General features: G+C 68.1%; 55 protein-coding genes and 1 tRNA gene (1 of these 56 only partly in view). 19 read left to right on the forward strand and 37 right to left on the reverse strand.

Features of this window, described 5'->3' with window-relative positions; all coding sequences use genetic code 11:
- The first annotated feature begins 42 nt into the window (after positions 1-42).
- Positions 43-116 (forward strand) — tRNA-Phe (locus AB4030_RS00300).
- A 133-nt stretch (positions 117-249) separates the two neighbouring features.
- On the opposite strand, the gene AB4030_RS00305 is transcribed toward AB4030_RS00300, so the two are convergent.
- The 20 genes from AB4030_RS00305 to AB4030_RS00400 form a co-directional block, all read right to left on the reverse strand.
- A complete protein-coding gene (locus tag AB4030_RS00305; protein WP_442277172.1) occupies positions 250-1377 on the reverse strand; it encodes a tyrosine-type recombinase/integrase in 1128 nt (375 codons plus the stop codon).
- Entirely contained in the window at positions 1374-1553 is a 180-nt protein-coding gene (locus tag AB4030_RS00310; protein WP_030199459.1) for a helix-turn-helix domain-containing protein, read from the reverse strand. The genes AB4030_RS00305 and AB4030_RS00310 overlap by 4 nt, the downstream gene beginning before the upstream one ends.
- A 49-nt stretch (positions 1554-1602) precedes the next feature.
- Positions 1603-2982 carry a replication initiator gene (locus tag AB4030_RS00315; RefSeq protein ID WP_442277173.1) on the reverse strand — a complete coding sequence of 460 codons (1380 nt, stop codon included), beginning with the start codon at positions 2980-2982 and terminating at the stop codon, positions 1603-1605.
- Positions 2983-3036: 54 nt separating this feature from the next.
- Entirely contained in the window at positions 3037-3477 is a 441-nt protein-coding gene (locus AB4030_RS00320; protein WP_442277174.1) for a WhiB family transcriptional regulator, read from the reverse strand.
- On the reverse strand, positions 3474-3881 hold the full coding sequence (locus AB4030_RS00325; protein ID WP_442277175.1) for a hypothetical protein: 408 nt from the start codon (positions 3879-3881) through the stop codon (positions 3474-3476). Before AB4030_RS00325 ends, AB4030_RS00320 begins: the two co-directional genes overlap by 4 nt.
- A complete protein-coding gene (locus AB4030_RS00330) occupies positions 3878-5398 on the reverse strand; it encodes an FtsK/SpoIIIE domain-containing protein (RefSeq protein ID WP_442277176.1) in 1521 nt (506 codons plus the stop codon). The genes AB4030_RS00325 and AB4030_RS00330 overlap by 4 nt, the downstream gene beginning before the upstream one ends.
- A complete protein-coding gene (locus tag AB4030_RS00335; protein ID WP_442277177.1) occupies positions 5395-5580 on the reverse strand; it encodes a hypothetical protein in 186 nt (61 codons plus the stop codon). Before AB4030_RS00335 ends, AB4030_RS00330 begins: the two co-directional genes overlap by 4 nt.
- 74 nt (positions 5581-5654) lie before the next feature.
- On the reverse strand, positions 5655-5906 hold the full coding sequence (locus AB4030_RS00340; protein WP_442277178.1) for a hypothetical protein: 252 nt from the start codon (positions 5904-5906) through the stop codon (positions 5655-5657).
- A 14-nt stretch (positions 5907-5920) separates the two neighbouring features.
- The gene (locus tag AB4030_RS00345) at positions 5921-6406 is read right to left on the reverse strand and encodes a plasmid replication, integration and excision activator (RefSeq protein ID WP_442277179.1); all 486 of its coding nucleotides are present in this window, start codon (positions 6404-6406) and stop codon (positions 5921-5923) included.
- A gap of 1416 nt (positions 6407-7822) precedes the next feature.
- Entirely contained in the window at positions 7823-8176 is a 354-nt protein-coding gene (locus AB4030_RS00350; protein ID WP_442277180.1) for a hypothetical protein, read from the reverse strand.
- A 187-nt stretch (positions 8177-8363) separates the two neighbouring features.
- Positions 8364-9596: an MFS transporter gene (locus tag AB4030_RS00355; RefSeq protein WP_442277181.1), complete on the reverse strand. Its 1233-nt coding sequence runs from the start codon at positions 9594-9596 to the stop codon at positions 8364-8366.
- A complete protein-coding gene (locus tag AB4030_RS00360) occupies positions 9593-9814 on the reverse strand; it encodes a DUF397 domain-containing protein (protein WP_442277182.1) in 222 nt (73 codons plus the stop codon). Before AB4030_RS00360 ends, AB4030_RS00355 begins: the two co-directional genes overlap by 4 nt.
- Positions 9815-9834: 20 nt before the next feature.
- Positions 9835-10752: a helix-turn-helix domain-containing protein gene (locus tag AB4030_RS00365; RefSeq protein ID WP_442277682.1), complete on the reverse strand. Its 918-nt coding sequence runs from the start codon at positions 10750-10752 to the stop codon at positions 9835-9837.
- Positions 10752-11270, reverse strand: a complete 519-nt coding sequence (locus tag AB4030_RS00370) for a hypothetical protein (RefSeq protein WP_442277183.1) — start codon at positions 11268-11270, stop codon at positions 10752-10754. The genes AB4030_RS00365 and AB4030_RS00370 overlap by 1 nt, the downstream gene beginning before the upstream one ends.
- A gap of 163 nt (positions 11271-11433) precedes the next feature.
- The gene (locus tag AB4030_RS00375) at positions 11434-12552 is read right to left on the reverse strand and encodes a C40 family peptidase (RefSeq protein ID WP_442277184.1); all 1119 of its coding nucleotides are present in this window, start codon (positions 12550-12552) and stop codon (positions 11434-11436) included.
- 1 nt (position 12553) lies between these two features.
- Entirely contained in the window at positions 12554-12871 is a 318-nt protein-coding gene (locus tag AB4030_RS00380; protein WP_442277185.1) for a hypothetical protein, read from the reverse strand.
- 319 nt (positions 12872-13190) lie between these two features.
- A complete protein-coding gene (locus AB4030_RS00385; protein WP_442277186.1) occupies positions 13191-15257 on the reverse strand; it encodes a hypothetical protein in 2067 nt (688 codons plus the stop codon).
- Position 15258: 1 nt separating this feature from the next.
- Complete coding sequence (locus AB4030_RS00390) at positions 15259-17880, reverse strand: ATP-binding protein (protein WP_442277187.1); 2622 nt, start codon at positions 17878-17880, stop codon at positions 15259-15261.
- Positions 17877-18326: a hypothetical protein gene (locus AB4030_RS00395; RefSeq protein WP_442277188.1), complete on the reverse strand. Its 450-nt coding sequence runs from the start codon at positions 18324-18326 to the stop codon at positions 17877-17879. Before AB4030_RS00395 ends, AB4030_RS00390 begins: the two co-directional genes overlap by 4 nt.
- A 7-nt stretch (positions 18327-18333) precedes the next feature.
- Complete coding sequence (locus AB4030_RS00400) at positions 18334-18585, reverse strand: hypothetical protein (RefSeq protein WP_442277189.1); 252 nt, start codon at positions 18583-18585, stop codon at positions 18334-18336.
- 344 nt (positions 18586-18929) lie between these two features.
- Between AB4030_RS00400 and AB4030_RS00405 the strand changes: the two genes are divergently transcribed.
- Genes AB4030_RS00405 through AB4030_RS00415 form a run of 3 tightly spaced genes read left to right on the forward strand, consistent with a single transcriptional unit; the run spans position 18930 to position 19987 of the window.
- Positions 18930-19220: a hypothetical protein gene (locus AB4030_RS00405; RefSeq protein WP_442277190.1), complete on the forward strand. Its 291-nt coding sequence runs from the start codon at positions 18930-18932 to the stop codon at positions 19218-19220.
- A complete protein-coding gene (locus tag AB4030_RS00410) occupies positions 19220-19720 on the forward strand; it encodes a hypothetical protein (protein ID WP_442277191.1) in 501 nt (166 codons plus the stop codon). Before AB4030_RS00405 ends, AB4030_RS00410 begins: the two co-directional genes overlap by 1 nt.
- Before the next feature lie 21 nt (positions 19721-19741).
- Complete coding sequence (locus AB4030_RS00415; protein WP_442277192.1) at positions 19742-19987, forward strand: helix-turn-helix domain-containing protein; 246 nt, start codon at positions 19742-19744, stop codon at positions 19985-19987.
- Between the two features lie 231 nt (positions 19988-20218).
- Here AB4030_RS00415 and AB4030_RS00420 read toward each other — a convergent pair whose 3' ends face one another.
- The 5 genes from AB4030_RS00420 to AB4030_RS00440 form a co-directional block, all read right to left on the reverse strand.
- On the reverse strand, positions 20219-21997 hold the full coding sequence (locus AB4030_RS00420) for a DUF262 domain-containing protein (RefSeq protein ID WP_442277193.1): 1779 nt from the start codon (positions 21995-21997) through the stop codon (positions 20219-20221).
- Between the two features lie 327 nt (positions 21998-22324).
- The gene (locus AB4030_RS00425; RefSeq protein ID WP_442277194.1) at positions 22325-23632 is read right to left on the reverse strand and encodes an ISL3 family transposase; all 1308 of its coding nucleotides are present in this window, start codon (positions 23630-23632) and stop codon (positions 22325-22327) included.
- Positions 23633-23810: 178 nt separating this feature from the next.
- Positions 23811-25397: a hypothetical protein gene (locus tag AB4030_RS00430; protein ID WP_442277195.1), complete on the reverse strand. Its 1587-nt coding sequence runs from the start codon at positions 25395-25397 to the stop codon at positions 23811-23813.
- A gap of 193 nt (positions 25398-25590) precedes the next feature.
- Positions 25591-28188: a DEAD/DEAH box helicase gene (locus AB4030_RS00435; protein ID WP_442277196.1), complete on the reverse strand. Its 2598-nt coding sequence runs from the start codon at positions 28186-28188 to the stop codon at positions 25591-25593.
- A complete protein-coding gene (locus AB4030_RS00440) occupies positions 28185-30308 on the reverse strand; it encodes a site-specific DNA-methyltransferase (RefSeq protein WP_442277197.1) in 2124 nt (707 codons plus the stop codon). The genes AB4030_RS00435 and AB4030_RS00440 overlap by 4 nt, the downstream gene beginning before the upstream one ends.
- 266 nt (positions 30309-30574) lie before the next feature.
- Here AB4030_RS00440 and AB4030_RS00445 point away from each other — a divergent pair, with 266 nt between their 5' ends.
- The 4 genes from AB4030_RS00445 to AB4030_RS00460 all read left to right on the forward strand — a co-directional run bounded on the left by AB4030_RS00445 (position 30575) and on the right by AB4030_RS00460 (position 36892).
- Entirely contained in the window at positions 30575-31657 is a 1083-nt protein-coding gene (locus tag AB4030_RS00445; protein ID WP_442277198.1) for a hypothetical protein, read from the forward strand.
- Positions 31654-33225 carry a hypothetical protein gene (locus AB4030_RS00450; RefSeq protein WP_442277199.1) on the forward strand — a complete coding sequence of 524 codons (1572 nt, stop codon included), beginning with the start codon at positions 31654-31656 and terminating at the stop codon, positions 33223-33225. Before AB4030_RS00445 ends, AB4030_RS00450 begins: the two co-directional genes overlap by 4 nt.
- The gene (locus AB4030_RS00455) at positions 33222-34601 is read left to right on the forward strand and encodes an AAA domain-containing protein (RefSeq protein WP_442277200.1); all 1380 of its coding nucleotides are present in this window, start codon (positions 33222-33224) and stop codon (positions 34599-34601) included. The genes AB4030_RS00450 and AB4030_RS00455 overlap by 4 nt, the downstream gene beginning before the upstream one ends.
- 698 nt (positions 34602-35299) lie before the next feature.
- Positions 35300-36892: an LCP family protein gene (locus AB4030_RS00460; RefSeq protein ID WP_442277201.1), complete on the forward strand. Its 1593-nt coding sequence runs from the start codon at positions 35300-35302 to the stop codon at positions 36890-36892.
- A gap of 52 nt (positions 36893-36944) precedes the next feature.
- Here AB4030_RS00460 and AB4030_RS00465 read toward each other — a convergent pair whose 3' ends face one another.
- A complete protein-coding gene (locus tag AB4030_RS00465) occupies positions 36945-37697 on the reverse strand; it encodes an AfsR/SARP family transcriptional regulator (protein ID WP_442277202.1) in 753 nt (250 codons plus the stop codon).
- Positions 37698-37746: 49 nt separating this feature from the next.
- On the opposite strand from AB4030_RS00465, the gene AB4030_RS00470 reads away from it, so the two are divergent.
- Positions 37747-37905 carry a DUF1059 domain-containing protein gene (locus tag AB4030_RS00470; protein ID WP_442277203.1) on the forward strand — a complete coding sequence of 53 codons (159 nt, stop codon included), beginning with the start codon at positions 37747-37749 and terminating at the stop codon, positions 37903-37905.
- Positions 37906-37948: 43 nt separating this feature from the next.
- Here AB4030_RS00470 and AB4030_RS00475 read toward each other — a convergent pair whose 3' ends face one another.
- The gene (locus AB4030_RS00475; RefSeq protein ID WP_442277204.1) at positions 37949-38149 is read right to left on the reverse strand and encodes a hypothetical protein; all 201 of its coding nucleotides are present in this window, start codon (positions 38147-38149) and stop codon (positions 37949-37951) included.
- Between AB4030_RS00475 and AB4030_RS00480 the strand changes: the two genes are divergently transcribed.
- From AB4030_RS00480 to AB4030_RS00500, 5 genes are all read left to right on the forward strand, one after another.
- Entirely contained in the window at positions 38135-38926 is a 792-nt protein-coding gene (locus AB4030_RS00480; protein WP_442277205.1) for a sulfurtransferase, read from the forward strand. The genes AB4030_RS00475 and AB4030_RS00480 overlap by 15 nt on opposite strands.
- Positions 38927-39013: 87 nt before the next feature.
- Positions 39014-40201, forward strand: coding sequence for an alkaline phosphatase family protein (locus AB4030_RS00485; RefSeq protein WP_442277206.1), 1188 nt, complete (start codon positions 39014-39016; stop codon positions 40199-40201).
- Positions 40202-40239: 38 nt separating this feature from the next.
- The gene (locus tag AB4030_RS00490) at positions 40240-40749 is read left to right on the forward strand and encodes a mycothiol transferase (protein WP_442277207.1); all 510 of its coding nucleotides are present in this window, start codon (positions 40240-40242) and stop codon (positions 40747-40749) included.
- Between the two features lie 122 nt (positions 40750-40871).
- Positions 40872-41768 (forward strand): hypothetical protein, encoded by an 897-nt coding sequence (locus AB4030_RS00495; protein ID WP_442277208.1) that lies wholly within the window; start codon positions 40872-40874, stop codon positions 41766-41768.
- A 9-nt stretch (positions 41769-41777) separates the two neighbouring features.
- Positions 41778-42227 (forward strand): SRPBCC family protein, encoded by a 450-nt coding sequence (locus AB4030_RS00500; RefSeq protein ID WP_442277209.1) that lies wholly within the window; start codon positions 41778-41780, stop codon positions 42225-42227.
- 40 nt (positions 42228-42267) lie between these two features.
- Here AB4030_RS00500 and AB4030_RS00505 read toward each other — a convergent pair whose 3' ends face one another.
- Positions 42268-43011, reverse strand: coding sequence for a DUF4386 domain-containing protein (locus AB4030_RS00505; protein WP_442277210.1), 744 nt, complete (start codon positions 43009-43011; stop codon positions 42268-42270).
- A gap of 191 nt (positions 43012-43202) precedes the next feature.
- Between AB4030_RS00505 and AB4030_RS00510 the strand changes: the two genes are divergently transcribed.
- Entirely contained in the window at positions 43203-44768 is a 1566-nt protein-coding gene (locus AB4030_RS00510; protein WP_442277211.1) for a carboxylesterase/lipase family protein, read from the forward strand.
- The gene (locus AB4030_RS00515) at positions 44750-45607 is read left to right on the forward strand and encodes a 2-oxo acid dehydrogenase subunit E2 (RefSeq protein WP_442277212.1); all 858 of its coding nucleotides are present in this window, start codon (positions 44750-44752) and stop codon (positions 45605-45607) included. Before AB4030_RS00510 ends, AB4030_RS00515 begins: the two co-directional genes overlap by 19 nt.
- 83 nt (positions 45608-45690) lie before the next feature.
- Here the strand turns inward: AB4030_RS00515 and AB4030_RS00520 are convergent, their stop codons facing one another.
- The 8 genes from AB4030_RS00520 to AB4030_RS00555 form a co-directional block, all read right to left on the reverse strand.
- Positions 45691-47139: an amidase gene (locus AB4030_RS00520; RefSeq protein WP_442277213.1), complete on the reverse strand. Its 1449-nt coding sequence runs from the start codon at positions 47137-47139 to the stop codon at positions 45691-45693.
- Positions 47136-48587: a TIGR00366 family protein gene (locus AB4030_RS00525; protein WP_442277214.1), complete on the reverse strand. Its 1452-nt coding sequence runs from the start codon at positions 48585-48587 to the stop codon at positions 47136-47138. Before AB4030_RS00525 ends, AB4030_RS00520 begins: the two co-directional genes overlap by 4 nt.
- A 120-nt stretch (positions 48588-48707) precedes the next feature.
- On the reverse strand, positions 48708-49388 hold the full coding sequence (locus AB4030_RS00530; protein WP_442277215.1) for a GTP cyclohydrolase II: 681 nt from the start codon (positions 49386-49388) through the stop codon (positions 48708-48710).
- The gene (locus tag AB4030_RS00535) at positions 49385-50080 is read right to left on the reverse strand and encodes a RibD family protein (protein WP_442277216.1); all 696 of its coding nucleotides are present in this window, start codon (positions 50078-50080) and stop codon (positions 49385-49387) included. The genes AB4030_RS00530 and AB4030_RS00535 overlap by 4 nt, the downstream gene beginning before the upstream one ends.
- Positions 50073-51056 (reverse strand): lysylphosphatidylglycerol synthase transmembrane domain-containing protein, encoded by a 984-nt coding sequence (locus AB4030_RS00540; RefSeq protein ID WP_442277217.1) that lies wholly within the window; start codon positions 51054-51056, stop codon positions 50073-50075. Before AB4030_RS00540 ends, AB4030_RS00535 begins: the two co-directional genes overlap by 8 nt.
- Positions 51057-51118: 62 nt before the next feature.
- Positions 51119-52207, reverse strand: coding sequence for a glycosyltransferase family 4 protein (locus AB4030_RS00545; protein ID WP_442277218.1), 1089 nt, complete (start codon positions 52205-52207; stop codon positions 51119-51121).
- Positions 52195-52593 carry a 6-pyruvoyl trahydropterin synthase family protein gene (locus AB4030_RS00550; RefSeq protein ID WP_442277219.1) on the reverse strand — a complete coding sequence of 133 codons (399 nt, stop codon included), beginning with the start codon at positions 52591-52593 and terminating at the stop codon, positions 52195-52197. Before AB4030_RS00550 ends, AB4030_RS00545 begins: the two co-directional genes overlap by 13 nt.
- 12 nt (positions 52594-52605) lie before the next feature.
- Entirely contained in the window at positions 52606-53598 is a 993-nt protein-coding gene (locus tag AB4030_RS00555; protein ID WP_442277220.1) for a zinc-dependent alcohol dehydrogenase, read from the reverse strand.
- An 83-nt stretch (positions 53599-53681) separates the two neighbouring features.
- On the opposite strand from AB4030_RS00555, the gene AB4030_RS00560 reads away from it, so the two are divergent.
- From AB4030_RS00560 to AB4030_RS00570, 3 genes are all read left to right on the forward strand, one after another.
- Entirely contained in the window at positions 53682-54500 is an 819-nt protein-coding gene (locus AB4030_RS00560; protein WP_442277221.1) for a CDP-alcohol phosphatidyltransferase family protein, read from the forward strand.
- Positions 54497-56179, forward strand: a complete 1683-nt coding sequence (locus AB4030_RS00565; RefSeq protein ID WP_442277222.1) for a CDP-alcohol phosphatidyltransferase — start codon at positions 54497-54499, stop codon at positions 56177-56179. The genes AB4030_RS00560 and AB4030_RS00565 overlap by 4 nt, the downstream gene beginning before the upstream one ends.
- A gap of 97 nt (positions 56180-56276) precedes the next feature.
- Positions 56277-56666, forward strand: a complete 390-nt coding sequence (locus tag AB4030_RS00570) for a hypothetical protein (RefSeq protein ID WP_442277223.1) — start codon at positions 56277-56279, stop codon at positions 56664-56666.
- 25 nt (positions 56667-56691) lie between these two features.
- Here AB4030_RS00570 and AB4030_RS00575 read toward each other — a convergent pair whose 3' ends face one another.
- Positions 56692-57671 carry the 3' portion of a sensor histidine kinase gene (locus AB4030_RS00575; protein ID WP_442277224.1) on the reverse strand. Its footprint extends 829 nt past the window's final position, so the window shows 980 of its 1809 coding nt (coding positions 830-1809); the start codon falls outside the window, past its right edge; its stop codon occupies positions 56692-56694.

Below are 57671 nucleotides of genomic sequence, written 5' to 3' on the forward strand. Positions count from 1 at the left end.
GGGAAGGGGCAACGGGTCGGCTATAGTTCCACTCGTTGTCCCGGCCAGGTAGCTCAGTTGGTACGAGCGTCCGACTGAAAATCGGAAGGTCGGCGGTTCGACCCCGCCCCTGGCCACTCAACGAAGCCGCTGGTCATCCCCCTGTTGACCAGCGGCTTCGTCTTTTTCGAAGGACCTGACTGGCTCTCTCGGGCTGTCCCTTTTGTCGCCTAACACGCACGTTGATAGCAGCGCTGATAGCAACGTCCATCAGGCGAGCCTCTCCCCGAGCAACTGGAGTGCCTTTCGCTTCTCGTCCAGCGACGTGTGGGCGTAGATCGTCATCGTCACGTCGATGGCGCTGTGGCCCACGATCTCCTGGACGATGTGCGGCGCGACTCCCTCGGTCAGTAAAAGTGTCACGCATGTGTGCCTCAGGTCGTGAAACCGAGGCAGCGGCTCGGGCAGGACCGTGCGCACTCGATACCAGCTGCGGCGCAGGTTGTCCGGCTCCATCGGGGTGCCCACCTTTGAGGCGAACACCATGTCCGAGTCGTGCCAGTCGGGACCGGCTGCCAGCCGTTCCTTGCCCTGTGCGATCTTGTGCGCCTTGAGTGCCTCGACGACCGGGGGCGGCAGCGGAACTGTACGTCTGGACTTGCGGGTCTTGGGCGCCTTGAGCTGCAGCTGGCCACCGACCCGTTGGAGGCTCTGCACGACCTGGAGAGACTCGGCCTCGAGGTCGACGTGCTGCCACTGCAGGCCCAGGAGCTCGCCCCGGCGAAGCCCTAGGTAGAGCGCGACGACGTAGAGAGCATGCAGCCGCTCCGACTTCGCCGCCTCCAGCAGCTTCTTCGCCTCGGCAGGGTTGAGCCCATGGCCGACGACGTACTCGGGTGCCGGGATTTGCACTAGCTTGGCGACGTTGCGGGTCAGCAGTTCGTCGCGCATCGCGTTCTGCAGGCCGGCGCGCAGGACCGCGTGCGCGAACTGGACGCCACGGCGTTGCATGCCTTTGGCCGCGAGGTGCTGACACATGAGCCGGACGTCGCGAACGGTCAGAGCGCGGAGCTTCTTGTTGCCGACAAGTGGGCCGAGGTGCAACCGCACGACGAGCTCGTAGCCCTGGTAGGTCTTGGGCGCTCGGTTCGGTCTGACCACCGTTTCTAGCCAGTGCTCGAGGTACGCCTGAACAGTCCAGTTCTCGACGGAGACGCGGACGCCGGCGTCGAGCTCCTTCTGCAGGTCGCCCAGCTTCTTGCGGGCCTCTGCGCGAGTGCGGCCATAGACCACGACGCGCTTGCGACCGCCAGTGTTGGTGTCCGCGTATGTCGCGCCAACCCAGCGTCCCTGCTTGGTCTCGTAGACCGACCCTTCGCCGTTGGCACGTCGACTCATGCCGACTCCTCCACCATGCGCTTGACCATCTCCTCACAGGCCTGGACGGGCACGAGACGGCGCCGGCCAATCTTGATCGACGCCAGGATGCGCATTCGCATCAGGTCGTAGATCGTCGACCTTGTGACGCCGAGGATCTCCGCCGCCTCCTCCGGACTCAACAGCAGTTTCTCCACTCCGCTCACCTCTCCCAGTTGGATTCCTTGTCGTACGGGCTGCGAAGCGTCAGTTGGCTCGTGCCATTGCGGCCGATCGCACGGCCTCGGCAGCTTGATCGAGCTGCAGGTAGCCGCGGCCGACGTAGACGAAGCTCGACACGAGCTCGAAACCCTCGGGAGCCGTCTCGTCGAGGACCTCTCGGATGTCTGCCTGAGGGTCGAGCGCCGCGGTCCGCGCCCGGAAGAGTCGTCGCGCACGCCGGATCTGTCCGAACGTCACGGAGTAGCGGCGCGATTTCGTGATCGGGTGGCCCCGGTAGCCCAAGGTTGAGTAGCGGTCGGCGATCCGGGCGTACTTCTCGCCCTCACGGCTCAGCGCCTCGGCACCTTGGATGATCCGCACCACATGGGGCGTCGCGCCGAGCAGACGAGCGTGCACGGCTGACCCGACCGTGCTGGGCAGACCGAAGTCCTCGGTCGTCTTTGTCAGGTACTTGGCCAGGTATGCGGCGACCTGTTCGGGGTGCACTCGGCTGGTTCGGCGGCCGGAGTCGCGACCCGCCCCGTCGCTGATCGTTCGTGCGTCTGCCTGCGCGCCCCAGCGGAGCCGGTAGGACGTACCGTCACGCAGTGGAGTCGAGTCGAGGTAGACCCCGGCTGCGGATGCCGCGACAGACGCCTCGAGATCGGCAACGGTCAACGGCAGCGAGCAGGCTGGCCCGTCGGGACCAGCGGGGCCGTCGAGTCGAATCGGCGCGTGGACGTGGACGAGGCCGCGCGCCTGGAACTCGACGACCTTCGAGTACGAGATCCGGGAGGCCTTGCGGAACTGCGTGATCTTGAGACCGGCCCGTTTCGCAAGGTCCCGTTGCAGCGCGATGGTGAACCGCCGCCACAGCTCGGGCGCGTGCCACTGCCACAGCACGTGCCCGAGGTAGTCGTAGCACTCCCAGCACAGGGGCTGACCGACCTGCCGGTCGTCGAGTGCATGACGCTTGCGGCACCACTGGGGACGGCCATGCGCGCACACGGGGCTGTCACGCCGCGCCCGACAGGGGCCCTTTTCCCTGACCCCATGCACAGCCCCGAACGATGGAGCCGTGAGCGTCACGAAGGTGCAGGGTCGGTCCGCGACCGACTCGGGGACACCCTTTCCGCCGGCCAAGCCACACATGAGCAGATGCCAGGCATCGCCCTTGTACTGACGACTGCACGTCGGACACACGCTGGCACGACGGTTGTTGCACCTGACGTACGTGTGTCCGTCGAGCTCTCCCGCCGAGCTGTAGAGGGTCTGCACCTCAGCGGTGCCTGTGTTCACGAGCTGCTTGGAGCCCTGAAGGCGCACGGGGCGCGAACAGCCGGAGGCGCGCCGCTCGGCGGACTCGAGACCGGCCGAGCCCAGCAGCGAGTCAGTCGGTCCCGACTCGCGACTTGTCGCAGTCATCCTCGCCCCCCGACATCGAGCGGTCGCGCGGACCGCCCTTCGGATTCGGCTTCATCAGGCCGCTCCCTGCTGGTCCTGCTCGATGCGGCGACGCAGACCAGTGGACAGCACGTCCCCGAGCGCGTGGCCTCGCAAGAGGCGCCCTTCAAGTGGTCGACGCTGACTGGGGGTGAGACCGCCGCTGATGCCGTACTCCTCACGGAACACAAGGGCGGACGCCAGGCACATCGCCCGGACAGGGCACTCGTGGCACAGCGAGATGGCACGCCGGGCCGACGAAGTGTCGGACTCCTGGAACCACAGGTCAGGGTCGACGCTCGCGCAGATGGCGTCGCGCATCCAAGCCGGCTCGAGGAGCGACTGCAGGCTCGGGCCACGTTGGGTGTTGAGCCGCTTGATCGGCTGGCCGTAGTCACGCAGCCAGTTGCCGGGGGTCGCCTGAACTCGGACGTACGCGATCGGCGCCCGACGCGAATTAGTGGCCTGCTCAGTCATGTCGTCTCCAAGTGCGTGGTGGGCGGGTAGTAGCCCTGGCGACTGATGTCGGTCTGGGCGAAGTCGAGTACCTCGCCGAGCCGACTGGCGTGACCGGCGGCGACACGCATGCTGTCCATGGCGTAGGCGATGCTCTCTTCGGGGTTGCCGCCGTCCTCCTCGAAGACCGCAAAGACCGTCAGTGATGACGCCAGCGACCTCGCGAGCTGACGAAGTGCTTGGTCGAGGCCGTAGCCAAGGGTCTTGAGTTCACCGAGGACCTCATACATCTCGGGCGCCGGGATCGCTGGCGAGCCGACCGTGAGGTGGTTGATGCCACGGACTGCTTGGGTCGCGGTAGTGGCGAGCTGGTGCCCTTCGGCACCTGCTGAGGCTGACGTCTGTTCGATGTCGTTCGTGGTCATGAGGGGTCTCCTTCAGGAGTTGGCCGCATCGTCACCGGCAGATCTGCCGTTGTCAGCACGGCCTCATCAGTGTTGTGGTGATCGGTCTGGCCTGCCCGTTGAGAAGTGACGTCGGCGACCAGTCGGGCGATGGCCTGGTCGTCGAGATATGCGGCCCGGGCGCGCACGATCTCGCGCGTGCCATCCGTGCGGACGTAAGCGACCCCGGGCGTGAGCTCGCTGATCTCGTCGGCACGAGCGCCGTCGTCGCGAGCGGAGTCACCAAGGACCATCGCGACCTGAACGGGGTTGTCTAACCGCATGGCAACCCGGGTCGGGAAGAGGTCTCGCCAGCCGACGATGTCCTTTCCTGGGTCCTGTACGGCAGCGACGACGGTGATCCCGCAAGCCCTGCCCTGGGTCAGGAGCAGCCCGAGGGCGGTGTCGATGCGTCGAGTGACCGCACGGTCTGCAAAGGCCGTCAGGGTCGCCAACTCGTCCAGGATCGCGATGACGTGCGGCGAGGTTGGTTCCCGATGGTGGACGCGCGCGCCGGACTCAGCCAGCTCTTTCGATCGGGCGTCCTTGAGCGCTACCAGGTCCTCGAGGAGACGACACATGTCCTCGGGTGAGGCGTCCTCGTAGCGGGTGAAAAGCGCACGGCCAGGACGCAGCTCCATGCCGCCCTTCGGGTCCACGGCCCAGATCTGGACGTCACCGCTGGCCAGACTGTGGGCGACACCCTTCATCAGGGACCACAGCACCGAGCTCTTTCCGGCACCCGTAGCGCCCGCGACCAGGAGATGCGTGCCAGCCAGCTTGAGCTGCCACCGCGCACCATCCTCGCGAGATCCAACCGGCACCGCCGCCAGATCGACGACGCACATCGAAGGCAAGGGGTCGACGACGAGGCGGAGCGTGTCTTTGCGAGCCAGCTCGAGCCAGCACCGCCCGGGGCGATCCGCCCGAACCCGTGCGTGGAGACAACGGGCGGCATGGGCGATCGCCTCCGCGCGGGCCGCGACGTCGGCCGGGACCAACCCGTTGGGCAGGCGCAGCAGCAGACGGTCAGTTCCGTGGTCCGTGGCCCGGACCTTGAGGACCCGGACAGACCCACGGGTCGATCCCCGCGCTCCCGACCGTCCGGCGCGCCGCAGATTCTGCTCATGGACCACGAGATCGACGCTTCGTGCGATGCGCGGCCAACGGACTCGGTAGTAGGCGGAACGGATCACCGTCAGGAGGGGCAATGCGGCATACCTCCGGTAGCTGGCCCGATGCCAAAGGCGCCAGACGACGAGGGCGAGCGTCAACACGACGACGGCGACGGCGAGGCTGCGCCAGCCCAGGATGCCCCACCATGCGGCGATCACGAGGCCCGCGCCGGCGACGAGAGGAAACCGCATGGTGGCCATCAGCAGGACCAGGACCCCACGGAGGAGACTCCAGATGGTCCACAGAACCGCTTCGAGTGCGACAACTGGAATGTCGTCACTGCCGAGCAGTCCCTCCTGCCTGTTGCGATCACGGTGGCTCATCGGCGTACCTCCCTGACGAGCGCGCGACGCGTCACGCCGATTTCGACCACCACGAGGCTCATGGCGTCGAATATCCGGCGGCACACGTCCTGGAGCTCCTCGTTGGGCGCGTCCTTGACGCGTCGTGCGAATCGCGCATAGTCCGCCGCTGCATCGATCGCATCCCGCTGCAGTGCGCTCATCGCCTCCTGGAGTGCCGAGTTCGACACGTCGAGGAAGGCGCTCCACTCGGGAGCCGCCCCGAGACCCCTGACAGTCATGCCGAGCCCCGACTGATCTGTCGGATGGCGATCTGCAGGCATTCGACCGCTTGGGTCATGGACCTCGTGGCGGACCGGATCGACAGGAGCAGCTCGTCGTCGGGTGCATCCCTGAATGCTGCGTAGAGGGCGCGAAGCTCTTCCTCCATGTCCTGGAGGCGACGCAGACGTTGCTGAAGAGCGCGGTCGACGAATCCGTGGTGGACGCCGAAGGCTTCGGCCCATGCAGTGGAGTCAGCCGTGTGCATGTCGCGTCACCGCCCTACGCGGCCTTGTTCGGCGGGGTGGGCGCCTGCGACGAGTGGCTTTCGACCGACTTGCTCGTGGCCGACTTGCCCGGCGCGGACATGCCGTCTGCTCGCAGCGACCAGGCTGCCTGAGCTGCGCAGCGGTGTGACCGACCCTCCTCCGGGGGCCGGCACTTCGACGAGTCGACCCACAGGGTTGCGGTCAGGTTCTCGAACACGACACCCGTGAACGGGGACGTACCGTCGCCGGCCGGCGGAACCGGCTGGACCTTGGCGAGCATCTTGACTGACACGGTCCGGTCCTTCTTCCGCGCCTCCGGGTCAGCGTCGATGACGTCGATGGACCACATCGGCAGGCCTCTGTCAGCGTCGATCTGCTGGACGCGGTTCTCTCGTGTGGAGCGGTCGAAGTCCACCACCGGAGTCACCTCGGACACGATGTACGCGCCGTGAGGGAACACCTCGTCGTGGCCGAGCTTGAGCTTGCGTGCGACTGCCATCTCGATCTCCTCGGACTGACAGCAATGCCCTATGCATCACTGCATAACGCGACTATGCACCTCTGCATAGAGGGGGGTCAATGACGACACGCCGGCGCACGCGGGGCTTCGGGTCCCGGACCTGAGCCAACTTGGCCGACGAGCCTGCGGACCGGCGCGTGTCGTACGGAAGCTTCAGACTCCTAGCGGTGGCACCGGGCCCCAAGCTCAGATGGAACTTGCCACTAAGCCCATCACGGAGATCCTGGGAGGCCAGCGAAAACCGGCCCGGGCGGTCATCGAAAGCCCGTGGGGCGAATTGCTGACGGCGACACCAGTGACGGGTAAGCCCACCCTTGATCGACTGGACAAATCACCCATTTCACGCGCCGTCGCCAGACCGATTGACCAGGGCGTTGGCGCCTGAAGTGCCCCTTGATTTCCTAGGGAACCACCAGCAACCTGTGGCGATATTGACCTAACGCCTATAACATCCCAGTAGCGACCAGACGAGGGGGACCCTGCGTGGGCAATACAACCAGCGCCAATGGAACCAGCGGTGTCCTCCGGGACGCGGTCAAGAACATGAAAAGCAAGCACAAAGCCTATCGGCGTAAGCGTCACGCGCCAAAGATCGACGTGGCACGCTTAGAAGCTAAAGTCGACACATCCACCGGCGTCGTCTGCCACCACCTAAGGGCCCGTGACGACCTTATTGACGTTCCAGTCTCATTGTCCTCGAGCTACAAGCATGTCGTCCGAGAGACGGCTGGCATGAAGCCGAGGCGAAAGAAGAAGGCCCTACGGGGAGCCGCGTTTGTCGTTCTTGGGTCTGGACTCCAACGGGTTGAGGACATGTTCGGATCGTGAGCAGTCCACAAGTGGGTCCTGCACCCCCGATACTCGGTTCCGCGCCGCCGTCAACAAGCACAGCCGCCGCACAAGCCGAGCCAGCACCACAGAGAGACTATGCACCCATATGGGCGCTGCTGCTAAGCGCTGGTTTCGGTGCAGCTCTCATCATTTTTGGTCTGGAGCTCGGGTGGAGGATGGTAAGTGATCCAACGCTAACTACGTGCGTGACGGAGTCCACTACACCAAGCGCCCCTTTCAAGCTGGGCAACTTGCTTGAAGGGTCAATCAAGCAGACGTGTTCCCCGATCAACCCCCTGACCTCGGTCCCGGCCGTCGTGGTGGTTATCGGGGCTGTGGCGTGCATCCCGCTGCTCTTCTGGTTGATCCCATATGGCTCGCGAGTGAAGGCGCCGGGCGTAGAGATCGAGAAGACTCGTCGATCTCTGGACACAGTCGTGGACTCGGCAAAGTCCTCGACTCTCGAGTCGCAGGTACTCGCTGAAATGTGGCAGGACATGAATTCTCAAATAGCCACGTTGACCTCAGGCCTGCAAGTCCTTGAGAATGAAGTCAGAGGGACAGCTACGCCGCAGTCACCCACAACTTAAGGCCGCTCTCGGCAAGCTCGACGGCTTCCTGAATCTTCTGCTTCTCGATCACCTTCAGTGATCGCCCAACCTGCTCGAGCTCGACCACGAGTTGCTCGAAATCTTCCAGAGTTTGGGCGTAAATGAGAGCCCATCGCCTGACGGACTCGATGTCCACGGAAGCAAGGTCGAGAGCGATTGCCTTCATGGACTCAGGCCTGGGGGCTCCTGAGCCCTGACCCCGGGCAAAATGGCCCAGCTCGATGAGCGCCCTCAACTGATCGAGAAGAGAACGAACCTCTTCCGGCATCTCGTCCAACTGCGTCCCCGTCATCGCTCCTGCGGTCACTTCAAGCCCCCACGTCCTGACATGCCCAGACTCATCAAGTCCTAGGCCATCCAGTGTACTGAACCAGTGCGAAATGCCAACGTTGTAATTCAATACCGTACGTCCAGTTAGAAGGCTGAACGACACGCCGAACGAGCCCAAATATACGGCGGAAAGACCTGCGGCGCCGTTGTTTTCGGTCTACCGTCTACCGGCCGAGGGATCGACGGCGGACCACACCGAGCACGGCCGCAGCGGCGAGAGCCCCACACGAAGTGGTCGCGACACCCGCGTTGAGGCCCCACACGTGGACGAGCCCCCCACCTGCGACCGCACCGAGAGCGGCGGCTCCGATCCCCGCGACCCTGGTTGTGGCACTTACGCGACCCAGCAGCTCGTCAGGCGTCAGCCGTTGACGGGCTGTACCGCCGAACACCGTCGCCGACATCGACGCCGCCCCCACCACGGCAAGTGCTAAGCCGGCGACCCAGGCGTTCGGCGAGACAAGTATGCCGAGCCAACCAACACCTTGCACAGCCAGTCCGACACCGTAGATAACCGTCGCAGGTGGCTGCACCCGAAGTCTTGGCACAAGATAGCCGGCGGCGAGGCCGCCCCCAGCTGACGCAGCCAAGAGGAAGCCGAAGCCCGTCTCCGTGACCTGAAGGCGCTCTCGAGCGAACAGCACGAGCGTCGAGTAGGCGATGTTGTACATGAGATTGAAGAGCGCCATACCGATCGTGAGCAGCCGCAGTTCGCTATGGCGGCCGAGGTATCTGAGGCCTTCTCGAACTGACCGGAACACTGGGAGGTGCTCGGCGATGGTCGGTGATGGCGCCATCCGACCAAGCCCCGCTAGGAGCGCGGCAGAAAGCACGAAGGCGCCCGCGTTGCCGAAGAAGGGAATGCTCGCGCCGATGACGAAGAGAGCTGCACCGATTGGTGGACCGACCATGCTCCGGCCCAGCAAGTCCAGTGACCATATGCGGCCATTGGCACTCGCAAGTCGTTTCTGGTCACGTCCAACGACTAGAGGAAGCGCCGCCTGCGCCGCGGGGTCGAAGAAACACCCGGCGACGCCCAACAGGAAGACGCAGGAAACGAGCGCCCACAGCTGCACAACCTCTGTGAGGACTGCGACGGCAAGCGCACCAACAATCGCCGCACGGACCAAATCAGCAACGACCATCGTCGTTCGGCGTGGCCAGCGGTCCACGAGAGCACCCGCGGGGAGGCCCACGACCAGCCAAGCGGCATACGACGCCGCGACCGTGAGGGAGACCTCGAAAGGATCGCTCGTCAGACGCGCAGCGAGCAGAGGCACTGCCGCGAGGACCATGCCTTGTCCGGCGATGGAGACACCGGTGGAGGCCAGCAGCCGATTGAGACCTCGCCCTGGCGAAGCGTCGATCGGCTGCTGGTCTTCCATCGCTTCGGTCATCCGGGCGTCGTCAGCGCGTCGTACTCGAACTGGCCGTCGCGCACGCCGCCTATGAATGCGCGCCACTCGGCTTCGGTGAACTCGAGGATCGGACCACGGCCCTGGGCCTTGGTGTCTCTTACACCGATCAGACCCGCGGACTGCGCCACCTCGACGCACGCGCCCGTATCGCTGTGCACGGACTTTTGCCAAACGGCCGCGTTCCAGTCGGGTTCCATGACGTCCCCTCTCATTTGGGTCACGACGCCCAGTAGCGCCGTGCGTCCTCGATCGCCTGGCGTGAACCTGCGGCGTCGAGAGCGTCCTTGTGCAGCCCTCGAAAGAGCTTCTGGTATGCCGTGATGTCGCGTTCCCCTGAGAGGTACAGGTCGGCGGTTTGGTTCTCGCAGAGAACGACCGGGGATCCTGCCTTGAACTCGTAGAGCACGAACGAGCCGACCGCGAACGTGGGAACAACTGTCCCGAGCTTGAGCACACGCACATCGGCGTAGCCAGCGTCGAGCAGCTCGAGAAGGCGCGTCATCTGATCTGCCATGTCAGCGGACGTCGCTCGAGGAGAACGGTGCAGCACCGACTCGTCCAGGACTGCGTCGTAGCGGACCCCGCGCCGTTGACTTAGCAGTCGCTGACGCTCGAGCCGAGCTGGCACGACCACGTCGGGCTTCAGACCGGCGGCCTCGCAGATCGCCGTGGCATACGCGGCGGTCTGCAGCAACCCCGGGACCCAGGCTGTCTGGTACTGCCTCAGCCGCTTGACGCGGGTCTCCACAGCTTCGACGGCTGCCTGTCGCCGTGGGGCCCCGCCCGCACTGACCACCCAGGCGCCCTCGAGTCCGCTGCTCCGCGCCACCGAGCCAAGGATCTCAGCCCGAACCTCCTCGGCCACGCCGTAGTAGGCGAGCAGCTCGGCCACTTCGCTCACGCTGGCGCCGAAACGGCCAGTCTCCACTCGCGAGATCTTCGACTGGGACCACCCCAGGTCGCGTGCGACCGCCGATCCGGAGATGCCAGCTGCTTCCCGGATCCGCCGCAGCTCGAAGCCCACCTCTGCCATGTCACCCTTCCATGCACTGATGAATAGGATGACGATATAGATCCAAAGGCGTGGCGCACGACTGGCCGCGCCGTGCACGCGAATGCAGCAGGCTTCCGTCATCACTCGGCCCAGAGCTCTTCGGCCGGGAAGTGGCCCACCGTGCGGTCCAGCGCGGTGTAGCTGCCTTTGTGCCAGCGATACCACTGCTCCTCGGTGACCACGGCGACCGCGAGCGTTCCGTCGCCGCTCATCAGCGGGCCAGACACGGCGCGGAGGTCAGTGTCGTACCGCCCGTCGCCAAGCCGGCGGACCAGCCGAGAGCCGATGAGATGCGTTCGACCGGGCACGGGGCTGAGCGGCTCGACCCGCGGCGCATTCGGATCCTCCAGCAGGGGCTGGAGCCAGGATCCCGAGGGTGAGAGCCGGGATTGTGGGACCCGGACGAGCTCCTCGACCCAGACGCGAGAGATGTCGACCGCGACGCCATTCTCATCAGCACCGAGGTAGTGGTCACGCTCCTCGACGAGCTGGATCCCAGGCTCCTTGAGGCCTGGCAGATCTACGAGATCGGCGGACGAGATCCGCAGATCGCTGCGCCAGCCGTATGCCGTCAGCTCACCTTCGTCGTACGTGGTCATGAGGAAGCGCGCTCGAGAGCCCGCGGGAACGACGTCGCCGTCTCGGAGCCGACGAACGAGCAGCGCCGGAACTTCTACTGCGGAGCCGTCCCGAGGCCCGTCGTCCCACCCGAAACCGCCGACGAGGGCGCCGAACCGTCGGTCGACATCACGAGGAGTCAGCTCATCCATGGCCGGCCACCGCCTGGGCGCCTGCCGTCGGCCCGGACACGCGACCGACAAAGGCAAGCTCGCGCTTGTAGTAGTCCACGGTCATGAAGTCGTGAACGACCTCGACGGTGAGGCCGGGCCGCGGAGCATGCACGATGCCGCCTTGCCCGTCGTACATCGCGACGTGGTGGAAGTAGTCGGGTGGGTCTCCTGGTGTATGGAGGAAGACGAGGTCTCCGGGTCGCCAAGCCTTGGGATCTGAAGGGAGCCGCTGAACGGCTGCAGCTTGAGCGCTGGCCAGTCGTGGCAGCTCGACACCGGCTTGGTGCCAGGCGTATTGCACCAGCGACGAGCAGTCGAAGCCAACGACGCCGGCGCCGACTCCGAATCCGCCGCTCGGCCCCCGAACCGTACCTCCACCCCAGGAGTAGGGCACGCCGATCTCGGCCATTGCAGCTGTGACAGCCTTCCCTCCCGCGCTGCCGTCGTTGAGGAAGGCCGCGTTGGCATAGCAGCCGGCGGACAGGACGGTGGGATCACCGACCACCTGCATCGCAAGTGACTGCCACTTCGCGTACGCACCCGGGAAGGCACTGCGCTGAACAGCCTGCGCTGCGTCGGTGACGGACATCCGGTCGAAGCCGGCGATGTCGAGCAGACCGGGCTGCCCCTGCCCGCCCCCGGTGTAGAACATGCGCGCCGAGGTGGCTGGGTCCATCCGGTCGGCGGCACTCCCCCAGCCCGTGCGTTGCTGGAACAGGCCCACGCTGTCTCGGTCGCCGTAGGGCACGTTGACGAGGTTGGACTCCTGCATCGCGGTTGCGACAGCGACGACCCAGCCGTATGCCGGCACCTTCAAGTCGCGTCCGACCGCGACGATGGTGCGCGCGTTCGCCGCCTGCTCCTTGGTGAGGCCGTCGATGCCCTTACTCACGCTCCCGCTGTCGATGACCGCACCCGGACACCCACCGCCACCAGCGGGCGATTGCTGCTGTCCGGCGCCGCCGACGAGAGACATCAACAGCGCCACGGCGAGACCACCGACCAGGACGAGGGGCAGAAAGAGCATGAGGACGCGTCGGACTCTGCGCCAGATCAGGGCACGGCCTGCGACGACGAGCGGAGCAACCATGTCAGCTGCCCGACAGGGAAGGCGTCAGCGTCGGCGTCGGCGCACCAGGAACATCGTTGGCGGGCTCGAGGTCGCTCACCAGACACGACGCACTCGACTTCTCAGTTGTGACGTCGACGCGGCCACCATCCGTGGCGAACCGGAAGCTCTCGGCACCCGACCGGGAAAGCACCTCGACAGACTTGGGTGACACCCGGCTGGCCGGGACGCTGCTGGGGTCGGTGTGGCTCAGCTGGTCCATGAGCTTCGGCACGGCATAAGGGCGAAGTCCGTCGAGCCACTTCGCGGGAGACAGGCCGGTCTTTACCCAGTTGGTCATGAACGCGGATGCCGGGGCTTCGCAGGAGTCACTGGTCCACGGCCTGCCAACAGGAGCACTCGGCGGCACGCCCTTGGCCGCTGTCGTGGTCCTTCCACTGGTTGGAGTCGGGTCGCTGGTAGCGACGTTTGGCAACTGCTGTGGCGGCGTCGACCCGCTGGGGGTCACCACTACCGGCGCAGCGACCGGGCGGACCGGCGGCGGTTCGAGGTAGCTGGTGGCCTTTCCCGCGAGGGCCAGCGCGACGAGCAGGACTGCGACGCTGACGCTCAGATGTCTCCACGACCAGAGCGGCCACTCGATGAGCCGATGCAGGCGGTTAGGCATCGCGACGACCCCGCTCCGACTCGCCGGGCTCAACCGTGACCATCGACTTGGTGTCGGCGTCGAACATCCGCACCCGAAGGCCGTCCCCCGTGACCTCCGCGTGGGAGTCATGGGTCCGCTGGATGGGGGTCAACACCTTCAGCCCTGACGGCACCTCGTCGACGAGCTGTCCTTCGATTCCACGATGGGGATACACCTGGCCAGAGTCAGAGGAGGCCGGGGTTGCGCGGCTGCCGGAGGACACTTGGCTAGAGGTTTGAGTCATGGCTGAAGCCACGACCTGGGACGGGGCGTCTGCATCGCGAGCCGCTTGCGACAGTGGCGAGCTAGGAAGTTCGTGACGGGGACCGGTGACGCGACCGGACACATACCGTTGTGCGTCTGGCACCTCTGGCTGCGTCAGGGTGACCGAGTCGAAGCGTCTCCCGATCGACTCTGGCGGGAGATTGACGCGCCGCACGTAGCGGGCAGGCCCGACGTCCCGCTGACCCATGCGGCCATCCTGCGCATCGTCGTTCTCACCGGTGGTCGTCCCGGTGGCGTGCCCCTTCTTGTCGGCGTCCTCGTTCCCGTCGTCGACGGCCTTTCGTCCGACGAAGTAGCCAAGGGTCGTTCTCCCGACCGTGCGCAGCATGCCCCGCTGCGACGCCTGGCCGCCGAGCATGCTCGTCAGCGAGAGGAGCGGCATGAGGAGCACGAAGGCGGCAAGCGACACGACCAGACACATGACCAGGGACAGGATCCCCATGCCGGCGCCGTTGGCCTCCTTGATGATCGCGGCGATCGCAACGCTGTGGATGGCCGACCCGACGCCGAACGCGATGACGTTGACGACTGAGGCGCCGGCGATGTTGCCGATGCGCCGCACGATGCTGGCCATCGGGGCGATGACGCCGAAGACGGCGGCCGCGGGAAAGAACATCACCAGCAGGCGCAGCATGACCAGGCCCGCGAACATGAAGATGTCGGCTATCAACCGGAACACCGCCGTGAAGGCGACGCCGATGAAGGCCATGAAGCCGGCACCGGCTCGCCCCTTGGCCTTTCCCTGGACAGCGGCGTAGGCGAGCGGGTCTTGGTCCTGGATCTCCTGAGTGGTGGCACCCCAGTCGTCGGCCTTCTGCTGCGTCGTTTTCTCCACGCCGTCCGGAGTGGATCGCGCAGCGGCCAGCTCCGCGCGGCTGAACGTTGACTCACGAAAGAGCAGCGGCCCCCACTTCTTGGCCGCCGGGCTCTCGGGGTCACCGAACTCTCCACGCAGCCATGACTGGTAGAGGATGTCGTCGACGATGAGGGCGCCTTGTGCACGCGTGGGATCGGCCGAGCTCGGGCCTGTGAGACCAGCGGCGCTCTCGTTGACGGACGCCACGGAGCTGGTGATGGCCTGGTCGAAGAAGCTGGCGACGCGGGTCGGGTACTGCGAGATCCCGGAAAGCACTGCCAGGACGAAGATCGCCCACACTGCTCCGGACATGACAGCCGACAGTCGTCCGCTCAGTGAGTAGAAGAGGAGCAGGACGGCCACACCGAGGAAGGAGACCATCCCCCACGGGGACCAGATCGCGTCATGCAGGCGCGTCGTCACGGTGGCAACGACGTTGTCGAGCGGCTTCATGTACTGCTCGGGGTGTGCGACGCGGTTGTGGATTCCGTTGGTGGCAGAACTGATCCACACGCCGCCACCCAGGAGGGCGTTGCCGATGAACGTGTCGATGGTGGCGTCCATTTCGCCCAGACCACCCATACAACCGGTGTCGTAGGTGCTCCATCCGAGGCCCGCGTAGCCGTACTGGTCGTAGATCGTCGTGGTCCGGCCTGGCGCCCAGGGGTCGCCCTTCGGCGGCGCTGGTGTGGGTCCCGGGTCGAAGAAGCCCGGCAGCCCCGTGTCGGGTAGCGATGCTGTCGGCGCGGACTTGCAGTCCCACGGTGCCGCAGGGAGGGTGATCGGTGCCGCGTTGGGTGCGGCAGGGCTCGCCCAGGCCGGGGCGCCGAGGGCGAGCGTCCCGGCGGCCATGACGAGGAAGGCGAGGACGATGCGGCGAAGGCGAATGGCTGACATGTCAGGCGCTCACTCTCTCGTCCGACTCGTCCAGGCCCTCGGCATACGCGCCGTCCGTCTGGCCGGGGGCGTCCACCGGCGTGTTGGCACGCTCGACTCGATTCCGGGCCTTGTCGGGCGCGGCCGTCGTGTTGAGGGCCTCGAGCAGGTTGGGGTGGGCCGAGAGGTCCATGCGGATGCGCTCGATCCCGCCAGACCCGTCGCTGAAGACGAACTCCCTCGGTCCCCGCAGACCGTCACGCGATGGTCGGGACAGGGTCCCGAAGATCTGCTCATAGCCGAGGCCGTCGCGGATACCGGGGATGAACCGGAGGGCATCACGTTGAGCGTCCTCGCCAGTGAGGCGACCGATGAAGGCGGCCGAGCAGAGGTTGGCCAAGTCGAGCTTGAGCAGGTCGGCCGGGTTCTGGGAGGCCATGAGGACGCGGGTGTTGTGCTTGCGCGAATCGCGAGCAGCTCGGTCGATGAACCGGCGTCCGCTCGAGAAGGTGGACAGCGCCCACGCCTCGTCGATGAAGATGCCCTTGCGGGCGTGGACGTCGCCGAAGTACATGCCGCGCTGGGTGAGCCACGCCGCGAGGTACATGACGCACATCGACAACCGCTCGTCCAGGTCCTCACCGCCGCGTGTGCTCTCGTCGGGCAGGGCCAGACCCCGCAGGGAGTAGACGGTGAGGAGGGGTTCGAAGCCGTTCTCGCCGGCCGGGCGTCCCGCCGGAAAGATGAGGCGGCCGTGGCTGGTCTTGGCCGCTTCGCGGAGGAAGTCGGCCATGTAGCCGGCGTGACGGGCCAGTTCGGCGTCGCCGGTCGGCTCACCGTGGGGCCCGCGGTTGAGGTCTGCCAGGGCAGTGACGACCTGGTCGCACGACGACCAGGCGTTGGCAGGGACGGCCCCCACGGCACGCATCAGCGCGACCTCTGACAGAACGTGTTCCTGCAGCTGCTTGGGCAGCATCGCGCGCATGACGCTGCTCGTGAGGAGCCGTCTGGTGTCCTTGGCCTGCTCCATCGCTGCACGCCAAGAGGCCTCGTCGGCGTAGTGCTTGCGGTCGGGCTCGGCGATGACGCGGTAGGTGGACAGTGAGCCGGGAGCGGCGTCGAGAAGGTCGACGGCTCGCGAGTACGGCTCGAGCTCGGGCAACTGCGTCAGGGCCGTGAGGCGCCCGGACGGGTCTAGAACGGTCCACGGGACACCTTGGATCACCGTGCGGTAGATGATGTTGCCGCCGGCCGTCGACTTGCCGCCGCCGAGACCCGCGCAGAGGACCGCGAGACCGGACTCCTCCTCCCGCTCGGTGGCCAGCCAGGGCTCCCATGTGACGACCCGCGCCGAGGTGCCGGAGGTTTGCCCCAGGTGGATGCCGACTCGGTCGCCAACGGTGGCAGTGGCCGCGGGGACCGCGGCGGCGAGGGTCGTCACCGGCATACGGCGTCGGTATGCCGTGGACCCGAGACGCTCGCCGGGGATGAACTCACGGGCGACCGCGTACTGGTCCTGCGGGCGCGCGATGGTGATCTGTGGCGCGTACATCTTCCGGACGAGGCTCGCTCGGTCGATTGCCTCGTCCTCTGTCGCTCCGGACACGGCGATTCGGTACCAGCCCGTCGTGCGTGTGGAGAGGCCCGAGAGGCCCATCGAGATCTCGTCCTCGACGGCAAGCGCACGACTGGCCTGGCGCTCAAGCGCCCCGGGTGCGGGCTCGTGGTGCTCGAGCTCGTAGTGGTTGGCCTGCGCACGGATCTTCTGGATGTTCCGACGCATCGCGGCTCCGACCTTGGCTGCATCTTCCACGAGGATGCGGCCAGACCATTCCACGGGGAACGGCAGTTCGTCCGTCCGCTGCATCCACGGGATGCCGGGCGGGATGTCGAGATCCGTCATGCGGCCTACCGACAGGACGCACACGTGGCGTTCGATCCGTCGGTCATCGTGCTCGCCGACCACGCGGATGGTGCGGCCGTACGGCGTGGCGAACCAGTTCACCCGATCGGTGAACTCGCCCAGGTCGTCGGGGTCCCAGGCCTCGTCGGTGACTCCGCCCAAGGTCAACGGAGCCGGCAGCCCGAGCGAGCAGGAGCGGTGGAGGAGCCACTCGAGCTGCCGCGGTGTCGCTGGAGCAGCTTCGAGACCAGGAGAGCTCATCAGCTCGTCGGTGGCGCGGACCTGCTTCTCGAGGGCCGTGACCTCACGCTGAGAGATCGCACCACCGAGGCTGTCGCTCAGGCTGTCGCCGATGGAGCCAAGGGCCTTGAGCAGGGGGCTCCGGCTGGGGATCTCGACCCCGAGATAGACCTCCTTGTCCGCCATGGAGAGAGACGCGAGCCGGTGCTGGTCCGTCGTGAGGTGCTTGCTCCAAGCTGGAAGCGGTGCCGGCGCATTGGCGTCATGGTCCCTAGCCCACTTCGCGACCGGGTACGGACGCGTCGTGACGCGCAGGTGCACCTCTCGCTTGGCCAGCTGTGACAGCACGTCAGCGCCGTCGACGATGAGCTGCTCCCGGACGCCATCCGGCCTGAACGACCAGCCCTGAGGGTCGAGGAGGTACCAGGCCATGACCTTTTGCGCGGTCACGGTGCAGTGCCCGGAGATCCGACGCAGTGCGAGTCCTCGCTTGCCGCTCATGAGCTCGTCCCCTCGATAGTGGCCTGGCGCACAAGCGCGGCTGCCTCTGCATGCGCTCGGCGCAGGGCCTTGCGTTGGGCCCGGCTCGGGCGCGAGGGGACAGCACGCACTCGAGCCGGGCGGACAGTGTGCGCCGCGACCTTCTGGTCGTCACGTGGCGCGGAGACCTCATGCGCGAAGGCCGCGAGGACGGCCCCGAGCGGCCGGTCGGGGTTGACCACCGACAGGATGAGCCGGGTTAGGGCGACTGTTGCGAGGAGGCTGTAGGCGAGGGAGAAGAAGCCAAGGCCGATGCCCAGTCGGCGCTCAATCATCTGCAGGAGCACGAACACGACCGCGCCCACCATGTAGGCGCTGTATCGGGCTCGAAAGGGCAGGGTCCGGTTGGGAGGACCCAGCCAGACGGAGTTGACGTTGTAGATCTCGTCGTCGACCGGTAGGCGCATAGTCAGCTCATCCCGTGATGAGGGACGCCATCCACGTGCCAACGCTGTCCGCCTTGCCACTCGTGGCGAGACCCAGCACGGCCAGCGCGATGACGACGCCGGCGACCACTCGCATCGCCTTCGCGTTGTCGCCACGCTGCGCGAGTACGAACAGCATTGTCGCGACGAGCAGGAGTAGTAGCGGGATGATGTTGGACTTGATCCAGCCCTGGAGGCCGGTCGTGCCGGCCGCGGTAGCCAGCGTTGCGATGGTGCTCATGTTGTCCCCTTCTTGATGGATTCGGGCATATCGCCCGTTCCAGAGCACCGCGACCTCCGCGAGAGAGAAGAAGAGACACGCCGGAGCATGACCATCTCTTGGGGCACGTCTCGCCTGCCGTTCACCGAGCCGAGGCGTGGTCCGGAAGGGAGCACGGCGGCAGACCTAATTGGTTCTGCAGACCCCGACCTGTCGGCGACGGAGGGGCTAGTTCTCCCCGTCCTGATCCGCCGCCATCCGGTCTGACATACGGTTGGGCGCACGCAGTTCGACTGTGTCCACTTGGCAAACCGTTACCGAGAAATCTTGGGTACTCCATAGGCATGAGTGGTTACATACGGAGCGTGAACGCCTTCGAGATCGCAGTCCAGTCCCTCGGCGCGCAGATTGTCTCGTACATCGGTCGGGACCGACTCGCTTCCGTCTCGATCGCAGCCGATGAGCTGACGGCCACTGCTGAGATTGCAATCGTCCTTCGTGATCAGTCATGGGCCGAGGAGGAGCGAGCGATTGACAAGATGGTCGAAATCAGGGGGATGTTCCTCGATGACCTCTCGTTCGATTACCGCTTCGACTCGTCCGTCGAGCTCTCGCACACTGCATCGACGAGAGCACCCCAGACCCAGTTCGCCTGATGGGAACTGAGCACCTCACGGCGGAGGTGCATCGGGAGCGGGCCGAACGCCACGCCAAGATCGGCCATGCACTCGCGGATTCCGGGGACGAGTGGGCTGCGGTGTGCTTCTTTTACTCGGCTTACCACCGTGTGAAGGCAGCACTCCTCGATGACGTCGTGTTCGACGATCCGAACACCTGCTACGCCAAGCACGTGGATCTCCTGCCGCAGGACCGATACACCTCGCGGCACAAAGGTCGGAAGCACACGAGCGGCGGACGCGAGTGGGGTATCAACGATCTCGTGCTCTTGCTCTACCGGGGCGCGGCTGGAACCTATGACAAGTTGCACCAGATGAGCATCGACGTCAGGTACCAGTCGGGACTACGAGCCAGCATCCCTGACTTGCTGGGCCTGTGGTCGAGGTGGGAAGCCTTGTGTGACGAGGGCACCCTAGGCAGCGATCCAGTTGCGCCAGGGTTCGAGGCCGAAGAGGGGCCACCCTTCACCACGGAGTAGTGGCAGGGAAGGGATCGGACCATGCCTTACCCGAGCCGGCCCGTGCTCGATGTGCTAGCGGAGTTTGTGGGCACCTCATCGACCCACCAGACGCCAGAGCAGCGTGCGCGGTTGCTCGAGTTCTGCGCTCAGCAGTACACCGCCGGCCGGTCAATTCACGAATTGGCCGAATTGACGGGCCGGACACAGTCGGCGGTACGACGAGCGCTCGACCAGGCGGGCGTTCAGCGTCGCGGCCGCGGTGCCCAGCCAGTTATGCCTGCGTAGACGCGGGCTCCGTGTCCTCGAACGGCCTCGCCGTCTGGACCCTCTACGGCGACTGGTAAGCATAGGTGACCACTGACCGCATGCGCGCAGTACGTGGCTATCCGGTCGCGAAGCCCCACACACTCGGATCCCGCCAAATCTGAACGGCCAAGGTCTGCCCGACGGCACGACTGCACAACTTGACGACGCCGGGCCGAGGTGAGCGATGGGCGCTGTCGGACGGCAGCCGACTCAGCCTAGTGGGAACCGCTCGACAACCTTGCTCGCCAGGACTGTCGTTCGCTCCTCGATGTCGTTGGCAGTCCAAGAGTCTCTCGTGGCCAGTTCTGCGTTCAGGGAGAGTCCGTTGCGGTAGCCGATGTGCCTGCCCTTTGAGTCCTTGCGGTCCCGCTTCTCCAGGAAGGACTTGTTGCCGAGGTTGCTGTTGTAGGCGGTAATCGTGAGATTGCCGAGCCTGTGCCGGTGCTCTTCCTGGACCTGGCCCGAGACCTCCCTGCCGCCCAGCATCTGCTGCCACGCCGGTGGAAGGTTCTCGCCCTGCGGGAGGATGTGCTCGATTGTCCAGACGAAGTGGTTCTTCTCCTGACGCCAAAGATCGACTTCGGTCTCCTTGGTCATGGCGTCCTCGGCCAGCATCGCGAGGACGAACCTCGCAACGTCGGTGTTCTCTTCGTAGATCCGCCCCACGAGGCGAGCACGGAACTCGGCGTCGGTGGCCGAGACGGCGTTGAGGCGTGCGCGCACGACCGCCAGGACCTCGTCGCCGCGCGCGTCGCCCACGGCGTCAATCGTGGTCATGAACAACTTCGCCAACGCGTAAGTCTGCGGGTATCCGGTCAGGTTGCGACGCACGAAGAAGCTAGTCAGGAGGTGGGCGACGGACTCGATGTGATCATTAGCGAGCTCCAGCTCCTGCCGCTTCGACATCAGCCACATGAGCAGGACGTAGGACGGCGCTCCTTGGGCACGCATCAATCGCTGGAACGCCCGATCGAGCGACGTCGGTTGGTCGAGCTCGACCACGCAGTTGATCCGTCCATAGATCTTGCTCGACTCCACAAGTGCATCGACGACTTGCTTGAGGTTCTTCCCCAGGAGGGCCTCGTAGATCCGGATCAGATTGGACTTGGTGGCGACCGAGGCGTTGGGCACGTCGGGGAGCTCAGCCTTGAAGGCGTTGTAGTAGTGGCGAAGGAAGCGTTCCTGCGTGGCGTAGCTGTCACCGAGGCTTGTTAGCATCTCGTTCCAGTGTTTGAACGCCTGGTCGACGTCCATGACCTGCTTCTTCTCCGACTCGGCGAGCAGGTGGTTCTTGATCAGGTCCACGGGCGACAGCGGCATGCCGCGGTTGTTGAGCGACTCAAATAGGACGAACGCATCGGCGTGACTCGCGACCTCGATCTTCACGATGACCGCCCGCAGTGCCGCCTCGTGCACCCTCAGCGCCGCTTCCGTCTCACTGATCTCGTCTGTCTCAGCGAGCTTCAGGATGGCCGAGCGGAAATATCCATAGCACCGCGCAATCCGGCGGCTGGGATAGTACGGCTTCCATTCCCCTTGGATGGGGAGCCCCGCCTCCTCAAGCACTCTGCGGTAGTCGGCGAGGTTGTGCCCCTGCTTCTGCGGCGTCACCCTGGGCTGCTCATCGGACTTGCGCACAAGTTGCCGGCCGAGGTTCGTGACGTCGGTGCGAGTGTCGTCGTCGAGTTCGTCGAGGTGCTCCTTGAGCACTGAGTAGACAGCAGCCAAGAGGAGCGTCAAGGTCGTGAGCCGCTGCTGGCCGTCGATAACGTGGAGGATGTTTCCTTCCAGCGTGTCGGTGGTCTGGTCGAGCGTGATTATGGTGCCCAGGAAGTGTGCACCGTCGGCCTCGATGAGGTCTTCGAACAGGTCCTCCCACTGCGCCTTGTACCAGGAGTACTCCCGCTGGTAGGGCGGGACCCGATACAGGATGTTGCCGTCGTGGCTGAACAGTGTGTGCACCGGGTACTGGTTGGCCGACTTGATCATCTGGCACCTTTCGCCTGCTCGACGCTGCACAGCGGCGGCAGCCCAACGAAGCTCTTCAGCGCCTCGAAAGTCGGAGCGTGAAGCGCCGTGCGGCCAGCCGTGAATGACGGTATCTCAGCGAGACCTGTTTCCGAGTCAAAGTCACGCATGGTCGTCCACTCTCGAGGCCGGGCTGCTCAACTCCGTCGGCCCAGACTGCAGCCCTACGGCTCTCCCCGCGACGACATTCATCAGAGCACCATGCACCAACACGACCCTCCGCACCCAGGGGCAGTGAGCGAAAACCCCGCGTCACCTAAGTCGAACCGGGCGACGTTTAGCGGCTCTTCACAATCGAGGGTGTAGCCGCGGTCTGAATCCGCCTGTCTCGAGCAGGGATCGGGCGATGTAGTTGGTGAGGTTGCGGAAGCCGAGCGCGGATCCGCGCAGGTGCTCGAGCCGGCCGTTGATGGCCTCGGTCGGTCCGTTGCTGGTGCCGGGCCGGTCGAAGTAGGCCAGCACGTCCGCGGCGCGCTTCTTGAGGGTCCGTCCGAGGGTGATGAGTTCGGTGAGCGCAGCCGGGACTCCGGCGCTGACCGCGTCGATCACCGCGGTCATGAGCTCCCGGCCGCGGTTCCGGTCGGGTTCGCGGTAGGCGGTGATCATCCGCTGGTAGATGCCCCACGTCGCTTCGACCTCCACGTGCTCTTCGACCGCGAACAGCGCGGTCAGTCGGACCTTCTGTTTGTCGGTGAGCAGGCCGGTACCGGTGTGCAGGGTCCGCCTCGCCCGGTAGAGCGGGTCGTTCTTGCGGCCGCGGTGGCCGTGGAGGTCCCGCTGGACCCGGCGACGGCACCGGTCCAAGGCGTCACCGGCCAACCGGACGACGTGGAAGGGATCCATGACGGCGACCGCGTCGGGCAGCTCCTCGGTGGCGGCCGTCTTGAACCCGGTGAACCCGTCCATCGCCACGACCTCCACCCGGTCACGCCAGGACTGTGGCCGGTCGTTCAGCCACGTCTTGAACGCCTGCTTCGAGCGGCCCGCCACCATGTCGAGCAGCCGCGCCGGGCCGCTCCCGTCACGGATCCCGGTCAGGTCGATGACCACGGTGACGTACTTGTCCCCGCGCCTGGTGTGCCGCCACACGTGCTCGTCGACGCCGACGACCTTGACCCCGTCGAACCGGGCCGGGTCACCGATGAGGACCCGCCGGCCCTCGGCCAGGACCGCGTCGTTCGCGGTGTTCCAGGCGACCCCAAGCCCTTCAGCGACGCGCGCGACAGTGAGGTGCTGGACCACGAGCGCCTCCAGGGCCCAGCGCAGCCCACGGCGTGAGAGCTTCGCGCGAGGCTCGGCCGCGCGTGTGGTGTCTTGACGCCACACGCGCCCGCAGCCGGTGCACCGGTAACGGCGGATGGTGACGAGCAGCGTTGTCGGTCGCCACCCGAACGGCTCGTGGGCCAGCTCCCGAACGACGGTGTCGCGAGGTGCGCCCTCGCAGCCGCAGCGGCGACACCACCGGTCAGGCTCCACGACCCGGCAGGCCAGCACGGCCCGGTCCGGCTCAAGGCGTTGACCGGTGACCACGAGGCCAAGCTCGTCCAGGCGGCAGTACGTGCTCAGGTCAGGACAGGCGAAGGTAGCGTCAGACATGTCGAGGTCTTCTGGATGGTCGGTGTAGGAACCTCCATCATCGGAAGACCTCGACGCCTACCCGGCCACCGCCACTCCACGAGCGGCTACACCCTCAACTGTGAAGAGCCCGTTTAGCCGAGGCGGCCGACCTGGCAGCGTTCCCGTTCCTCTTTACGCTGTCAGGTGCCACTGTGAACTAGTTCGCGGACTTGTTCGGGACCAGATGGTGTGGACCAATGAATCCGACGTGGACCATGCCGGTCGTTCCGCCGGTGTCGTCGTGAAAGTAAATCCTCGGCGCGAGGTTGCCACCGCCCTCCGAGACCTTGAGGTGCGCAAGCATGGTGATCTCATTTGACTCATTGACCGCGGAATCCACCTTGAACACACGCGTTCGGCGAAGTTTGTCGTTGTTCTGGACGGACTCGCTCTCAGTCATCGAGAGCTTCTTGGTGGTGGCTGGCCACCCGAGCAGCGGACCCGAGGCGCACCACTCCCAGAAGCCGCCCTTGTCCCACCCTCCTGCCCGGTCTTCGGCGTACGCCGCGAGGGCCCGCAGTCCGCGCCAGGTGTTGTTCCCCCACGCGAAGGCCGTGGGCGCAGTGTCGATGTCGGCAAGCTCTCGCGCCGCTGACTCGGGCAGTGCGAGCCACTTCGACAGGTAGGTCTGGGCTGCAAGAACCGCTTCGGACGTGTCCTGCACGTCATCCGGGATCGAGGTGTCGACCTCGTGCTGAGTCCCCCACAGCAGATCGGTCAAGCCCTCTGAAAGAAGCTCGTCCTTGAGACGAGCCAGGTGTCCATGCGCCCTCGCAAGCTCCTTCTGCAGCTCGCTGTGCTCCTCGAGAGCGAGATCCATCTCGAACTCCCACTGTTCCCGGGCCTCGTCCAACAGCGCGGCCGGAACCATGTCGTCGAGTGCGCCGGCAGGAACGCCGGATTGTTCTGTGAAGACCCGGAAGACGTCCGGGACACGGCGTCGCGTGGAGAGCTGAGCCACCGAGTAGACGATGCGGTCGATCGTCGCCTGCGGTGCGACCTCCAGTCGTGACCGCAGGTAATACCGGTGGCGCCACCCGTCTCCGTCAGGCTCGACCGGGACGGGAGCGTAGACGCGAACACCTCCGCCCCAGATCGCAAGGTCTCCGAACTCCTTCTTGAACAGGGTGACCGCGTCCTTGTCCAACGTCATGACGACGGCGATGCCCTCGGAACGTGCGGCGATCCTGGTCGCTGTTGTGAGCCAGCTGCCGTCGTGGCTACCTCCGGGTTCGGAGCACACGATCACGGGGAGGCCTCGGTGCGGGTCGGCCAGGATGTCGGCCAAGATCCCGATCCCTTCGGCGGGGATGGCTTGCGGTGCGGTCAGCAGAACGCTCCCACCGATGCACGGTTTCTGCGAAGCCGCGAGCAGCTCGCGCACGATGCGAGGCCTGCCGATTGAGACCCGACGTGCGAAGTCGTCGGACTCCATTGAGTTCTCAACCAGGATGTGAACGCGGGACTCATCCAGCGCGACGCGGATGGTGGTCATCCATTCGGTCATGTCGTCAGGCACCTGATCACGCACGGTGAACTCGACGGCGTCAGAGGTCACTGCTCGGTAGACGATCGTGCGGTGACGGCCCTGAGACAGGTCTAGGTCAGTCTGCCCCTCGACCAGCCTCGTTGGCTCGGGCACCTCCTGCGCCCAGGCCGCGACGCGCAGCCGCAGTTCGTCGAGGGCCACGGCCGGCTCCGTCATGACCTTGTCCGACCAGACCGCCCGGTACAAAATGCTCATCGACCCGCCCTTTCGCGTTGATCTGGCGACACTATGGGTGTGCGCTGACACAGCTCCTGGCAGAGGAGCCCCGCCCTCGGGCGGTCCTCACACTCACAGGCCCACCAGCGTGCATTCCCCGCTTGAGTCCGGCGAAAGAGACGCCGGTGGGGAGTGGTCAGGCGTCTGCTCATCTCCGGTGACCAGGCGGTGGTCACCGAGCCGAGTCGTAGTCAGCGGCAAGGTTGCTGGCGTAGAGCTCGAGCGGAGACTGGTCACTTGCCAGGATGCCGGCTCGGACGCGTTCGTCCTGCACGTCGAGGATGCGCATCGTCCCGTTGATCTTCGCCACGGCCTCGATGCGGTGGAACTCTGACCCGAACTCTTTGGCGAAGCGCGTGAGCGCTTGAAGCTTCATCAACGAGTCCTCGAGGTGATGGCCGTGCGGGTCCACGATCGACGCACGGATCTGGCCTCCCACCTCGTTAAAGAAGACGAAGTCCGGGTGCATCGATCGCCAGTTGCCCGTGGCGTCCCGATAGGTGACACCTACGGAGTCGACTGCCGCGCGCGCTGGGTTGCGGTACCACGCCTTGCAGGAGGACCGGGCAAGCTCGGCTTGGACGACGTCGAACTCCCAGTCGTTCAGGGAGCTGAGCGGGAAATCGCCGTCTTTGTCCGACATCAGGTGCCGGTTCGCGACCGGTGCCACCGCAAGTTGTCCGTCCTCGTCGACGACCGCGAAGTCCTCCATCCGGGTGCGAGGACGTCGAAGCTCGCCACGCTGCGGTTCTGTCGCTTCAGCGCGAATCTCCTCGAACGCCTGCTGACGCTCGTCCGACAGTTCCTTGATCGCGACACGGTGCTCGGCAAACCACTTGGCCGCCAGTTCGTCGGCCTCCCGGTCGACCTTCTCGCGGATCTGTTTCACGATCGCCAGAGCGGACACCCTGACGTAGGCCTCACGCAGCCCGTCGTCGTCTCCGTCGTCCTCACCGGCAAGATGGTTCACGTACGCCTGGGCCACGTCGGCACCGAACGCCTTCTTAGCGTCGTCGAAGCCCACGCGGATGGCCCGGTCGTCGGCCCGTTCGACGAACTCGGCGTAGGTCAGTTTGCCGGTCTTGCGTCGACCGGAGATTGTCATCCCGCGAACGGTCCAGATCTCGGCGATGGCCTCCTCGAGCTCGCCGGCATGGCGGATAGCAAGCGAGTCGAGAACGGCCGCCATGGTCCTCTCGACTTCCGACAGCGAGCCCGGTCGGACACTGTCGGACGACAGCGCCTGGGCGAGCGCAACGAGCCGCTTCACCGGCCGCGAACCCCGCTGCGGCATCGTCTCCGTCGGGACACGGTCCCACGCCTCCCAGACGGCCGGAGCGATCGAGGGGTTCTGCTGCAGCTCTCGTCCGTCGAGGAGGACCTTCTTGCCCCCGCCACCCGGCAGTTCGCCGATCGCGCCCGACAGGAACTTCGCGACGTTGCCTGCGGTCGTGCGGTCGAAGAACGGCAGGATGCAGTCGACGGAGTTGAGTCGCTCGTCGCCGGGCACGCGGCGCGCAAGCGGGTTGCGAACCATTCGTCCGAGCAACTGGGTGATGTGGGTCTGGTCCGTGGCCGGCCGGAACGACACGAGCACCTCGGCCCGCGGGCAGTCCCAGCCGGTCGAGACCGCGTCCTTCGCCACGAGAACGCGTACATTCGTGCTCTCCTGGACGCGCTGCGGCTCGATCCAGTCGACCTCCCACGAGCCGAACTTCTGCGTCGTGTGGTCCCCGAACACGTGCCGAACCGAGTCGCCGGTGATCGTCGGCATCACCCTTGCGATCTCGTCGAGCGCGAACCCGATCTGGTCCGTGTCCGGCGTGTTGGGGGCTTGCAGCACGAGCAGCGGCCTGACGACCGAGTTCGCCTTCTCCGCCTTCGCGTAGCGCTCCCAACGCGCACTGGAGTCCTGGAGCTTGGTTGCTGCTCGCCGAACGAGCACGGTGTCGAAGTTTCCAGCCTCGTTGGGGATGTCGAGGTTGATGACGTCCTTGACCAGGCCCGACTCTTGGACGCGCAGAGGGTCGACCTGGACCGACGGCAGCGCCCGGCGCGACTGGTCTGCGTGCGCGGCCCTCATCGCGTCGTTAAAGCGCTCGATCGTGGCAGAGATGCCCCAAACGATCGGGATGGCCGGTTGTCCATCGTCGCCGTTGATCAGTTGCCGAACGAGTGTTGGCTTCTCGGAGCTGGTTCGCGTGTTGAACCCTCGGTGCGCCTCGTCCAGGATCAGGTAGACGGTCAGGCCGGGGTCGTCGATCGTGTTGCCGATCGTCTCCCAGATCGTCCACCCCTGCAGGTCCGGGGACGAACCAGCCGCCATCTCCTCGAACGCACCCTCGTCATCGACGGTCGCGCCACGGGTGAGCAGCGAAGTCTTGGACAGCCGCTGCGTGTTGAGGAAGTAAACCTTGCCGGGCGAGAGCTTCGCTCGGGCAAAGGGTGGCTTGATCGTCACCAGCTGGTCGTATGTGAACTTCTCGCTCGCCTCACGGAGGCGGTCCTTCGTCTGCTCGTTCAGGCTCGGGTCGTCCGAGAACCAGATAACGACCGCGCCGGGGTCGGAGTCGGTCCCGAACTTGTCACTCCCCCAGAACAGCGACTCGATCACGGCGGCGGCCATCACGGTCTTGCCGGCACCGGTCGTCGCAGACAGGGCTACCGATGAGTTGACGCCCTCTTGCCGGTAGACGGACCGCGCCTTCTCGAGTGCGCCGAGAACATCGTCGACGGCTTCGGCCTGGTATGGCTTCAGGGTGAACTTCATCGGCTGCTTCGTCCCGCCTCGATCTCGAAGTTGCGCAGATATGCCTCGTAGAGCCGGACCGGCTCGACGTGCTCCGGCAGCTCAGCCACCAGAGCCTCGAACAGGCGGTCTTCATCGGTCACGATGAACACCATCGTGGCCTCGTCGTTATCGGCAAGAGCCTTCAGGAACGGTTCCGCCTGGTCGAGATCCGCGATAACCCCGTAGACGTCAGCCACATCCCAGCCATTCGATATGTCGTCGATGCGACGCCCATGCGACCCGGCTCGCAGCCACAGGAGAGGCGCGATCTTCTTGAACTCGCGGTTCGAAGCCATGCGGAGCGGCGCTTCGTAGGTCAGGGTGAAGAACTCGATGTTCTCCTCGAAGCCGTCAGCCATCGGAAACTCGTCAGTGAACCTGTAGGCGCCCTTGATCGGCATCCCCCCAGGGGTCTTGCCGGTGATGGCGGCCGTCATCCGCGGCTTTGTGATGAAGTCGCAAATACCGAGCGCCTCCCATTCGGGGTCGCCCGGACGCAGGTCTCGCTTGCCCAGTGCCTTCTGCTCGTCGACCCCCACCTCGTTGTTCGTGACGGAGAAGCACTGGCGTCGCCCACCATCCTGCTTGTTTAGACGCATGACGGCGTGAGCGGTGGTGCCGGACCCGGAGAAGAAGTCCAGGACAACCGCCGAGGGTCTTGACGCGAGAACAATCGCAAGTGTGTCCTCTACGGCGTAGAGCGACTTTGGGAACGGAAATTTCCTGTCCGGCATGAGCGTACGCAAGAGTCGAGAGCCGTGCTCACCAGCGTTGTGAGCGCTCGAATCCCACACCGTCGGAGCGGCCTTCGGGACGACCCCCGTAGCGCGGAGGATAACGACACCATTCTCGTCCCGACCAACTTCCTCGTAGTCGCCACGCTCCCAACGCTCGACTTGTCCTCGGTTCAAATAGGAGATGCTCCACTGCCGATTCTTAGAGTCGTAGGAACCGACGCGGGCCGTCCCGCTTGCCACCATCTTCTTGAATGAGTCAACGGAAACCTGCCACCGCTTCTCAACTCCCTCTCTTGAAAGCGGCCACACGATTTCAGCTCCCTCGGGAGGGGACACAGTGTGTCGATCTTGCTCCGGTGGAAGCGCTTGTCCCACACCAAGGATGCGCCAAGTGTCGGCATCGACGAAGACGGGGTAGAAGAGATTCGGCCGATCCGACCTAAGGGCATTATTGGAACCCTTCATCAAGCGCTCCCAGCGCACTTGCTCGGTAGATTCCTCTCGAGGCTCACCTCGGAGCGACCGTTGCGTCGCGACAGGCTTAGCGTTTCCGAGGAAGCAGAAGAAGATGAACTCATTCACCCTCGTCAACTCGCCAAGACGAGCCGAACCATTGGGGTTCGTAACGGCGGTCACCATTTGAATCCGCGCATCCGGGAACACCTGCTCTAGAAGGAGAGCCAGTCGCGCGTACTCCTTCTCGTCAATTGTGACGATAAGCACGGAGCTCTCCGGGTTGAGCAACTCCTTGGCCAACTGCATCCGACGCTCCATGAAGGCGAGCCACTTCGAGTGGCGATACAGGTCGTCGCCCTCGACGTAGTTGTTGTTGTACTTCCAGTCCTTCGCGCCGGTGTTGTACGGCGGGTCGATGTAGATGCAGTCGACTTTGCCGCGGTGCGTGAACAGCAGGGTCTGCAGCGCGTGATAGTTCTCGGCGTTGATGACCGCGTGGTACGGCTTGTCGCCACCGCGTTCGACTTTGCCGGTGGAGACGAGGCCCGGGTAGATCGGGTCGCGGAACTCGGCCACGACCACGAGATCGTCGGTCGCGGCATCGGCCTCGTCCTCGTCCTGATCGAGGGAGACGAGCGCCGCTTCCCGACCGCCGACCCCGCTCGAGACGCCCACCACCTGCCACAGCCGGTCGTGTTCGCGCTTCCTAGCCTCGCCGCGCGGCGGGAGAACCCGGACCTTGTCGCCCTTGCGGACCTGTCGGCCCGGTAGCTCCACCGCCTCGGGCACGTGGCGCTCGAAGTTCAGGCCGAACGACCTCCTGTCGGCCAGCGCGTCAAACTCTCGCTGCAGGTCATCCGCCAGTCCGGGCTTGTCCATCCGAAGCTGGCGCAGCAGGTCGTTCAAGCGAGACAAGGCGGTAGTCCTCCCGGCGGGTGAGTGATCGAGTGCAGCGTAGCCACGGACCGCGACGAATGTCCTAGACCGTCCCCGTAAATGAGCGCGTCTGATGCCCTGCGCAGTGTCGGAGGTGGGTGCAATCATGTGCAGCCATGGAGGGAGACACCGCACCGCCAACCTTGGAAGGCATACGTGGGACGTTGCCTCGCGCTCGAGCGAACGCTCGGTCTGTTGCCGCGTTGACGCAAAACCCCGGATGCACGCGCCGCCGCGTGATCGACTCCGCCGGTGTGGCGGCGCATGAACTGGCCGCATCGTTGGGCCACCCGACGTTGCGAGGGCAGTCACCGTTCGCGATCGAAGGCGGGAACCGCTTCGAGGACCGACTCAAGCACCTCAGCCACTACGAACTGCTGGTGGACGCGCTCGCACCGTACGTCGCGCTCCCCAAGCCCCCGAACCTGGTGGTGGAGGACGTCAACCGGGTGGGACGGCGCAAGGACCCGCAGGCGTGGATGGACGCCCGCGTCGCCAAGACGAACGACGCCCTGGCGCGGATTGCGCGCGGAAGCGCGGACGCCCCGCACGTCGTTGACCACCCCGTCCTGCGGTTCGACCTGGCCGGCGAGACCGTTCACTTGGAGCCGGACGCCCTCGCGTTCCGCATCGGGGACAAGCTCGAACTGGTCGAGATCAAGGCCTATCCCATCATCGACGGTCAGGCCGACCCGGCGAAGGTTTCCGCTACCGCTGGCCAGACGGCGGTCTACCACATGGCGCTGCGCTCGACTCTGGAACAGCTCGGTTTCGACCCCGAGCTGCTGGTGTGGTCGGTGATTCTCGTCGCGCCCCGAAACTTCGGCCGTCAGCCGGTCGCCCACCGCGTCCCGCTGAAAAAGAAGTCGATGTCGCTCTCCCGCGTTCTAAGATCCGTGCCGCAGACGGACGACGTGCTGCAGAAACTCCCGCCCGACCTCACGTTCGACGTCGATCCGGCCGGAAAGCTCGACGAGGACAACCTTCGGACAGCCTTGGTCGCTGCCGTCTCCATGGTCGACGCGCTGTACGTCCCGGACTGCGTTCAGAGCTGCGATATGGCAAAGTTCTGCCGAGCCGAGGCCTGGGGGAACGACGACCCAGCGCGGCTCGGCCGAGACGCCCGAGACAACCTTGCGGGTGTGCACACACTTGCCGACGCGATGCGTCTGGCAGAGCACGGGCCGGAAGACGGTGAGGAGGGACTTGCGGACGTGGCCGAGGCACTGAGCGACGCGTACGGCGCAATTAACCGGGCGCGCTCCCTCGTGCCGACCGCCGGCGTCCAACCTCCGAGCGCGAAGGGCGGCGGCGAGTGAGCCTCGTCGAACTGATCATGACGGCGGAGGCCGCTCGCGCGCACACTGCAGTGCGGCGCACTGCGTATCGGCACCAGCACCTGACCAACCGCCCGCTCGTGGTTGTCGCATACAACCTGTCCGGCGAAGCGGCCGCACCGCTCGGCATCACGTACGGCACGGACGCCCGTGACGCGAAAACGGTGGTCGCCGCCGAGCCGCGCAACCGTGAGGCGCGGTTCGCCGCAATCAACGCCTTCGCCGCGGACTTCGCTGCATTCATGCGCCCATACTTGGTCCTGAGGACGGAACGAACCTCCAAGGGCTCTTTCCGGCAGGTAGCCCACGACGCCCCACAGATCGTGGTGCCGAACCGTGCGACACGCTCCTATCTGGGCGCTCGGCTCGGTCGGTCGCTGCGTTACCTCGGCCTGGGCGACACCCACGAGGTGCCTGAGCCCACCCAGTGGACGGGATCGCACCTATCCTGGTTCGCCGAGCACTCGCAGCTACCGGGACAATCTACCTTCTTGGCGATGACCGAGACGCTTTCCCAGCACTTCGTCACCGGGCAGTCGGCGCTGGAGGACGAGAGCCTCGCGGCGTTGCTGGCGTGGATCGACGGGGTGCCAGGTGACCTGCTCGCCGAGCTCGAACGGCTCGAGAACAGCGAGGGGGCTCGTGGAGGTCCGTGGCCGTACGGGCCGGTGCCACACCCCAGATGGGAAGCGCGCCTCGAGCCGTTCGTGAAGGCGTACTCAGTGGGTCTAAGGGAGCAGGACGCGGCGAGGACGCGGTTGGCCGAGGAACACGTCTCCGCCGAGGTGGATGCGGCCCTGAAGCCGGCGTACGCCGCGACACTTCGGGCCCTCGAGATCATGCGGCAGATCGACCCGGCAGCTTCTGTCGCCGGTCGGTGGGCCGACGACGTGCGCGAGTGGAGTGACCACGCTCGACGTTCGACAAAGGGCATACCGCGGTTCGCCCGACGTCACGACGCCATTCGGTCCGCGAGAACGCTCCAACGCTGGAGCTCGGCACAGGACGCGCTCGAGACCGACCAAGCGTTCGACGACCCGCTGATCATGGCGAGCCTCGACGCGGAGGGACAGTGCATCACGGGTGTGGTTACCTCGGTCGACGACCAGAATCGCGAGATCAAGCCCGGCGGAAAGAACCGCACCCGCGTTCCGCTGATCGAGTTGGAACTGACGGGTCCGACTCGACTCCTGACCGGTGCGGTCCTCCGGTGGACCGAGGATCGCGCTGTCAGAGGGATCGTGCGGGCTGTGGATTCGTCGACTGCGACCATCGCCATCATGGGCGGCGTGAAGGCCTTCGACACAGCGGCGTGGTCCTTGGGCGTCGAGGTGATGCTCGTCGGCCTTGACCCCTGGGAGGGACGTGATCCGTGGGGACCCGACGAGGTTCCGTGGACCCACCGCGAGACGACGTCCGAATTGGCCGGTGACGCCGATGCTGGCGACGGTGCTACCGACGGTTCCCCCGACCTGTCAGTCCCGGAGCTCGCCGACCTTCCGGTGATCGGTGAGGTCTCGCCGGACGCAGAGCCGGGGGTGCTTCAGTGACGGCGAAGGTGGACTTCCACTTTGTCAACGGCACCTACACGACGCTGGTCGTCGACGGTTTGCACCGGGCTGGAAAAGGAGAGGCCGTTCTGGTCGAGGCACCTCCGGGAGCGGGCAAGAGCTCGCTGACGGTGTCCGTCTCCAAGGCACTGACGGATTCCGACCGGAGGCTCCGGCTACCTGTCGTGACGCAGACGAACGAGCAGGCGGACGACCTCGTGCTCGCGCTGCGCCGCAGGCACCCGGACCTCACCGTCGCACGTCTGTTCGGTTCCACCGGCGGTCCGTCGAGCGCCATGGTCGCCGCCAAGGCAGCGGCAGGATCGAGTCTCGTCCTGGAGTCGGACCATGACTCCCCGGACGTAAGGTCGGCTCGGGTAGTCGTGAGTACAGCGCGGAAATGGGAGTTCATCCGCTCCAAGCAGCAGCAAAACGGAGCCATGCAGCCGTACGAGCTTGCCCTCATCGACGAGGCATACCAGATGCGCTCTGACGCACTGCTCGGCATCGCGGGCATGTTCGAGCGTCTGATGTGTGTGGGCGACCCTGGTCAGCTCGACCCGTTCACCACGATCGACGATGCCCTGTGGAAGGGCCTGAAATACTCCCCGTCACGCACGGCGATGGGCACGCTCCGCGCGCACCACCCAGACCTCGACGCACACCAGTTGCCACTGTCGTGGCGGCTGCCACCTTCAGCCGCTGGCATCGTGTCGACCGCCTTCTACCCCTTCTCCGGGTTCGCCGCCGGTACGGTGACAGCGCAACGAGAGTTGGGGCTCGGCCCCGGTGGAAGCACGCCGGACGACGCGGCCCTAGACCTCGCCGCAGCCGAAGGTTGGGCGTACGTCGAACTGCCCGAGAAGCTCACCGTCCGCACCGACACCGAAGTTGCTGCGCGCCTGGCGAGTCTGGTCCAGCGGCTGCTCACCCGTGGTGCCGTCGTGGTCGACGAGCTCCACCCTGGCGGGCAGACACTTGGACCCGACCGAGTCGCGGTCGTCGCTGCGCACAACGACCAGGTCCACGCGGTCAGGTACGCGCTCAACCATGTCGGGGTCGACCCCGACTCGCTGGTCGTGTCCACGGCCAACAAGGTCCAAGGGCGGGAGTACGACGTTGTCCTCGTGTGGCACCCCCTGGCCGGCCGTCGCGACGCGACTGCCTTCCACCTCGAAGCTGGCCGAATGTGCGTCATGCTCTCCCGCCACCGTCAGGCGTGCATCGTGGTCGGGCGTGCTGGAGCGGATAGGTTGCTCGCAGAGTTCCCGGACTCGGACCCGGTCTTCCTCGACGAGCCCGAGAAGTTCCCGGACGGCTGGGAGGCCAACTCTTTGGTGCTGGAGCACCTCGCCGGGTTCAGCACTGGCGTCTGAGTCCGGCGATGCGACGTGTAGTAAGCCGTGCGTGAGGAATGTCTTTTCTCCGTCAAGGCGCCGGCTCCGCCGGCGCGGGGCCCAGCTGCGGGCGGCGCTGGCGCGCCGTCCTCGCCCGGGCCCAGGCACAACTGGACCGGGGCACGACGAAGCCCGGCACCCTGCAGCCAAATCGTCCGGACCCCGGCCAGCGCGTCAAGGGCGCAAAGCGTCGCTTCGCGATCGAGCAAGCTCGACCCTTGACCCACTGACCGGGGTCCTGGTGCTGGCCGCTATCAGGGTGCCGGGCAGATGTGGCGCGTGGCTCGCGTTGATAGCGCGTCTGATAGCAACACGACCAGACCGAGCCAGCCGTCGCTGGGACCGAGTCGGCCGGCCACAACTCGGGCGACGACGCATCGGGACTCGCCCGAGTAACCGCCGACACCTGAAAATCGGAAGGTCGGCGGTTCGACCCCGCCCCTGGCCACCACCCCAAACCGCAGGTCACCTCGTGGCCTGCGGTTTGCCTTTTCCGGCTGCCCCCAGCAACCATTCAGAGCGAACTGGAACCCTCGTCCACAGACAGGTCGTCGCGCAGCGAAGGCGGACGACACCAGAGGAGCAGCAGTGAGCAGCATGGATGAGTTCGTCGGACAGTCGCGCCTGAGCGGGGACGGTGCCAACGTCACGGAAGGCCGCACGACGGGGAGCCGAGCATGAGCGGCGACGCCGAGCCCGCTTCGGCGTCCGCGCCTGACGCGGAGGAGGTGTCCGGGCACCGTTCGGACCGGCCGCGTCGTCGCCGACGCTGGTGGATCCTGGGCGTCGTCGGGGTCCTGGTCCTGGCACTGGCCGGCTACGGCGCCTACCAGTACCACTCGCTCGACAGCGGCATACGCCGTTCGGCGGCGTTGGCCGGAGGCACGCAGTCGACCCACGGCGACACGAACCTGCTCATCATGGGTCTCGACAGCCGCCTCGACGAGAACGGCGACCCGCTGCCGAAGGCGATGTACGACGCGCTCCACACCGGCGACGCGAGCATCGGGGGCCTCAACACCAACGTGCTCATGCTCGTGCACATCCCGGGCGACGGCACCCGCGCCACAGCCATCTCGATCCCCCGTGACGACTACGTCGACTTCGTCGGCTGTCCCGACGGCGAGTGCAAGGGCAAGATCAAGGAGGCCTACGGGCTGGCGTACGACCAGGAGCAACGTGCGCTGGCCAAGAAGGGCGTCACCGGTCACCCGGCCAACCAGCAGGCGCGCGAGGCGGGTCGCAAGACCGAGATCGCGACGGTGCGGCAGTTCCTCGGGGGCGTGCCGATCGACCACTTCGTCGAGGTGACGATGGTGGCCTTCTACCAGATCGCGCAGAACGTGCAGCCGATCCAGGTGTGCGTCAAGGAGGACACCCAGGACACCTTCTCCGGCGCCAACTTCCACGCCGGACTGCAGGAGATCGACGCCTCGCAGGCCATGGCGTTCGTGCGCCAGCGCCGGGACACGGTGCACCCCGACCTGCAGTTCACCGACCTGGACCGGTCCCGCCGCCAGCAGGCCTTCATCGCCTCGCTCTTCCACCAGCTCAAGCAGGCCAACACGTTCATCAACCCGGCGACCATCACGGGCCTGGTCAACGTGGCGAAGCAGAACACGGCGATCGATGCCGGGCTCGACCCGATCGGTCTGGCGCGGGACGCGTCGGCGATCTCGGGCGGCAACCTGCACTTCTTCACGCTCCCCGTCGAGCGCTTCGGCTTCGACTCTCGCGGACAGTCGGTCAACTTCGTCAACGTGCCGGTGATCCGCAGCACGGTGCACGCGATCCTGAGCACCGGCAATGCGCCGACGGCACCAGCGACACCGAAACCCTCGGCGACGACGACGCCCGTGCCTGACCGCAAGGTCGACGTCATCAACGAGTCCGGGGTCGCCGGCCAGGCCCGGCTCGTGCTCGATGCCGCCGTGGCCAAGGGCTACCGGGCCGGCCTCGTCTCCACTGGGGTGCCGCGCACCGGCTCGGTCGTCGACTACGCCCCCGGTGACTCCGCGGCCGCCCAGTCGCTCGCCGGCCTCCTCGGCGGGCTGGAGATCCGGGAACGCGCCTCCACGCCGTCGGGATCGCTCATCGTCCGCCTCGGCAACGGGTTCACGCTCCCGGCCTCGGCCACCCCCTCGGGCACGGCCACGACCCCTGCGCCGCCGCCGGCGACCGCCGTGTCCGCGGTGGGAGGCGGTCGGTCCGGGCCGCCCCCGACGGCCCTGACCGACCTGTCCGGTGGCGGGATCCCCTGCGTGAAGTAGGTCGGCGTCACGGGGCTGGGCGGTCCGTCGTCACGGTGGACGCAGCCGGTCATCAGCCGTGCAGCAGGCCTTCGAAGACCCGTTGGCTGCTCGCGCTGGGCGACACCCCCAGCTCCTCACGGAGCAGCACCTGCAGGTCGGCGTAGACCGTCAAGGCCTCGGCGACGTTGCCCTCGCGAGCCAGCGCCTGCATGAGGACCTGGTGTCCGCTCTCGTGGAGCGGAGCCAACCGGACGAGTCGGCGCCCTGCCCGCACGGCGGCAGGAAGCTCGGTGCCGCCCGTGCCCAGTGCGGCGACGGCATACGCCTGCAGTGCGCGGAGCGCGACGGCGGTGAGCTCTCGGCGCTCCTCCTCGATCCACGGCGCCTCCTCCCCCGGCAGGAACTCCCTCTCCGTGATGAACATCGCGACCTGCGCGGGCGCCCACGCCTGCTTCCAGTGGGCCAGGGCGATCTGGGACTCAGCGGTGTGGACCGCCCGACGAGCGGCCTCGACGTCGACCACGGCGTCGCTGGGCAGCCGCAGCCGAAGGCCCGACCGCCCTTCGACCAGGCCGGCACCCAGGACCTTGCGCAGCTTGGAGACGAGGGGATTGAGGCCGGACGCGTGCCCGGGTCCGTCCGGCCAGAGGGCCCGCTGCACGTCGTCGCGGCTGCTGACCCGGTGGCGGTTGAGGACGAGGTAGGCGAACAGGAGAACGCTCTGGTGCCCGGCGAGGCGGTCGTCGAGGCGTTGGCCCTGCAGCTCGATCACGGGCGGCCCGCAGAGCTGAATCCTCGTCGCGATCGGCGACGCCAACGTCATGCCAACATTGTGGCAAGGCCATCGGCGTACACCATGAGAGGAGGACGACATGGCCAGAATCATCCGCTGCGAATGCGGGTTCGTGGCTCACGGCGACACCGACGAACTGGTGATCGACGCGATCCGGGAGCACATGCGCGCTGACCATCCCGAACTCCTGGAGACAGTCCGGGACGAGGACCTGCTGGGCTGGATCCACATCGAATAGGTCCTGAAGGCCCGAGGTGGTCAGCATGGACGGTTCCCGAACCTCAGTTGTCAGCACGTATGCCGGTCAGGCCGGTCAGGCCGGTCAGGCCGGCCAGGTCGGTCAGGTGGGCCAAGTCGGCCACGTCGGCCAGGTCGGCCAGGTCGGCCAGGTCGGCCAAGTCGGCCAGGGACGCAGCGCGCTCCTGATCGACCCCGGCTGGCTGCACGAGCACCTTGCCGATGGCGGTGTGCGCATCATCCACGTCGACGTCGCTGCCGCCGGCTACGACGCCGCGCACCTCCCGGGCGCCGTGCTCTGGAACATCTACACGGACCTCAGACGCCCCGACTTCCAGCTCGTCGACCCGGCGGCCGTCGAACGACTGGTTCGCGACTCCGGGATCGATGCCGACACCCTCGTGGTGTTCACCGGCTACGCCCCGGCCCTGGGACTGTGGCTCCTCCAGGCCCACGGACACCGACGGGTCGGGCTGCTCGACTGCTCCCTCGACACGTGGCAGGCGCAGGGTCGCCCGGTGACCAGGGCGGTGCCGTCTCCGACGCCCACCGCCTACCGGCTCGAAGGGGTTGATCCCGCCATGAGGGCGGGACGCGAGGATGTCGAGCGAGCCATCGAGGACGCAGGCACCGTGATCCTGGACGTCCGCTCCGAGGCGGAGTACCGGGGTGACCAGTTCTGGCCCTCCGGAGGACAGCAGGTCGGCGGCCGGACGGGCCACGTCCCCACCGCCGTGCACGTCCCGATCACCAGGGTGCTGGACGAGCGCGGCTCGTTCCGCGACGCCGCGGAGCTGACGCGCATCTTCACCAGTGCCGACCTCGCGCGGCTGACGGGGATCATCACGTACTGCACGGTCGGCGCGCGGGCCGCCACCACCTGGTTCGTCCTGACCCATCTGCTCGGCCGCCCCGGCGTCCGTGTCTACGACGGGTCCTGGGCGGAGTGGGGGCTGGACGCGGCAAGCCCCGTGGAACGCACCCCGGCGGGACGCGAAAAGGCGCGTCTGCCTCAGGGCTGAGCGCCTCCGCACCTGGCCGACGACGGGCGAGAGTGCTTGGCTGGGTCTGACAACGAGGCACACGCGAGGAGATCAGGAGGCACCGGAATGAGCGGGATTCCCGGGCACCGGGTGGTCGTGTTCCTGCAGGAGAACAAGACGACCGACTTCTACTTCTCCGCGCTGGCGGCCTGGGGCGCCGCCGTCGCGAACCACGGGCCGTTGCTGTCCAGCCCTCCCGACTTCGACCAGCCCCACGACCGCAACGCGTGGGTCCACTACTCGATGGGCGACTACCCGGCGCTGCCCGCGCAGGTCGACAGCGACGTGGTGATCCCGTTCTACTCGTGGCTGGCGAAGCAGTTCGTGTTCTGCGACCACCACTTCGGGTCCGGGTCGAACTCGACGCCCGGTCACATGCTGGCCATCGGGGGTCAGATGCCGACCATGAAGAACCCGCCGTTCGTCGGCCCCCACCCGGTCTGGGACCTGCCCTCGATCTTCTCCGTCGCCCAGACCGCCGGCGTCGGGTGGGCTGCCTTCCCCGACCAGTCGGGCTACCCGACGAAGTTCTACGCCTCGTTGAGCACGGCCCCCGGCAGCGCCCACGTGCACCCGCCCAGCCAGTTCGTCCCGATGGCGAAGGCGGGCACCCTCCCGCAGGTCTGCTACGTGTGGAGCCCGGCGGGCTACGACGAACACCCGCCCTTCGTCAGCGACCCCGGCTACGTCACCAAGGGCCATGACCTCGTCTGGCAGCGGGTCCAGGCCGTCATCGACGGCGGGGGCTGGGACGACACCACCTTCGTGCTGACCTGGGACGACTGGGGCGGTTACGCCGACTCGGTGCCGACGCCGGCGATCGAGACCGTTCCCGACGCCCTGCACCCCGACGGGTATGCCGCCATCGGTGGCTCACGGATACCGCTGGTCATGTTCGGGGGCAAGGTCGGCCAACACATCGATGCCCGCTGGCACTCCCACGCCAGCATCCCCAAGACGATCATCGACCTGCTCGGCCTGCCGCCCATGGAGGTCCCACGCGTCGACACGGCCCCGTCGCTGGCACACCTGGTCGACCCTGCCGTCAGCAGGTCCGTCCCGCCGGCACCGGGAACGGTGATCACCCAGCCCACACCGCCTCGCCCGCCGACCCCGCCACAGCCGACCGCACCGTGGCCGGACCCGTTGGGCCAGCCGATGCCCCCGCTCGTGACGCTTGACGGCAGCGTCGTGGCTGCCCCGACCGACGGCCTGGTCCATCCGAAGCCTCCGAAACCCCATAAGCCCGTGTAACAGGCCACGGTCGGACGTACGCCGGTCATACTCGGCCGATGAGCCCGACCTTCCCCGAGCCGACCGATGCCGCATCGACCCGCACCGAGGTGATGGTCCGCTATCTCGACTACTTCCGCGACCAGGTCGCCAGCAGGGTCGAAGGCATCCCCGTCGACGAGCAGCGGGTCACACGCGTCCCGTCCGGCTGGACCCCGGTTCAGCTCTTGAAGCATCTGACGCATGTCGAGCAACGCTGGCTCGAATGGGGATTCGAGGGTGCGGTCATTGCCGAACCGTGGGCCGACCGTCGCGACGGGCGCTGGTTCGTCGCTGACACGGAGACGCTCGACGACCTCCTCGCGGCCTTCCGCGCGCAGGCTCGACGCAGCAACGCGGTCATCGAGTCGCACGGTCTGGACGATGTCGGTCAGCCCGGCCCCCGCTGGGAGGGTCAGCCACCGGCCACCCTCGAACGGGTGCTCCTGCACCTCGTCCAGGAGTACGCGAGGCACGTGGGCCACCTCGACATCGTCGCCGAGCTCGCCGGGGGTCCCACGGGCGAGTGACCTGCCGGCGCGGGGACCTTCGGCCCTGCCCCCTTCGGTCCCAGCTGCCTAGTGTGGTGATGGTACGAAGTGGTCGTGCCAGCCCTCGGGCGGCAGGCTGCTCCGTCGAGGAGGCGACCACCATGGCCACGATCGGCAGCCGGGAGCAGCCGAGGCTGCAGGGTCAGGTGCAGCCCCGCACCTTGGGCACCGGGACGGCGGCGGTCGTCTGGGTCACTGCGGCCCTCGCCCTCGCGGCGTCGGTGGCGGGGCTCGTGATCGACGGGGTCTACACCGGTGCCCGGTCGACCGCGGAGATCCTGCGCGGTTACGACGTGGTGACGGCGGTCCTGGTCGTACCGGCGCTGGCCCTGGCCGTGGGTCGTGCCCGGCGCGGGTCGCTGCTGGGCCGGCTGGTGACCGCCGGACTGCTCGCCGACCTCGTCTACGGCTACGCGTTCTACGTCTTCGCCACCGATTTCAACGACCTCTTCCTGCTCCACGTGGCGGTCTTCTCCTCGAGCCTGATCGCCATGGTGCTCACCATCGGCGGTCTCGAGATCGACAGGGTGAGAGAGCAGTTCCGCGGGATGCGGCAGGTGTGGCCCGTGGCGGCGGCACTGGGAATCCTCGCGATCTCGCTCGGCGGCATGTGGATCGCGGCGGCGGTCGTCAACGCGGTCAACGGGACGGTGCCCGTGGGCAGCCGTCTCGTGGAGTCCACCGCGCTCATCCACACGTCGGCCGTGCTGGACCTGGCCGTGCAGGTGCCGTTGTATGCCGTGGGCGCCGTGCTGCTGTGGCGCCGGTCCGCGTGGGGCTACGTGCTGGCGTTCGTGGCCCTGCTGTCGGGCATCCCCGAGCAGATCAGCTATCTCGTCGGGATGCCGTTCCAGGTCTGGGCCGGAGTGCCGGATGCCGTGGCCTTCGATGCGTTGGAGCCGGTGATCGCCGGACTCTACGTCCTCGCGTTCGCGCTGCTGGTGCTCGGCGCCCGAGGCGAGCCGGCCGACGCGGGCTCCGCTGGCAGCCCGGGCTGAGGGAGCGACATGGCGGGCATCGAGGGTGACATCACGATCGCCCGTCCCGTCGACGTGGTCTTCGACTACGTGGCCGACCAGACCAACGAGCCGCAGTACAACCCGCGGATGGTCCGCGCCCAGAAGGTCGGCGCCGCGCCCATCGGCCGCGGCACGACCTTCCGCTCCGCCGTGTGGTCGGGCGGCCGCACCGCGGACCTGCTCATCGAGATCACGGACTTCGACCGGCCGAAGCTCCTCGCCTCGGTCACGACGATGGCGCAGGCCGACATCCGCTACGTCCTGCGCTTCGAGCCGGTCGCCGCAGGAACGCGCATGAGCTGGTCCGGCCAGGTCCGCCCCAAGGGGGCGCTGCACCTGTTGGGACCGCTGATCGTCTGGCTCGGTCGACGTCAGGAAGAGCGCATCTGGCAGAGCATGAAGGTGCACCTCGAGCACGAGCGGGCAGCCGAGCCCTGACCGGAGGTGGGCCGGCCCAGTCATCGAAATCGGTCAACCGTCAGGACTCCAGCGCCGCCAGGGCGGAGCGGTCGAAGCCCTTGACGAGGAGCCAGACGGCCAACACCATCTCCTGCAGTCCGATCGGGACGGCCAGGGCGACCTGAGCTGTTGACAGTGGACTGATGGTGCCGAAGATGATGAGCACCCCGGCGAGCATCAGCAGGACCACCCCGGCAATTCCCCACGCCGACAGCCAGATCGGGATGAGCCTGCTGCGGTAGAACAGCAGGTAGTACAAGAGCCCGCCAACGCTGAAGGCCAACAGCAGTCCGGCATCAGCCAGCCAGTGGTACTGCCCCAGCAGCGCGTCACCGAGGACCGCGTAGCCCGCGCCACGGGGCGCTCCCGCGACGACGAATGCCCGGCTCAACGTCGACAGTGACAGCAACGCCCACATGCCCAAGGCGTAGAAGATCCCCTCGATGAGCCTGAAGCCGACAGCTCCGAGCGCCAAGCCCTCACCGAACCTTCGCAGCACCGGATACAGCGCGATCGCGATGCCCGGCGCCGCGAACGCGGCGATGAGCCCGAGCAGCACACCCGTGGCCACCTGGCTCTCGTGTGCCGCCGCGTCGGCGAGGTGGTCGACGCCCGTCACCGGAGCCAGGAAGGGTCCGCTCAGAAGACTCGCCACGGTTGCCACGATGAACAAGACTCCCGCGACCACCGCGTTCGTCCTGAAGGGAGCGGTCGCGCGACGACCTCTGACAGTCTCCTCACGATTGCCGATGATGACCTTCACTCGAAGCCGCCTCCTTCATCGGAAACCACGATAGGAAGCATCCACCGACCGGCCTAGGGCCCAAGGTCCCCGCGAGCACCGTGCTGGCCTGACGACGCGCCTCCGTCTCCGGTCGCGCTTCGGTTGCGTCGCTCGGGGGTCCGGGACCTTCGACTCTGGTCAGTGTGCGCCGTGGGCAGAACCGTGGACGAATGGGTGCGGTGGTCAAGACGGTCAGCGGAGAGCTGCGCGGGCTCGTCGCCGACGGGGTGGCGTCCTTCCTCGGCGTGCCGTATGCCGCGGCCCCCTTCGGCGTGAACCGCCTCGCTCCCCCGCAGCCGGCGCCAGCGTGGGCTGGCATCCGTGACGCCGTGACGCTGGGCGCCGAGCCACCGCAGGTCGCTCCCCCGACACCGACCGGCCCACCATCCGGGGCCGGGGAGGACTGGGAGGACGTCGGGGCGGCGTTCGAGGCCGTCCGGCGCGCCGCACCCTCGGAGGACTGCCTGAACCTCAACCTCTGGGCGCCCCACCCGACCGCAGCCGGGCTGCCGGTGATGGTGTGGATCCAGGGCGGCATGTTCGAGCTCAGCTCCACGGCGGCCTACGACGGCAGCCGGTTCGCCCGGGACGGAGTGGTCTGCGTCGTCATCAACTGGCGGCCCGGCGCAGAGGGATTCCTCTACCTCGGGGACGGGATCGCAAACCTCGGTCTCCTCGATCAGGTCGCAGCCCTCGAGTGGGTCCGGGACAACATCGCCGCCTTCGGCGGCGACCCCCACAACGTCACCGTCTTCGGTGAGTCCGCCGGAGCGATGAGCATCGGCACGCTGCTCGCCATGCCCCGCGCGCAAGGCCTCTACCGACGAGCGGTCCTGCAGAGCGGGGCCGCCCACCACGTGACCCCGGCCGACGATGCACTGCGCATCGGCCACTGCCTGGCCGAGAAGCTCGGCGTCGCACCGACCCGTGCGGCGATCGCCGACGCCGGGATCCCCCGCCTGCTCGCCGCCCAGGCCGCCCTCAAGGCGGACCTGCTCGCCGACCCGGACCCCGACCGCTGGGGCTGGGAGGTCGTCACGAGCACCATGCCGTGGCAGCCCGTGGTCGACGGGGACACCGTGCCGGGGCTGCCCATCGACCGCATCGCTGCGGGATCCAGCCGCGACGTCGACGTCCTCGTCGGAACCAACACGGACGACTGGAGGCTGTGGCTCGTCGTCAGCGGCGCCATCGCAGGGATCACCGACGAGATGCTCACGGGCCCGGTCACCTCGTACGGGTACCAGTCGCTCGCCGCCTACGGACTCTCCCCGGAGACCGCGCTGGCCGCCTACCGGGCCAGGCACCCAGGCGCCGCACCCGGTGACGTGCTGACCGTCGTGCAGACCGACTGGTGGATGAGGATCCCTGCCATCGCACTGGCGGATGCGCACGCCGCCGCGACCGCAGCCGCGGCCACCGCCGGCCAGACGTACATGTACGAGTTCGCCTGGCCCGCACCGGGACTCGGCGCAGTCCACGCCGTGGAGGTGCCGTTCGTCTTCGACACCCTGAGCCCGGACGCGCCGCTGTTCGGTCCCCTGCTCGGCGAGCACCCGCCGCAGGCCCTGGCCGACACCATGCACGCCGCGTGGGTCTCCTTCGCCTCGACCGGGGACCCCGGCTGGACGGCATACGACCTCGGGAAGCGAGCCACCATGCGGTTCGACACCACGTCCGAGGTCGTGGACGACCCACGTTCGTGGGAGCGCGAGCTGTGGCACGGCGTCCGCTGAACGGCTACGTGCTCCACCCGATCCCCAAGGAGCGCCAACCGGTCCTGGACAGGTTGACCGGCGCCAGCCGCCGGTTCCAGGTGCACGCCCTGGTCGAGCTCGACGTGACCACGGCGGCCGAGCGGATCCGTCACGTGCAGCCCACGGTGTCGTGGACGGGGTTCGTGCTCGCCACGGTGGCGAGGGCGGTCGCCGAGCACCCCGAGGTCAACGCCCGCAAGGCCGGCAACCAGCTCCTCTTCTTCGACCGGGTCGACGTCGGCGCCACCGTGGAACGGCCGGTGGGCGCCCACGTCGTCCTCGACATCGCCGAGATCGAGTCAGCCGACGAGCGGTCGTGTGCCGAGATCACGGCCGAGCTCCACCACGCCAAGTTCGGACCGGCGCCGGCACACCGTCAGAACGGGATGACCGCGGCGCTGGTGCGACTCCCGGGGCCGCTGAGACGCACGGCCATCCGCCTCGTGGCCACCCGGCCGAGCATCGCGGCGACGTTCGGCCCCGCCGTCGGCGTGACGTCGGTCGGCATGTTCACGCACGGCTGGGGCTGGGCCATCCCCGTCGCGCCGCTGACACTGATCGTCACCGTGGGCCACGTCGCCGAGCGGCCCGCCGTCCACCACGGCCAGATCGTGGCCCGGGCGATGCTGCCGCTCACGCTGAGCTTCGACCACGCCGTCATCGACGGCGCGCCCGCCGCGCGCTTCACGGACACGCTCCGCACCCTCATCGAGACGGCCGCGGTCCTCGACGACGTGGAAGGACAGCACGCCACCGACCACGGACGAAGGGCTGCTCACGAGCATCCCGTCACGGAGGCGCAGGGCCACGACCAGTGACCCAGCGCCGACCCCCCGGTCCGCGGAGCCGAGAAACCCGCGGGCCGGGACGCGCCCGGCCCGCGGACTGCCGCGCGCCGGGCTCAGTGCCCGCCCGGCTCGCCCGTCAACAGCGGCGGCAGGGTGCCGTCCACGACGGGGCTCGCCGTCTCGTACGCGTGGGCGAGCTGGAGGACGCCGTGGTCGTCATGGCGCCTGCCGATGAGCTGGATCCCGGTCGGCAGCCCGCGCCTGTCGAAGCCGGCGGGGACCGCCGCCACCGGGTGCCCGGACATCGTCCACGGGACGACGGTCTCCATCCACCGGTGGTAGGTGTCCATGGGGCGACCGGCGATCTCCCGCGGCCAGTGCACCGCCTTGTCGAACGGGAACACCTGCGCGCTCGGCGCCACGACGAAGTCGTAACGCTCGAACATCCCTGCCAGAGCGGCATACCAGGCGTCTCGAGCGGCGGCCGCCCGCGTCAGGTCGAGGGCGGTGAGGCGGAGGCCGTACTCGATCTCCCAGACCAGCTCGGGCTTCATCAGCGCCCGCGTGGCCGGGTCCTCGTAGAGGTCCGCGTAGCGCAGGTTTCCCCACGAGCGCCACGCGAGGTAGGACTCCCAGATGTCCTGCGGGGCGTATGCCGGCAGCACCGGCTCGACCTCGCAGCCGAGCCTCTCGAACGTGGCGAGAGCCGACTCGCACAGCTCGAGCACCCCGGGCTCGGTAGGGAGGTAGCCGTCCCAGTCCCCGACCCACGCGATCCGCGTGCCGGCCCAGTCCCGGACGAGGTCGGCCGACAAGGACGCCGGGTCCTCGTCGATGCAGAGCGGCGCGCCGGCGTCGGGTCCAGCCATCGTCGACAGCAGCTGGGCGACGTCGGCCACGGTGCGTGCCATCGGACCGTTGACGCTGCCGTAGGGGATGAAGCCCGGCTCCGGGACCCGGCCCCACGAGGGACGGAGCCCGACCACGTGGTTGAAGGCGGGCGGGTTGCGCAGCGAACCCATGTTGTCGGACCCGTCCGCGACCGGGACCATCCGGGCGGCCAGCGCGGCGGCGCCGCCGCCGCTGCTGCCGCCCGCCGTGCGGGAGGGGTCGTAGGGGTTCGCGGTCGTGCCCCACACCTCGTTGTACGTCTGGGAGCCGAGGCCGAACTCGGGGGTGTTGGTCTTGCCGATGATGATCGCGCCGGCTGCACGGATGCGGGCGACGACCACGTCGTCGGCCTCGGCGACGCGGTCCGCGAAGATCCGTGATCCCGACGTGTGGGGCAACCCCTTGGCCGCCGCCAGGTCCTTGACGGCGTGCGGGAAGCCGTGCATCCAGCCGCGGCTGCGACCCGCCGCCAGCTCGTCGTCGCGCTGGCGCGCCTCGGCCAGCAGCTCGTCCCCGTCGCGGAGCGCGACGATGGCACCCAGCACCGGGTTGTACCGCTCGATCTGCGCCAGGTGTGCGGCCATCACCTCGACGCACGACACCTCGCGCCGGTGGATGAGGCCCGAGAGCTCGAGTGCCGAGTGCTCGACGAGCCGAGCCTGCTCGCTCATGGCAGGAGCGGCATGAGAAGGCTGCCGATGCCGAGGACGACGAACCCGACGACGAAGGCGACCACGGTGAAGCCCATGACCCGGCGGATGTTGAGCTTGGCGATCGCGAGGACCGGCAGCAGCCAGAACGGCTGGATCATGTTGGCGACCGCCTCGCCGTTGGCCACCGACATCGAGATCTTGCCGAGGTAGGCCGGGGACGCCTGACCCAGCTGGACGGCCGCACTGACGGCGACCGGACCCTGGACGCCCCAGTGGCCGCCGCCGGACGGGACGAACAGCGAGATCACGACCGAGGCGATGTAGTTCAGCAGCGGCAGCGTGTAGTACGTCGCGTGGGACACGATGGCCGAGGCGATGACCGTCTGGAGCGGGTGGACGCCGGAGTGCGGGGCGTAGCCGAGCAGCCCGATGATGCCGCCGTAGAGGGGGTACTGCAGCAGGAGCGGACCTGCCGTCTTGGCGGCCTCCGTGAACGCCCGGATGAAACGCATGGGCGTCCAGTGGACGAGCGCACCGAGGATGAAGAAGAGCATGACCATCGAGCCGATGTTGAGGGCGAAGCCGCTCCGCACGAAGTAGGCGAGGCCGGCCACGAAGACGAGGACGTTGAGGACCCAGAGGTTCTCGAGGCGCTCGGCGAACGTCTGGGGGCCGGCCGGGCGGGTCTCTGGCGCCTGGTCGAGCGCCAGCAGCGCGTCACGGTCCACGTCCGCCTGCTCGGTCGTCTCTTGCGGCAGCGGCGACATGCGGTGCACGAGCAGGCCGATCACGCCGGCCAGCACGAGCATCGGCACGAAGCTGTAGGGCCGGAAGATCGTGTCGCTGAGCGGCACGAGCTGGTGGGTCTGGGTCCAGATGATGTTGAGCTTGCTCGTCTTGTCGGTGTTGGCGAGGGCGATGGAGCTGGACAGACCGGAGGTCCACACCATGTAGCCCATGTAGCCCGCCGCGACGAGGTAGGCGAAGTTGACGGTCCGGAGCCGCGCGAACACCTGGCGCGCGAGCAGGGCACCGACGACGAGTCCGAGGCCCCAGTTGACGACGCAGGCGAGGGCGGCGACGCCGAAGCAGAGCAGGCCGCCCTGGGCCTGGTTCCTCGGCTTGCTGGCCAGCCACTGCAGGCCGCGCTTGACGAGCGGAGCCTCGGCCAGCGTGTAGCCGCCGACGAGGATGAGGATCATCTGCATGGCGAAGGTGAAGATGTTGCCCTCGCCCCAGACACCCTTGTACCAGCCGTCGACGACGCCCCCGAGGCTCGCGCCCGGCACGAAGGCGAAGATCAGGGCCACGACGACGACGGTCAGGATGACGGCGAAGAGGTAGGGGTCGGGCATCCACTTCTCGACGTACCGGACGGACAGGTCGGTGAAGCGGTGCAACGGTCCGGGACGACCGGGGCTCACCCTCTGGTCCTGTTCCAGGACGAGCTCGGAGCTGTGCGACATGGGAGCCTCTCTCAGTTGACCCGACCGCGTGGACGGCGGCGAATAATTGGCTAGGCCACAAGGCCACCGAGCCATTGGGCAGTCTGAAGCGCCCGGAATGTCCTGTCAACCGTCCGAGGCCTACGGGCCGTCGGCGGACAGGTCGAGGGTGTGCGCGCCGCGCTGCACCTTCGTGGCGAGGTAGTGGGCGTTGGAGTCGGACAGGTGCACGCCCGTGGGCACGCGGTCGGCCACCGTGACCCCGAGCCGCCGCAGCTGCTCGGCCTTGTCGGGGTTGTTGCTGTGCAGGGCGACCCGGCTGATCCCGAGCGCCCCGAGCATCTGGGCGGCGACCGTGTAGTCCCGCTCGTCCTCGCCGTAGCCGAGGGCGACGTTCGCCTCGTAGGTGTCGAGCCCGTGGTCCTGGAGCACGTAGGCGTCGAGCTTGGGATAGAGGCCGATGCCGCGCCCCTCCTGCCGGAGGTAGAGCAGGAATCCCCCTGAGGTGTCGAGTCGCTCGAGGGACTCGCGCAGCTGGGCGCCGCAGTCGCAGCGACGGCTGCCGAAGACGTCGCCGGTCAGGCACTCGCTGTGCAGGCGCGTCGGCGTCGGCCCGGCGCGACGTCCTGCCGGGTCCGGCGGGGCGGCGCAGGTGCCGAGCCCGAGCGCCAGGTGCTCACGGCCGTCGGCGAGCCCGTCGAAGGTGTAGACCCGTGCCGTCGTCTCGAAGCCGTCCGCGAAGGCCATCGGCACGAGCACGTGGGTGCGGATGCGCGCCGGGGCCAGCCCCGGTCCCGGCGTCCCCGCGCTCTCGGCGGTCATGCATCCTCCCGGAAACGCGAGGACAGGGCGTACCGCAGCAGCACGACGTCCCCGATCTGGCGCGTCTCGACGAGCGTCGCGCGCCGGTCCGGGTTCCAGGGGTAGCGCCCGTCGCCGACGAACCGGCAGGCCGCCGAGTCCCCGACGAAGAAGGGCGCGACGACGAGCTGCAGCTCGTCGGCGAGGTCCTCGGTCAGCATCTGGGTGTGGACGGATCCGCCACCCTCGACCATGAGCCGGCGCACCCCGCGCTCACCGAGGTCCTCGCTGACCCGGCGCAGCGTCAGGGGCCGGCCGGCGTCGACGACGGTGGCCACCGCGCCGAGGCGACCGCGCACGCCGGGCACGGCGTCACTCGGGCAGTAGACCAGCTTGTCCGCGTCGCCGGCCGCGAAAAAGGCTGCGGCACAGTCCAAGTCGGCGTCGCGCGTGACCGTCACCTTCACCGGTGACGGGGAGAGGCCTCGCGCCACCCGGGCGACCCGACGCTCGGGCGACCGGACGAGCAGTCGCGGGTCGTCCCGGCGGATCGTCACGGCGCCGACGAGGATCGCGTCGCTCGCGGCCCGTTCCGCGTCGACCCGGTCGAAGTCGGCCTCGTTGGAGAGCAGCAGCCGGGTCGCGGTCCCGGCGCTGAGGTAGCCGTCGATCGACATGCTGCAGCTGAGCAGGGTGTAGGGACGGTCAGCCACGGGCGGCCCCGTCCGCCGAAGTCGCGCGGCCTGCCCGCCGTCGCTCGCGACGTGCGACGGCGAGCACCGCCGCGCCCGGCAGGCTCGCGACGAGGACCATGACCCCGTAGGCCACGGCGGTGCCGACGCCCCCTGCGGCACCGAGGCCGGCGGCCCCGAAGGCCCAGGCCGCGGCTCCCTCGCGGGGCCCCCATCCGGCGACGTTGAGGGGCAGTCCCATCGCGACGAGCACGATGAGCGCCAGCGGCAGCAGCTGGGTGACGGGTGCGGTGACCCCGGCGGCGCGGGCCGCCACGATGAAGGTCGCCGCGTGGCCGGCCACGACGACAGTGGAGCCCGCCAGGACGCCCGGCCACGTATGCCGTCCCAGCAGCCCGGCGCGCACGTCCGCTCCCGCCGCGCGCACCACGCGTACGACGCCGTTGGCCGAACCGTGCCGGCGCCCGTGGACCGCGACGACGGTCAGGGCCGCGACGAGCACCCCCGCGACGACGGACAGCCCGGCCAGGGCTGTCGCGGCGGGCGATCCGGGTGGGAAGAGGGCGGACACGGGTCCTGGTGCCAGGAGCAGGACACCCGCGGTCAGGACGGCGAGGACCACCTGACCCGCGGAGCGCTCCCACACGACCGAGCGCAGCCCGAGCCCGAGGTCTCCGCCGCCGCGACCGTGCCGCATTCCTCGATGCACGTCACCCAGCATCCCACCGGGGAGGGTCACGTTGAGGAACTGCGACCGGTAGGACTCGGCGACGGCCGAGCGCAGGGACAGCTGCGCCCCGAGCCCCCGGGCGACGAGGACCCAGCGCCACGCGCCGCACACGGTGGTCAGCACGGCGATGGCGGCTCCAGCGGCGACCGACCAGGCGTCGAGATGGCGCAGGGCATCGACGAAGGCGCCGGCGCCGAGGCGCCGGACGAGGAGGGCGACGATCATGAGCCCCGCGAGGGGGCCGAGCCACGAACGGTCGCGCTGCATCTCCTCCGCCCCTTCTGCGGCAACACCCTTGATGGTGACGACGCCGGTCGCACCGATCGGGTTCAGAGGTCTCCCGCGCCACTGAGGACGGCCGAGACATCCTCCACGGTCCGTGACCACGGAGACAGCTGGAGACGTCGATGCAGCGCCCGCCGCCGCAGCCGCTCACGCAGGCCCCCGTCCGTCAGCCAGGACCGGAGGGCGTCGGCGAGCTCGTCGGGACGACCGGGCGGCACGAGCAGCCCAGGCCGCCCGTCGTCGGTCCCATCCAGAGCCTCGCCCGGAACCTCACCCAGGGCCTCGGGCAGACCCCCGACGGCGGTCGCGACCACCGGCAGACCATGCGCGAGCGCCTCGGTCACGACCATCCCGTACGTCTCGACGTGGGAGGGCAGCACGAGGAGGTCGGCGGCGGCATACGCCCCCTCGAGGTCGGTGCCGTGCAGGGCGCCGACGAGGTGCACGCGATCGGTGAGCCCCTCCTGCGAGAGCCGGCCCCGGAGCGCGGCGACGACGGCGGGGTCCCGGTCCAGCGCACCGGCCACGACGCACGACCACGGCAGGTCGGCCACGAGCGCGAGCGCCGCGACCAGGTCGGCGTGCCCCTTCAGCCCGGTGATCGCGGCGACACACAGCAGCCGAGTCCCGTCGGCGGTGCGCACCGACGACGGTGCACGGTCGACCCCCGGTCTCGCCACGTGCACTCCGTCCGGAGCGAGGGCGTAGGCGTCGAGCAGCACGTCGCGGGCCCAGTCGCTCGTCGTGACGACGGCCGATGCCGCCGTGAGGACGCGCCGCTCGCCCTCTGCCGCAAGGGGATCGGCCAGCCCGATCGGCAGGTGGACGAGGACGACGACACGCAACCCGGCCGCCGCTGCAGGCACGAGGACGCTGTTGGCACAGGACGCCACGAGGCCGTCGAGGAGAAGCAGGCCGCGCGGGGGCACGGTGGCGACGACGGCGGCCAGACGCGCGAGCGCGGCGCCATCGGGACGTGGCCACGAACCGGCCACGGCGTGCTCGGCGACGACCCGCCCGGTCGCACGGAGCCCGTCGAGGACGCGTCGGTCATACACGTTCCCCCCGCTCACGAGGGCGGCGTCGTCGATCCCGGCGGGCACGACGGCGTGGAGCTCGCTCAGAGGTCGCACTCGTAGCTCGCCCACGCGACGTGCGACTCGTGGAGGGTGACGACCAGCGCGGTCACCCGGTCGCCGGCACCGCCGAGGTCCCCGGCCCGCACGCGTTCGGCGACCCGGTCGGCGACGGTGCGCGCCAGCACCTCCGTCGAGGTGTTGACGCCTTCGAAGGCCGGCTCGTCGTCGAGGTTGCGGTAGCTGAGGGCGCCGACGACCTCGTGGACGTGCTGCGTGGCCAGTCCGATGTCGACGAGGATGTCGTCCACGTCGAGCTCCGGACCCCGGAAGGTCACGTCGACGACGAAGGTGGCGCCGTGCAGCCGCTGGGCGGGGCCGAAGACCTCCCCCCGGAAGCTGTGGGCGATCATCATGTGGTCCCGGACGGTCACGCTGAACATCGGCTCCCCGCTTCAGTGGGTGGGTCGGTAGGTGATGGTGTGGCAGATGGCCGGCAGGGAGCCGTCCGCGAGACGGGGCATGACGTCGGGCAGGTCCTCGAACGGGGAGTCCCCGGTGAGCAGTGCGTCGAAGGCCGGGTCGCGCAGCAGGTCGACCGCGAGCGCCAGCCGCTGCGCATACGTGTAGCGCGAACGCCGCGCTGCTGCAACGGAACCCACCTGGCTCGCCCGGATGCGCAGTCGCGACGAGTGGAACGACCCACCGAGCGACAGCTCGACCTTCGCGTCGCCGTACCAGCTGAGGTCGAGCACCGTCGCCTCCGGAGCGAGCAGGTCGAGCGAGAGCTGCAGGCCGGCTCCCGTGGCGCTCGTGTGGACGACGAGGTCGAAGTCGCCTCGGGAGGCCGCGAGGGCGTCCGGCCGCGCGAAGCCGACGCCGAGCCGGGCGGCCACGTCGGCTCGGGCCGGGTCCACGTCGACGAGCGTCACCCGGGATCCGGGGATCCCGGCGAGGAGGCGGGCGACGCAGCACCCCACCATCCCCGCACCCACGACGGCGACCCGGTCACCGACCCGTGGCGCCGCGTCCCAGAGCGCGTTGACGGCCGTCTCGACCGTGCCCGCGAGCACGGCCCGTCTCGCCGGCACCTCGTCGGGGACGACGACCACCGACTCGACGGGGACGACGTATGCCGTCTGGTGCGGGTGCAGGCAGAAGACCGTCCGTCCCACGAGCTCCGACGGCCCCTCATCGACGACGCCGACCCCGAGGTAGCCGTACTTCACCGGGGCGGGGAAGTCACCCTCCTGGTGCGGGGCGCGCATGACGCTGTACTGGTCCTCGGGCACGGCGCCGCGGAAGACGATCGTCTCGGTGCCGCGGCTCACCCCCGAGTGCAGAGCACGCACGAGCACCTCCCCCGCACGGGGCGTGGGCACGACAGCCGGCCGGATCTCGCCCCTGCCGGGCTCGACCACCCAGAACGCCCGTGCATCGGTGGACACGCGACCAGACTAGATCGCCCGTGAACTCCCGCGGCGTCGACGACGTCCTTGGGTCAAACCCCTTCTCGGTGAGGTGGACCGCGGTGCATCAGGTCATCCCTTCCGGCCCGCTCGTCGGGCTCTTCGGTGTGCCAGTGCTGCTCACCGCACTGGAGCTGACTGCAGGTGGCGGTCTCGGGGTCGCCGGCTGGGTCACCGGCCTCGCCTGCGCGGCCACCGTGGTCCTGCTGCTCACCGCCGCGCTCCTGCACGCCTCGCGACGTCACCTCTCGCCGGCCGACCGCGTCACCCTCGCGCGGGCGGTGCTCGCCTGTGGGGTCGCAGCCCTCGTCGCCCGGACCGCCGTCGACAGCACGGGCCACCCGGCTCCGACGGCCGTGCTCGTCGTCCTGGCGTCGGTCGCCCTCGCCCTCGACGCCGTGGACGGTCGGATCGCGCGACGAACCGGGACCGTGCACCCGTTGGGGGCACGCTTCGACATGGAGATCGACGCCTTCCTCATCCTCGTGCTCAGCGTGCAGGTCGCACCGCTGTTGGGCTGGTGGGTGCTCGGCATCGGGGTCGCTCGCTACGTCCTCCTGCTCGCCACCGTCGCCGGCCGCTCGACGCCGTGGCGGCGGGCCCAGCTCCCGCCGCGACGGTGGCGCAAGGTCGTCGCGGCCTACCAGGGCATCGCCCTCACGGTGGCCGTTGCGGACGTGCTGCCCGCACCCGTCGCCACGCTGGCCGTCGGTGCGGGTCTCGCCCTGCTCGTGGCCTCGTTCGGCACCGAGGTCGTGGCGAGGCGTCACCAGCCCCTGCGGGCGATGCCGGCCGATGAACGCACGACGACCTGGCCGGCCTTGCAGCCGCGCAAGGCCGCCGACGGTGCCGAGATCGTCGCTGCCAGCGGGCTGTCGTGACCGCGCCGAGAGGCGGCGCGTCCTGGCGCGCGATCGTCCGGGCCACCCTGGGGGCAGCACTCACGGTCGCCGCCGCCCTGCTCGTGTGGGTCGCCCTCGTCGCGCCGGGGCCGGTCCTCGGCTGGTCCCTGACGCCGCTCACGCTGGTCCGCGTGCCCGCCGAGGGCATCGTCCTCGTCGCCGCCCTCCTCGGGCTGCGCGGTGCAGCCGCACGGTGGTTCGCCGTCGTCGTCGGGGTGGTCCTCGGGCTGCTCCTCGTCGTCAGGATCCTCGACGCCACCTTCCTCGCGGTGCTGCGCCGCCCGTTCAACCCACTCGTCGACTGGCACTACGCGGGGTCCGCCAAGGACCTGGTCGGGTCCTCGGCCGGCGCGACGACGGCGGTCCTGGCCGTGGTCGGGGCCGTGGGGCTCCTCCTGGGCCTGCTCGTGCTCACACCCCTGGCCGTCGGACGGCTCGGGCGACTCGTTCGACGGCACCGTGCGGGCGCGCTGCGCACGGTGGCGGCCGCCACCGGCGTCTGGGTGCTGTGCGCCTCCTTCGGGGTGCGACTGTCCGCAGACCTGCCGGTGGCGTCCTCGTCCGCGGTGGCGGTGGCCACGCAGGAGGTCACCTCGGTCCGGGACGGGCTGCACGACCGGGCCGTCTTCGCCGCCGCGATCCGTGCCGACCCGTTCCACGCAACCCCGCCAGCGGACCTGCTGACAGCCCTGCGGGGCAAGGACGTGCTCGTCGTCTTCGTCGAGAGCTACGGTCGGGTCGCCGTCGACCAGAGCCCCGAGGTCGCGACAGCCCTGCAAGCAGCCACGACCGGGCTGGGCGACTCCGGCTACTCCTCGCGCAGTGCCTGGCTCACCTCCCCCACGTTCGGCGGGATCAGCTGGCTCGCCCACTCGAGCCTGCAGTCCGGCCTGTGGGTGAACAGCCAGCTGCGCTACGACCAGCTGCTGGCCACGGCGTCGACGGACGCCCGGCGCCTCACCCTGGCGCGGGCCTTCCACGGGGCCGGCTGGCGGACGGTCGACGTCGTCCCGGCCAACCACCAGGACTGGCCCGAGGGACAGGCCTTCTACGGCTACGACAAGATCTACGACTCCCGCACCCTCGGCTATGCCGGTGCCAGCTTCGGCTACGCCCCCGTGCCCGACCAGTACACGCTCTCGGCCTTCGACCGCCTCGAGCTCGACCCCCGGCCGACCGGCCGTCGCCAGCCCCTCATGGCCGAGATCGACCTGGTGACGAGCCACGCCCCGTGGGCCCCACACCCCCAGCTCGTCGACTGGGCCGGGATCGGCGACGGCTCGCTCTTCCTCGACCAGGCGCGGACGGCAACGTCCCGGGACGTCGTGTGGAGGACCGCCGCCGGGGTGCGGACGGCATACGGCCAGACGGTGGCGTACTCGCTCGACAGCGTCGTGTCGTTCCTCCGCGCCACCCACGACGACAACCTCGTCGTCCTGATGCTCGGGGACCACCAGCCCATCAGCATCGTCTCCGGCGACCACGCCAGCCACGAGGTGCCCGTCAGCATCATCGCCCGCGACCCAGCCGTGTTCGACCACATCACCGCGTGGGGCTGGGAGGACGGCCTGCGGCCAGGCCCCGGTGCGCCCGTGTGGCCCATGGACCGTTTCCGGGACCGCTTCCTCACGGCCTACAGCCGCAGCGCGGGCGGCTGAACCCCTCGACAGCCGGGGTCGTCTTCAGGGGAAGGGAGTCCAACACCGCGACGTCGCTGGGGCGGCGCGGCGCGACCCGGGAGACAGGAGCGTTGTCATGAGACTCCGAGTCGTGGGAGCGGCGGCGTTGCTCGTCTCCGCAGGAGTGCACCTCTACCTGTGGTTCGACGGGGTGCGCCACCAGACCGTGGGCCCGATGTTCCTCGTGAACGTCGTCGCCGGCATCGTCATCGCCACCCTCCTGCTGCGGTGGGACCACTGGGTGCCGGCCTTCCTCACCGCCGGTTTCGGGGCCGCGACCCTGGGGGCCTTCGTCATCGCCTCGACGGTCGGTCTGCTCGGGGTGCACACCGTCTGGTCGGGCGGTTCCGTCTGGGCGGCCGCCATCTCCGAGGTCGTGTGCATCGTCGTCGGCGGCGTCCTCCTGCTGCGTCGACGCTCGGTGACCCCTCAGCTCGCGAGCCGCCCACGGACACACGCGTCCTGACGCCCCGGTCGCCGGCGCGGCGGGCTCAGTGAGCCGGGAGCAGGAGCCTGACACTCGTCCCGCGGCCCGGCTCGGAGTCGATGTCGATCCTGCCGCCGTGCCGAGCCGCGACACGCTGCGCGATGCTGAGACCAAGGCCCGTGCCGGGCACCTGGAGCGTCTCCGGGTTGGTGCCGCGGAAGAACTCGGTGAAGAGTCGCGCCTGGTCCTCGTGCGAGATGCCGAACCCGTCGTCCGTGCACTCGAGCACGACACGGTCGCGGCGACGTCCCACCGAGACCGCCACCTTCCCGCCCGCGGGGGTGAACTTCACCGCGTTGCTCACGAGGTTCTGCACGACGCGCTCGAGGTCACCCGCGCTGCCCCGCACGGGCGGCAGCCGGTCCTGCAGGTCGAAGGTCAGACGGATTCGCTGGGTGTCGGCGCGCGGTCGGAACATGTCGACGACGTCGCGCGAGACCTCGCCGAGATCCACGTCGGCCTCGGGCATGGGCCGGTCGGGGTCGCTGACCCGCGAGAGCGTGAGCAGGTCGTCGACCAGGCGCTGCAGGCGCTCGGTGTTGCGTTCGATGACTCCGAGCGACCAGTCGCGGTTGCCGTCGGGCTCGTGGCGCAGCAGCTCGACGTGACCGACGATCGAGGCGAGCGGGTTCTTCAGCTCGTGCGACACGGTCGAGAAGAGCTGCGTCTTGTTGCGGTCCGCCTCGCGCAGCTCCACGGCGACCCGCCGCTCGACGGCATACAGCCGGGCGTTGCGGATGGCCCGCCCGAGGTCACGGCCCATCTCGAGCGCGGCCTGCGCCTCGGCGTCGGTCCAGTCCGGGTCACCCGGTCCGCGCGTGCAGGCGATGTAGCCGAAACAGCTCGACCCCGAGCCCATCGGCGCCAGGAGCAGCGAGCGCGCCCCGGCATCGGTCAGGAAGGTGCGCACCCGCGCCACGTCGTCACCGGCCCACATCGACACGGGCTCCACGTGATCGGTCCCGACGACGGCGACGACGCCGG

This window comes from Terrabacter sp. 2YAF2, assembly GCF_052114705.1.
Lineage (GTDB): Bacteria > Actinomycetota > Actinomycetes > Actinomycetales > Dermatophilaceae > Terrabacter.

Coding starts and splice junctions, on each gene's coding strand:
- AB4030_RS00305 (WP_442277172.1), bottom strand. CDS start 1,377: ATGAGTCGACGTGCCAACGGCGAAGGGTCGGTCTACGAGACCAAGCAG.
- AB4030_RS00315 (WP_442277173.1), bottom strand. CDS start 2,982: ATGACTGCGACAAGTCGCGAGTCGGGACCGACTGACTCGCTGCTGGGC.
- AB4030_RS00320 (WP_442277174.1), bottom strand. CDS start 3,477: ATGACTGAGCAGGCCACTAATTCGCGTCGGGCGCCGATCGCGTACGTC.
- AB4030_RS00325 (WP_442277175.1), bottom strand. CDS start 3,881: ATGACCACGAACGACATCGAACAGACGTCAGCCTCAGCAGGTGCCGAA.
- AB4030_RS00330 (WP_442277176.1), bottom strand. CDS start 5,398: ATGAGCCACCGTGATCGCAACAGGCAGGAGGGACTGCTCGGCAGTGAC.
- AB4030_RS00335 (WP_442277177.1), bottom strand. CDS start 5,580: ATGAGCGCACTGCAGCGGGATGCGATCGATGCAGCGGCGGACTATGCG.
- AB4030_RS00340 (WP_442277178.1), bottom strand. CDS start 5,906: ATGCACACGGCTGACTCCACTGCATGGGCCGAAGCCTTCGGCGTCCAC.
- AB4030_RS00345 (WP_442277179.1), bottom strand. CDS start 6,406: ATGGCAGTCGCACGCAAGCTCAAGCTCGGCCACGACGAGGTGTTCCCT.
- AB4030_RS00355 (WP_442277181.1), bottom strand. CDS start 9,596: ATGACCGAAGCGATGGAAGACCAGCAGCCGATCGACGCTTCGCCAGGG.
- AB4030_RS00360 (WP_442277182.1), bottom strand. CDS start 9,814: ATGGAACCCGACTGGAACGCGGCCGTTTGGCAAAAGTCCGTGCACAGC.
- AB4030_RS00365 (WP_442277682.1), bottom strand. CDS start 10,752: ATGACGGAAGCCTGCTGCATTCGCGTGCACGGCGCGGCCAGTCGTGCG.
- AB4030_RS00370 (WP_442277183.1), bottom strand. CDS start 11,270: ATGACCACGTACGACGAAGGTGAGCTGACGGCATACGGCTGGCGCAGC.
- AB4030_RS00375 (WP_442277184.1), bottom strand. CDS start 12,552: ATGGTTGCTCCGCTCGTCGTCGCAGGCCGTGCCCTGATCTGGCGCAGA.
- AB4030_RS00380 (WP_442277185.1), bottom strand. CDS start 12,871: ATGACCAACTGGGTAAAGACCGGCCTGTCTCCCGCGAAGTGGCTCGAC.
- AB4030_RS00385 (WP_442277186.1), bottom strand. CDS start 15,257: ATGTCAGCCATTCGCCTTCGCCGCATCGTCCTCGCCTTCCTCGTCATG.
- AB4030_RS00390 (WP_442277187.1), bottom strand. CDS start 17,880: ATGAGCGGCAAGCGAGGACTCGCACTGCGTCGGATCTCCGGGCACTGC.
- AB4030_RS00395 (WP_442277188.1), bottom strand. CDS start 18,326: ATGCGCCTACCGGTCGACGACGAGATCTACAACGTCAACTCCGTCTGG.
- AB4030_RS00400 (WP_442277189.1), bottom strand. CDS start 18,585: ATGAGCACCATCGCAACGCTGGCTACCGCGGCCGGCACGACCGGCCTC.
- AB4030_RS00410 (WP_442277191.1), top strand. CDS start 19,220: ATGGGAACTGAGCACCTCACGGCGGAGGTGCATCGGGAGCGGGCCGAA.
- AB4030_RS00415 (WP_442277192.1), top strand. CDS start 19,742: ATGCCTTACCCGAGCCGGCCCGTGCTCGATGTGCTAGCGGAGTTTGTG.
- AB4030_RS00420 (WP_442277193.1), bottom strand. CDS start 21,997: ATGATCAAGTCGGCCAACCAGTACCCGGTGCACACACTGTTCAGCCAC.
- AB4030_RS00425 (WP_442277194.1), bottom strand. CDS start 23,632: ATGTCTGACGCTACCTTCGCCTGTCCTGACCTGAGCACGTACTGCCGC.
- AB4030_RS00430 (WP_442277195.1), bottom strand. CDS start 25,397: ATGAGCATTTTGTACCGGGCGGTCTGGTCGGACAAGGTCATGACGGAG.
- AB4030_RS00435 (WP_442277196.1), bottom strand. CDS start 28,188: ATGAAGTTCACCCTGAAGCCATACCAGGCCGAAGCCGTCGACGATGTT.
- AB4030_RS00460 (WP_442277201.1), top strand. CDS start 35,300: ATGAGCGGCGACGCCGAGCCCGCTTCGGCGTCCGCGCCTGACGCGGAG.
- AB4030_RS00465 (WP_442277202.1), bottom strand. CDS start 37,697: ATGACGTTGGCGTCGCCGATCGCGACGAGGATTCAGCTCTGCGGGCCG.
- AB4030_RS00470 (WP_442277203.1), top strand. CDS start 37,747: ATGGCCAGAATCATCCGCTGCGAATGCGGGTTCGTGGCTCACGGCGAC.
- AB4030_RS00485 (WP_442277206.1), top strand. CDS start 39,014: ATGAGCGGGATTCCCGGGCACCGGGTGGTCGTGTTCCTGCAGGAGAAC.
- AB4030_RS00490 (WP_442277207.1), top strand. CDS start 40,240: ATGAGCCCGACCTTCCCCGAGCCGACCGATGCCGCATCGACCCGCACC.
- AB4030_RS00495 (WP_442277208.1), top strand. CDS start 40,872: ATGGCCACGATCGGCAGCCGGGAGCAGCCGAGGCTGCAGGGTCAGGTG.
- AB4030_RS00500 (WP_442277209.1), top strand. CDS start 41,778: ATGGCGGGCATCGAGGGTGACATCACGATCGCCCGTCCCGTCGACGTG.
- AB4030_RS00510 (WP_442277211.1), top strand. CDS start 43,203: ATGGGTGCGGTGGTCAAGACGGTCAGCGGAGAGCTGCGCGGGCTCGTC.
- AB4030_RS00520 (WP_442277213.1), bottom strand. CDS start 47,139: ATGAGCGAGCAGGCTCGGCTCGTCGAGCACTCGGCACTCGAGCTCTCG.
- AB4030_RS00525 (WP_442277214.1), bottom strand. CDS start 48,587: ATGTCGCACAGCTCCGAGCTCGTCCTGGAACAGGACCAGAGGGTGAGC.
- AB4030_RS00530 (WP_442277215.1), bottom strand. CDS start 49,388: ATGACCGCCGAGAGCGCGGGGACGCCGGGACCGGGGCTGGCCCCGGCG.
- AB4030_RS00540 (WP_442277217.1), bottom strand. CDS start 51,056: ATGCAGCGCGACCGTTCGTGGCTCGGCCCCCTCGCGGGGCTCATGATC.
- AB4030_RS00550 (WP_442277219.1), bottom strand. CDS start 52,593: ATGTTCAGCGTGACCGTCCGGGACCACATGATGATCGCCCACAGCTTC.
- AB4030_RS00570 (WP_442277223.1), top strand. CDS start 56,277: ATGAGACTCCGAGTCGTGGGAGCGGCGGCGTTGCTCGTCTCCGCAGGA.